The sequence below is a fragment of the Micromonospora sp. NPDC049836 genome (assembly GCF_044465125.1).
Taxonomy (GTDB): Bacteria; Actinomycetota; Actinomycetes; order Mycobacteriales; family Micromonosporaceae; genus Micromonospora.
In genome coordinates, this window is sequence record NZ_JBITLH010000010.1 from 153,854 (window position 1) to 209,580 (window position 55,727).

The following is a 55,727-nucleotide window of genomic DNA, read 5'->3' on the forward strand; positions in this document are numbered from 1 at the left end:
GTGTTCGACGGGGCCGGTACGCGGTGCCCGGAACGCTTCGACCAGCCCGAGGCGGGTGTAGAAGGTGAGACAGGCGTCCACGTCGCGGCAGAACATGTTGATCTGGACCTGGGTGGGGACGGTCGTCATGGCAGGACCCTATCCGCGCCCCCGTCGAGCCGGCGTACGACGACGCCGGTCGACACCGTCGGCGGGCGCCCCCTGCTGATCGGCAAGTCGCTCGGCACGAACGCGGCGGCGACGGCCGCCGACAGATCCCGGCCCGCCGTGTGGCTCACGCCCCTGCTGACCCTGCCCTGGGTGGCCGACGCGCTGGGTCGGGCGACCGCGCCGTTCCTGCTCGTGGGCGGCACCGCCGACGAGGTCTGGGACGGTGACCTCGCCCGGCGGCTGTCGCCGCACGTGCTGGAGGTGGCGGGCGCCGACCACGGCATGTACGTGCCCGGCCCGCTGACCGAGTCGATCGCCCTGCTCGGTCGGGTCGTGGTCGCCGTGGAGGAGTTCCTCGACGGGATCGGCTGGCCGAGCTGGTCACCCGCCACCGGTAGCCTCGGCCCGATGAGCTGGCTGCCTGATGACTTCGTCCACCCCGTCCACGTGCCCGTGCCCGACACCGCGCTGCACCTGCGCCCGATCCGGGAGGCGGACACGGCGATCGACTACCCCGCCGTGATGGGCTCCCGAGAGCGGTTGTGGGAGATCTTCGGCCCAGCCTGGGGTTGGCCCGAGGAGACGATGACCTATGAGCAGGACCGCGTCGACCTGCTGCGGCACGAGCAGGAGATAGCCGCACACCAGTCGTTCAACTACGCGCTGCTGGACGAGGCGGAGACAGCCGTCCTCGGCTGCGTCTACGTCGACCCGCCCGAGCGCACCGGCGCGGACGGAGAGATCGCCTGGTGGGTGGTGGACGACCTGGCGGGTAGCGAGGTGGAGCGCGCCCTCGACGCGTTCGTGCCGCGGTGGATCGCCGCCGACTGGCCCTTCCAGCAGCCCCGTTACCTGGGCCGCGACATCAGCTGGCAGGAGTGGCTCACGCTGCCGCGCGCCTCGTGACCGGAGGATGCGCTTGGCGAACTGTCCCTGGCTCAGCACAGCTACCTCGCCATGTTCCGCCAGGTCCTCGCCGAGCAGCGCGCCTGACCACGTGAGCCCGGCCCACGGCGGGCCACCCGAAGGGCCGGATCAGTGTCAGGATCCTCGCCATGCGTCTTTCGTCCGGTCTGCTCGTCGCGTCCGGCGTGGCCGGTCTGCTCTCGGTTGCGGCGGCGCTGCTCGCCATGACCGCCGCGTCGCTGCAGTTCGGCCTGGTCATGCTGGTCGCACTGCTCGGCTACGTGCTGGTGAGCCCGGCCGCGCGCCGGGTGAGGTGGGCCGTCGCCGCCGGTGTCGGACTGTTTGCCGTGGTGGCGGCGCTGCGGCTGTTCTGGTACCAGGAACAGGTCGATGCCGCCGGCTGGCTGACCTACGGCCAAGGGCTGGCGAAGACGTCCATGATGGCGCGCTGGCGGGAGGAGATCGACCGGGACAGGTTGGCCGCGCTGGGTCTGGCGCTCGGCGTTCTCTGTCTCGCGGCCGGTGTGCTGGCGCTGCCGCCGCGGGGCGGCCGGCGGAGGGTGGCAACGACAGTCCTCGCCCTGCTGCTCCTCGCCTGGTTCGGGCTGAGCGCCGCGCGAGGGCTGGGCCGTCATCCACTGCCGGAGCTGCTCGGAACGGTGTGGCCGGCGCTGCTCGCTGCCCTTCTGAGCATGGCGGCACTCGCGCTGTCCGGGTGGCGGACCGGTTGGCGCTGGCTGCTCCCGGTGGGATTGTTCCTGTTGGCACTTGACGCAACCGGCACGTACTCGGATCTCGCCCTGGCGTGGTCGGGCTGGTGGTCCATGGCCCATCCCCCCGATGGGGTCTTCCTCGAGGTGGGGGTGGCGGTCAGCACCTCACCGGAAGGCTCCCTTCAGGTGTCGTGGGCCGTGGAGCGGGCAATCGCGCTCGCCGGCGCGGGACTGGTGGCCGTCGGCGCATTGCGCGGCTCCCGCGACGCGGACGCTTCCTAGCCCGGCACCACCTCGGTGCCCCTGGATGGTCCGCCGGGCCGTGCCGCTCGATCGTTTCAGGAGCGGTAGCGGGTCGCCAGTTGCGGGGACTGGCCGCCGAACGCGGCGAGGTCGGCGTCGAACACCCGCTGCAGGAGGTCGTTCTGCTCGACGCCCGGCGCGGTGACGGTCTCGCCGAGCTCGAAACCGCGAAGACTCGCGGTGACGACGTCGGCCGCGCTCATCCGCGGGGCCGCGCTGAGGTCCATGCCCTGCCGTTCGTGGAACTCGGTCGCGACGACGCCCGGGCAGAGCGCCTGGACGTGGATCCCGTGCGGCGACAGCTCGGCATGCAGCGTCTGCGACAGGGCGACGCTGTGCGCGAGGCTGGCCGCGTACACCGCGCGGCGTAGCGGGACCTGCGCCAGGCTCGCCGGGCCGCTGAACGCGATCATCCCGGACACGTTGACGATCCGCCCGCCGCCCCGGGCGACCATGCCGGGGGCGATCGCCCGGGTCAGCAGGGTCGGCGCGAGCACCTTCACCCCGACCAGCTCCGCGGCCTGCTCCGGCGGAAGCTCGACGAACGCCTTGTAGTGCGCCACCCCGGCGTTGTTGACCAGCATCGTCACCGGCTGGTCGGCGACCGCGGCGATCGCCTGCTCGATGCCGTCCCGCGTCGCCAGGTCCGCGACCACCGGCTGCACGGTGACGTCGGGGAACTCGGCCGCCAGTTCGTCGAGCCGCTCCCGCCGGCGTCCGACCGCGATCAACGACCCGCCCTGCGCCGCCAGCCGGCGCGCGTACTCGCGGCCGATCCCTGAGGACGCACCGGTCACTACTGCCAGCCCAGTCACAGTTGTTCCCTTCCTTCACCGCCGCACCGCGACGTGGAGAGCGCCCGCATCCCCGGCGGGAAGCCGGTAGCGCCTGCCCTGTCACCAATGGTGGTCCCACCGCTGTCGCCGTGGGTATGCCCCCGACATAGTGGTCCCCGCAGGGCTACGACCAGCGCCGCTCCGGCGATCTACGCTCAGGACATGGCCTCCGGCAGGAACCTGCTCGGCGACTACCTGCGCGCCCACCGCGCCCGGGTACGTCCCGATCAGGTCGGCCTGCCCGTCACGGGTAACCGGCGGGTGCCGGGCCTGCGCCGGGCGGAAGTGGCCCTCCTCGCCGGGATCAGCCCCGACTACTACCTCCGGCTCGAGCAGGGCCGCGACCGGCACCCCTCGCCGCAGGTGCTGGAAGCCCTCGCTCGCGTCTTCGGGCTCGACCCGACCGGAACCGCGTACCTGCTCTCCCTCACCGAACAGTCCCCGGCGCGGGCCCGCCGGCGGCCGCGCGAGACCGTCCCGGAAGGCATCCGGAAACTCCTGGTGTCCCTGCACCTGCCGGCTTTCGTCGAGGGCCGCTATCTCGACGTGCTGGACGCCAACCCGCTCGCCACCGCGCTCTCGCCCCGGCTCGCCCCAGGGGAGAACCGTCTTCGCGCGGTCTTCCTCGACCCGGCCGAACAAGCCCTCTACCTGGACTGGGACGACACGACCGCCCGGCTCGTCGCCGGCTTCCGCCGCTCCGTCGGGACCGACACCAACGACCCCAGGTTCGTCGAACTCGTCGGGGAACTCTCCCGCGCCAGCGAACGGTTCCGGACCCTGTGGGCGCGGCACGACGTCCAGGCCCAGCAGAACTGGCCGGTTGCCATCGATCATCCCCTCGTCGGGCCGCTCACCCTCAACCGCGCGAAGCTCATCGTCGGCGACACCGCGCAGACTCTCGCCCTTGCCGTCTTCCACCCGGACCCGGGCACCGACAGCGCCGACAAGCTCGCCCTGCTCGCCTCCTACGCGGCCTCCGCACCGGCCGGCGAAGCGCCCCACCGCCGCCCGCACCGGCCGTGGGCCTCTCGCGGACTGGACGCGGACCGCTCCCCGTAACGGCAGCGCGGAAAACAAGTGCGGTTGGCGGGCAGCGGGAACCGCGACGTGACGATCCCCGTCAGAGAGCCGACGGTTTCACGGTCGGGAGGGTGCTGGATGCGTCGCAAGGTGGTCGTCGTGGTTGTCGCCGGAATGCTCACCGGTATCGCGGGCAGCGCTGCGGGCTGCGCCCGCAGCGCTGCCGGTACGGCGGTGACCAGCTCTCCCGTCAGCGTGGCTCCGGTTGGCGACCGGCCGGCCGGTGCCACGGAGGCCGAGGTCTACGCAGCGGTGTTGCGCAGGTATCTCGGCACGCCTGCGGAGAACTCCTTCCCCGCGCGGACCTTCAAGACCGTCTACGTGCTCGATCAGGCCCATCCGGACGCGGGAGATCCTCGCGGGAAGCACGAGCGGGGCACTCTCCTCGCCCCGAGCATCCAGCAGCAGGTAACGGCCTCCCTGGCGGCGGTGGCACAGGTGACGTTCATCGACGACCGGAACGCAGTGACCGAGACGAAGGACGGCTGCGCACAGGTCAAGGACGGCGGCATCCTGATCACGCTGGGCACGGTGACCGGCGACGGCCAGCAGGCGCAGGTCCCGATCAGCGGCTTTGTCGCCTGCCTCGGCGCCACCTGGCTGACCTACGTGGTGCAGAACCGACCCGGTACCGGGTGGCGGGTGACGGGCACGACCGGCCCGAGTGCAATCTCGTAAACCCGACCTCGATATGGCCCGAATGGGGTACGACTCGCCGCAAGCCGCGTCGATCTACCAGCACGCCACGGCGGATGCCGACCGGGGCATCGCCCAGGCGCTGCACGAGGCGGTGCGCGTCGACCGGAAGAAGACCAAGAAGAGAGCGAAGACCAAGGGGAAGACAATGGACAGTTGGATCATCCGCTTCTGGACCAGGAACCCGGACGGCATGGGTGGCAGACAGGATGACCAACAGTCCACGACGGGCACCGACCACGACAGCCAGGAGGAGCCGCCGGAACAACCGGCCGGGCCATAACGGCAGGCCACGGGATCGTTGACCTCGGAAACCCGAAGGCCCTGGCCGGGACTCGCGTCCTGATCAGGGCCTTCGTGCTGGAGCGGGTGACGGGAATCGAACCCGCACTGTCAGCTTGGGAAGCTGATGTTCTGCCATTGAACTACACCCGCAGGCGGCACCACTGTACCTGAGGTCACCTCCCCCGTGCACCCAGGTACCCCCGTGGCGGCGGCACGCCGGTCCGGCAACCGTCCCGACATCGTCCCGCAACGCCCGGCCAGGTCCGGGCCGCAAGAAGTTGCCCCACGGCAACATATGGTCATTCTCAAATCCGTCGATCGGTTGTAACGTCTCCTCCACGTTCTCCGACACGGCGTGACATACCCCCTGTCATGCCGCCAGAAAGAGGTGGGCTCATGGGCCTTCGCCCCAACCTGCTGACCCGGCGTACCGCCGGCGTCGCGTCGACGACCCTCGCGCTGCTGCTCAGCACCGCCGCGGTCGGCGTCGTCCCCGCAGCCTCGGCCTTCTCGGCCGCCCCGTCCGGCTCCTGCGCCGAGCCGGCCGACTCGCACTCGAACGCCCGCGTCGCCAAGGGTGGGCACGCCAAACTGGACCCGAACGAGCTGACCGCCAAGCAGGTCCGTGACCGCGAGGCCGACCTCGCCGCCGCGCTGCGCGAGCGGGCCAACTTCCGGGCCGGCGCCGCGGCCACCCCGCTGGCCACCGTGACCATCCCGGTCGTCGTGCACGTCATCCAGCGGGACAGCACCCGGGCCGGTGGCAACATCCCGGACTCGATGGTGACCCAGCAGATCTCGGTACTGAACACGGCGTACAGCGGCGGCACCGGCGGCGCCGCGACCGCCTTCAGCTTCCAGCTCACCAAGGTGCACCACGTCACCAACGCCGCCTGGTACCCGATCGTCGAGGGCTCCTCGGCGGAGCGGCAGATGAAGACCTCGCTGCGCGAGGGCGGCAAGAACACGCTCAACCTCTACCTGGGCGAGCTGAGCGACGACCTGCTCGGCTGGGCCACCTTCCCGCAGCGGAAGCTGAACAGCATGGACGGCGTGGTCGCGCTGAGCGAGTCGCTGCCGGGCGGCACCGCCACCAACTACAACCAGGGCGACACCGGCACCCACGAGGTGGGCCACTGGCTGAACCTCTACCACACCTTCCAGGGCGGCTGCTCGGGCTCGGGTGACAGCGTCTCCGACACCCCGGCCGAGGCCTCGCCGGCCTTCGAGTGCCCGACCGGCCGGGACACCTGCACCGCCACCGGCCAGGACCCGATCACCAACTTCATGGACTACACCTACGACTCGTGCATGTACCAGTTCACCGCTGGTCAGGCGAGCCGGATGCTGACCGCGTGGAACGCGTACCGCGCGGCCTGACCACTCCCACACCACACGCCGGTGCCGGCTCCGTCCTCGGACGGGGCCGGCACCGGCGTGTCGGGGGTCAGGCGGCCGAGCGGCGGGTGTCGAAGCCGTGCCGGCCGCGCCGACCGTCGGCCGCCAGCACGGTACGGCGGGCGGGGCGCGCGGCCGTCGGGTCGAGCCAGACCCGCACCTGCGGCCGGCCGGCGCTCGGCGGGCTCGCCTGGTCGCGCCGGGTCAGCATCGCCACGTCGACGCTGAACTCGAAGAGCCGCCAGTCGACCTGCGGGGCGGCCCGGCCGAGGGCGGCCAGCCGGGCCACGGTCGCCGGGTCGTCCACCACGCGGGCCCGGCCGGCCACGTACGCCTCGTCGTCGCTCTCCTCCGGCGGGAAGGAGTGCAGCGCGTAGCGGCCGTCGCGTTCGAGGTCGCGGCGCTTGGGCGAGTCGATGACGAAGCAGTAGAGCCCGTCGTCGGTGATCACCGGCGAGACCGGGTGGACCCGGGGCCCACCGTCGGCGCGGACGGTGGCGAGGTAGCCGAAACCCGGCCCGTACTGCTGCAGGAGAAGGCGGATCTCGTCGGCGAGGCGGGGCTCGTCGGCGGCGAATTCGGACCAGGAAGCCATGCGGACATTCTATCGAACAGGTGTACGAAGATGTAGTCCGACACGCAGGTCACCCGTACGGGTCGCTAAGGTGTTCCGATGCTGCTCTCCGACCGGGATCTGGTCTCCGAGATCAAGGCAGGCACGCTGGCGTTGGAGCCGTTCGAGCCCACGCTGGTGCAACCATCCAGCATCGACGTACGCCTGGACCGGCTCTTCCGGGTGTTCAACAACCACCTCTACACGCACATCGACCCGTCGATCCAGCAGGACGACCTGACGTCGATGGTGGAGGTGCCCGAGGGCGAGCCGTTCGTGCTGCATCCGGGCGAGTTCGTGCTCGCCTCGACGCTCGAGGTCATCTCGCTCGGCGACCAGCTCGCCGGCCGGCTGGAGGGCAAGTCGAGCCTGGGCCGGCTCGGGCTGCTCACCCACTCGACGGCGGGCTTCATCGACCCGGGCTTCTCCGGGCACGTCACGCTGGAACTCTCCAACGTGGCGAACCTGCCGATCACCCTCTGGCCCGGCATGAAGATCGGCCAGCTCTGCATCTTCCGGCTCTCCTCGCCGGCCGAGCACCCGTACGGCTCGGCGGTGTACGGGTCGCGCTACCAGGGGCAGCGCGGGCCGACCCCGAGCCGGTCCTGGCAGAACTGGCGGGTCTGGCCGACCCGCTGACCGCACCCCGCGCCGGTGCGGCGGGACCCCCGCAGGAGGGGCCCCGCCGTACCCGTCAGCCGGGGCGGCCGTAGCTGTTGATCTGGCCGTCGTCGACCCGTTTCATCGTGATGGGCTTGCCGGACTGGGAGGCGTGCACCACCCAGCCGTTGCCCACGTACATCCCGACGTGGTGCAGGTCGCTGTAGTAGAAGACCAGGTCGCCGGGGCGCAGCTGGCTGCGGCTCACCCGGGCGGTGACGTCGTGCTGCTGGCGGGCGTTGTGCGGCAGCGAGACGCCGGCCTTGGCCCAGGCCGCCATGGTGAGGCCGGAGCAGTCGTAGTGGTCCGGGCCGGCGGTACCCCAGACATAGATCTTGCCGATCTGGGCGCAGGCGAACTTGACCGCCACCCCGGCGGGGCCGCCCGGGTAGCCGGCGGGGCAGGGCGCCGGGCGCAGCGGGCCGCCGCCGCCGTTGCCGTAGACCTTCAGCCGCAGCTTCTGCAGCCGGACGATCTCGGCGTCGATCTGCTTCTTCTTCGCGGCGAGCTGGGCCTCGGTGCGGGCCAGCTTGGTGATCATCTCGTCCAGCGGCCGCTTCTTGGCGGCCAACTGGTCGCGCAGGTCGGCGACGGCCTGCACCTGCTGCTGCTGACGGTGCGCGAAGCGGTCGAGCATTTCCAGGCTGTCGACCACCTCACCCGGCGAGCGGCTGCCCAGCAGCGCGTTCACGGTGGAGATGGAGTTGCCCTTGTACGCGTTGGCGGCCAGCCCACCGACCTGCCCGAGGGCGCGGTCGACCTGGGCCTGCAACGGGGCGATCTGCTTGGCCAGCGCGGCGGCCTGCGCGCGCTTGGCGGTGAGGTCCTCGCGGGTGGCGTTGACCTGTTCGATGATCGGTTCGAGCTTGTTCCAGTCCCGGTCGATCTGGGCTTCGATCTCGGCGACCGAGGGGTCGGCATGGGCCGCCGTGGCGCCGCCGGTCAGGATGACGGCGGTGCCGGCCAGGGCGGCGAGGGCGGTGGTGCAGCGGGACCAGCGTGAACGCGGCGCAGCCGTCGACCGGTCGTCCGACCGGATCGACGGTGGCCGCGGGGCATGGTGTGCCACCGGGCTCCGTACTCCTTCTGTCCGACCGCCTACCGGGTTAGCTGACGGGTTCGGGCGGGAAGGGAGCCGCCCTACCGCAGCGTGGCTGCGGATTCACCCCGGTTACCTGGTTCCCCGGCTCGCCCGGAGGCGACTCGGCGGTGTCCGACCGTCACCGTCCGGGTTGGGCGATGAGACTCGCGGCCGACGATTGACCAGAGTAGAGATCGCCGTTATCGATCCGCAACCCGAGACGCCGTGACACTCCGTACGTGATTGGCCGGTCACCCGAAGAATTTTTTCAGTGTGGATTACCTGAGGGAAAGGTATTGACCACGGACCGGGTCCGGAGTGAGGGTGAGGACGCAGTGACCCCCATCCCTGTCTGGAGGTTCGATGCACCTCTCACCCCCACCGTCGGGCAGACGGATACTGCTGGCCGCGGCCGTCGCGGCAGCCACCGCCCTCGCCACCACCGGCCCGGTCTCCGCCGCGCCGGCCGACACCGACACCAGCGACCGGCAGCAGCAGTACGCCGCCGCGGCCGACGCGTACGGCGTGCCGCAGAGCGTCCTGCTCGGCGTCTCATATCTGGAGTCCCGCTGGGACACCCACCCGGGCCAGCCCAGCACCAGCGGCGGCTACGGGCCGATGCACCTGACCGACGCCGAGCAGGTCGCCTCCACCCCGTCCAGCGCGCACGTGGACTCCGACGAGGACCCGCGCGGCGACGACTCCCGCCCGCTCACCCTCGACCCGGCCACCGCCGCCGCGCCCACCGGCGACGTGCTGCCCCGGGCGTCCCTGCAGACGCTCGACACCGCCGCGGCGCTCACCGGCCTCGCCGAGGAGACGCTGCGCACCGACGCCGCCGCCAACATCCGGGGCGGGGCGGCGCTGCTGGCCTCGTACCAGAAGGCACTGGGTGGGCCGGTCGGCGCCGGCAGCGACCCGGCGGCCTGGTACGGCGCGGTGGCCCGCTACTCCGGCGCGGACACCGAGGACGCCGCGGCGGCCTTCGCCGACGAGGTCTACGACCAACTCGGCCAGGGCGCCAGCCGGACCACCGACGACGGCCAGCGGGTGACCCTCGCCGCCACCGCGCTGACACCTGACGAGTCCGGCCTGCACAAGCTGGGGCTGCGCCGCGCCGAGCGGCCGGACGGGCTGGAGTGCCCGGTCCGGCTCGCCTGCGAGTGGATCCCGGCCCCCTACGAGCAGTACGGCCCGGGCGCCGGCGACTACGGCAACTACGACCTCGCCAACCGGCCGGCCCAGCAGAAGATCGAGTACATCGTCATCCACGACACCGAGGGCTACTTCGGCCCGAGCGTGAAGCTGGTGCAGGACCCGACCTACCTCGGCTGGCACTACACGCTGCGCTCGGTGGACGGCTACGTGGCCCAGCACATCAAGGCCAAGAACGTCGGCTGGCACGCCGGCAACTGGTACGTCAACGCCAAGTCCATCGGCATCGAGCACGAGGGCTTCGCCGGTCACGGCACCTGGTACACCGAGGCGATGTACCGGGCCTCGGCCAAGCTGGTCCGCCACCTGGCCCTGCGCTTCCAGATCCCGCTGGACCGGCAGCACATCATCGGCCACGACAACGTGCCCGGCATCCTGCCCGGCAACGTCGCCGGGATGCACTGGGACCCGGGTCCGTACTGGGACTGGTCGCACTACTTCGACCTGATGAAGGCGCCGTTCCGGGGCACCGGCACGCCGCACACCGGCCTGGTCACCATCGACCCGGACTACGCCACCAACCAGCCGGCGTTCACCGGTTGCAACCAGCAGCCGCCCGGGGTGCCGAAGCCGACCCCGCCGGCCGTGCCCTGCCCGCTGCGCGGCTCGTCCTCGGTCATCCTGCGCACCGCGCCCAGCCCGGACGCGCCGCTGGTGAACGACCTCGGGCTGCGCCCGAACGGCACCCCGGACACCATGTACATCTCTGACCACGGCGCCCGCGCGTCCGCCGGTCAGACGTACGCCCTCGCCGGCATCCAGGGCGACTGGACGGCGGTCTGGTACCTCGGCCAGAAGGCCTGGTTCTGGAACCCGGCCTCCGCACCGACCGCCAAGTGGGCGAACGGCTTCGTGGTGACCCCGAAGCCGGGCAAGGCCACCATCCCGGTCTACGGGCGGGCCTACCCGGAGAAGGCGGCGTACCCGGCCGGCGTGCCGTACCAGACCATCGCGCCGCTGCAGTACACCTTCGCGGCGGGCCAGCGGTACGCGGTCGGCGGCGTGCTGCCGGGCGAGTACTACCGGGCCGTCACCTTCGACGGCTCCGCGCCGGGTGACTGGACGGTCGTCCGGGGCGAGAACAGGTACGTGCAGGTCCAGTTCGGCCACCGGATCATGTTCGTCAACCTCGACGACGTGCTGATCCTGCCGGGCGCGGTCGGCGCGCCGAAGTAACCCCCGCCGATACGAACGAAGGCCCCCGGTCCGCCTGGACCGGGGGCCTTCGCGTAGCCGGAGAAACTCGGGTCAGGACACCCGGACGAAGCCGGCGATCGGCATCGTGCTGATGCTCGACACCTGGACCGGTTTGCCGGTCCGTGGGGCGTGCACCATCACCCCGTTGCCGAGATAGAGCCCGACGTGGTGCAGGTCGCTGCCGAAGAAGACCAGGTCACCGGGCCTGGCGTCGGAGCGGGACACGTGGCGGCCCTCGTTCCACTGCGCGCCGGTGAAGTGGGTGAGCGAGATGCCCGCCGCCTTGTACGCGTACTGGGTGAGACCGGAGCAGTCGAACGAGTTCGGGCCGGTGGCACCCCAGACGTACGGGTCACCGACCTGGGCGCAGGCGGTCTTGATCGCGGTACGCGCGGCGCTGCTGACCACCCCGTCGATCTTCGGGCAGCCCGCCGGCCGGATCGAGGTCACCGGCAGCATCTTCGTCAGCCGCTTGATCTCGGCGTCGATCTGCTTCCGCTTCGCGGACAGGTCGGCCTGCTGCTTCTTCTCGGTGGCGATCAGCTGATCCAGCTTCTGCTTCTGCGCGTTGTACTTGTCGCGCACGGCGAGCACGCCGGCGATCTGGCGGTGCTGCTCCTGGGCGAGCCGGTCGAGGATGACCAGTTGCTCGGCGAGGGTGCCGGGCTTGGTGCTCACCAGCAGCGCGCCCATCTCCTGCGACGGGCCCCGCATGTAGTAGCGCGAGGCGATGTCGCCGACCTTGTTCATCGCCAGCGCCGACTCCAGCTCCAGCGGCACCATCTTCTTCTGGAGATCGGCCGACTTCTTCTGGTTGGCCTTGAGCTGGGACCGGACCTTGTTGAACTGCTCGATGGTGGGTTCGAGCTTCTCCCACTGCTTGTCGATCTGCGCGTCGATCTCGTCCACCGAGGGCGCCGCGTGCGCCGGAGCCGCCAGCAGCCCGGCGCCGACCGCGACCGCGGCGACCAGGGTGAGGAGACGGCGTACGACCCGGCGGGTGCCGACCGGTCGGCCGGTTGGCTGGCTCGGGGCGTGACGATAAGGGGGCATGGTTGCCACCGGCACGGACTCCTTTGCAACCGACCGCCGGGCGCCCCGTGAGAGGGAAGGTCGGGGGCAGACGACCCACAGCGGTCGGTGCCCCACGATAGGGAAGGTGCCGGGGTGGAATCAAGGCGGAGCTTTGTTCAATCACGTCTGCGCAACCGCTTGCACACCAAGGGTATTCGTTCACTTGCCAACGATCGCTGTCAATACATCGTCGAGCGTCACGACCCCCAGGGGCCGGCGGCCGTCGCTCACCAGCACCATGTGCCGGCGCTCCCGGCGCATGGAGAGCAGCAGATCCGCGAGCGTACGGTCCGGCGGCACCACCGCCAGCGGCCGGTAGACCTCGGCCGGCACGGGCGCCCGGCGGCTCGCCCCCGCGTACCCGAGCACGTCCTTGACGTGCACGAAGCCGAGCACCCGGCGGGTCGCCCGCTGCACCACCGGGAACCGGGAGCGGCCGGTACGCGTCGCCAGCACCTCCAGCGAGGCCGGTGAGACGTCCTCGGCCACCGTGGTCACCGTCGACCAGGGTTGCAGCGCGTCGGCCGCGGTCCGGCTGTGCAGGGCCAGGGCTCCGGTGATCCGGGCGTGCTCCTCGGCGTCCAGCAGCCCTTCGGTCCGCGCCTGGGACACCAGGCCGGCCAGCTCCTCCGCGGTGAACACGGTCTTCACCGCGTCGGTCGCCTCGACCCGCCACAGCCACAGCACCTGCCGGGCCGACCACTTCATCGCCAGCAGCAGCGGCTTGGTGGCCAGGCAGAAGGCGAGCATGGCCGGCCCGAGCCAGAGCGCCGACGGCTCCGGGCCGGCCAGGGTGATGTTCTTCGGCACCATCTCGCCGACCACGGTGTGCAGGAAGACCACCAGGCCGAGGGCGAGCACGAACGCCACCGGGTGCACCGCCGAGGCGGGCAGGCCGAGCGCCTCGAACGGCGTCTCCACCAGATGGGCCAGGGCCGGCTCGGCGATCGCGCCGAGACCGAGCGAGCAGACCGTGATGCCGAGCTGCGCGCCGGCGATCATCAGCGGGATCTGGTTCATCGCGGCGAGCGCCCAGCGCGCCCGCTTCGACCCCGCCGCGAGCGGTTCGATCACCGTACGGCGGGACGCGATCAGGGCGAACTCGCTGCCGACGAAGAACGCGTTGCCGAGCAGCAGCAGGACGGCGATCAGCAGTTCACGCACCGTCGTCGGGCTCCTCGGGGCGGACCACCCGGACCTGCTCGATCCGGTGCCGGTCGACCTCGACCACGGTGAACTCGTAGCCGCTCTCCTCGACCGTCTCGCCCGGCACCGGAATGTGACCCAGCCGGGCCAGCAGGAACCCGGCGAGCGTCTCGTACGGCCCCTCGGGCAGCCGGAAGGCGGTCTGCTCGACCAGCTCGTCCGAGCGGAGCACCCCGTCCACCAGCACGGTCCGCTCGCCGCCGGGCACGGTCAGCTCGCCCGGCCCCAGGTCGTCCACCGCGTCCGGGTCGAACTCGTCGGCGATCTCGCCGACCAGCTCCTCGACCAGGTCCTCCACCGTCACCACGCCGTCCGTGCCGCCGTACTCGTCCACCACGATGGCCAGGTCCGCGCCGGCGTCCTTGAGCGCGGCCAGCACCCCGTCCAGGTCCAGGCTCTCCGGCACGTACACCGGCTCCCGGGCCACCGCGGCGACCGAGGTGGCGGCCCGCCGGTCCAGCGGCACGCCGAGCGCGTCCGGCACCCCGACGACCCCGGTGACCAGGTCCAGCGTCTCCTCGTAGACCGGGAACCGGGTCCGGCCGGTCTGCCGGGACGCCTCCAGCAGCTCGGCCACGGTGGCGGTGGCCCGCAGCGCGACCACGTCCACCCGGGGGGTCATCGCCTCGGCGGCCCGCTTGTCGCCGAAGCGGATGGTGCGCCGCAGCAGCATGGCGGTGTCCGGCGGCAGCGCACCGGCCCGCGCCGAGATCGCGGCCAGCAGCCCCAGTTCCTCCGGGGATCTGGCGCTGGCCAGTTCCTCCTGCGGCTCCACGCCGAGCCGGCGGACCAGCCGGTTCGCCGAGTTGTTCAGCAGCCGGATCAGCCAGCCGCAGGCGCGGGAGAAGGTGCGCATCGGCCCGGCCGTGGAGAGCGCCGCGGGCATCGGCCGGGCCAGCGCCAGGTTCTTCGGCACCAGCTCGCCGAAGAGCATCGAGATCAGGGTGGCCAGCGCCAGGGCCAGCAGCCCGCCGAACCGCTCCGCCCCGCCGGAGGTGCCCAGCAGCGGGGCGAAGAGCCGGGCCAGCGCCGGCTCGGCCAGGTACCCGGTGAGCAGCGCCGTGATGGTGATGCCGAGCTGCGCGCCGGAGAGCTGGAAGGAGAGCTCGCGCAGCGCCTGACGGACCGTGGCGGCCCGGGCGTCGCCCTCGCCGACCCGCCGGTCGATCTCCGCCCGGTCGACGGTGACCAGGGCGAATTCGGCTGCCACGAAGAACGCGTTGCCGGCGGTCAGCAGGACGAAGCCGACCAGCGGCAGCAGCGTGGTTACCAGCGGGCCGTTGATGGGCGTGATTGTGGCACGGGAGCGCCGATGGTGCGCCCCCCGTAGCGTGGTGTTCATGGACGGTCTGCTGCTCACCGATGAACTGGTCCTGCTCGCGTACGACGACAACGGCGTGAACCGGCTCGGCCGTCCGCACCTCGACTACGGCCTCGCCGGTGCGGTGCTGCTGGAGCTGGCGCTCGCCGGCCGCGTGGAGGTGGCGGACAAGCGGGTCGTGGTGACCGATCCCGCCCCGACCGGCGTGCCGCTGCTGGACGAGGCGCTGGCGGCGGTCGGGTCCGGGCGGGCCCGTAAGCCGCAGGACTGGATCGGCAGGCTCGCCAAGGGCCTGCTGGACCGGGTGCTCGACGGGCTGGTGGACGCCGGGGTGCTGCGCCGGGAGTCCGACCGGGTGCTGCTGGTCTTCCCGCGTACCCGCTATCCCTCGCCGACCGGCGCGGAGCCGGCGGTGGAGACGGCGGCCCGGGAGCGGATGGCGGCGGCGCTGACCACCGACGGCCCGGTCGAGGCCCGGACCGCCGCGCTGCTCACCCTGACCCGGGCGGTCGGCCTGGACCGCAAGATCTTCCGGGAGCTGCCCAAGGAGCGGGTGAAGGCCCGGATGGCGGAGATCGCGGCCGGTGACTGGGCCTCGGCCGCCACCCGGAAGGCCATCGAGGAGATGCAGGCCGCGCTGCTGGTCGCCATGACGGCCGGCACGAGCGCCGCCATCATCACCACCACGGTCAGCTGAGACCCGACGGCGGCGGCACCGCACGGGTGCCGCCGCCGTCGTGCTCCGGCTCCTGCCGGGGGTACGCCTCAGCTCGCGGCCGGCGCGACCTCCGGCTCACCGGCCGGGGCCTCCGGCTTGACCGAGCGCAGCAGCACGCTCGCCACGTCGATCACCTCGACCTGCTCGCCCGCGCCCTTGCCGTTCACGCCGTCGTTCAGCATCGTCGAGCAGAACGGGCAGCCGACCGCGATGGTCTTCGCCCCGGTGGACATGGCCTCCTCGACCCGGTCCACGTTGATCCGCTTGCCGATCTTCTCCTCCATCCACATCCGGGCACCGCCGGCGCCGCAGCAGAAGGAGCGCTCGCTGTTGCGCGGCATCTCGGTCAGCTCACCCTGGATGGAATCGCCGAGCACCTCACGCGGGGCGGCGAAGATCCGGTTGTGCCGGCCCAGGTAGCACGGGTCGTGGTAGGTCACGCCGCCGTCCACCGGCTGCACCGGGGTGAGCTTGCCGGCGCTGACCAGGTGGGCCAGCAGCTGGGTGTGGTGCACCACCTCGAACTCGCCGCCGAGCTGGCCGTACTCGTTGCCCAGGGTGTTGAAGCAGTGCGGGCAGGTGGCGACGATCTTGCGCTTGCTCTTCTCCCGGCCGTCGAACGCCTCGTTCAGCGTCTCGACGTTCTGCTGGGCCAGCATCTGGAAGACGAACTCGTTGCCGATCCGGCGCGCCGGGTCACCGGAGCAGGTCTCGCCCTCGCCGAGGATGGCGAAGGAGACGCCGGCCTCGTTGAGCAGCGTGGCCACCGCGCGGGTGGTCTTCTTGGCCCGGTCCTCGAACGCGCCGGCGCAGCCGACCCAGAACAGGTACTCGAAGTCGTCGACCTCGCCGACCCGCGGCACCTCGAAGCCGAGACCCTTGGTCCAGTCCTCGCGGGTGTTCTGCGGGGCGCCCCACGGGTTGCCCTTGTTCTCCAGGTTGCGGAGCATGACGCCGGCCTCGGACGGGAAACTCGACTCGATCAGCACCTGGTAGCGGCGCATGTCGACGATGTGGTCGACGTGCTCGATGTCCACCGGGCACTGCTCAACGCAGGCGCCGCAGGTGGTGCAGGACCAGAGCACGTCCGGGTCGATGACGCCGCCCTCCTCGGCGGTGCCGATCAGCGGCCGGTCGGCCTCGGCCATGGCCAGCACGTCGACCCCGGCGAGTTGCTCCTGCGTCGCCTTCTCCTCGCCGGTCAGGTCCTTGCCCCCGCCGGCCAGCAGGTAGGGCGCCTTGGCGTACGCGTGGTCGCGCAGGCTCAGCACGAGCAGCTTCGGCGACAGCGGCTTGCCGGTGTTCCAGGCCGGGCACTGCGACTGGCAGCGGCCGCACTCGGTGCAGGTGCTGAAGTCCAGCAGGCCCTTCCAGCTGAACTGCTCGACCTGGGCGACGCCGAACTGGTCCTTCTCCGGGTCGGCCTCCTCGAAGTCGAGCGGCTTGCCCTCGCTCGTCATCGGGCGCAGCGGGCCCAGGCCGGAGCCGGCCGGCTTCTCCGGGTCGCGCTTGAAGAAGATGTTGGGGAACGCCAGGAAGCGGTGCCAGGCGACACCCATGGTGACGTTCAGCGAGATCACGATGAGCCAGGTCATCGAGATGGCGATCTTGATGACGGCGGCCACGCTGACCCCGGCCGTCCAGGCCGGGAGGGCCGCGCCGACCGCGTGGCTGAGCGGGGTGGCCCAGACCGGGTACTCGAAGTGGTCGGTGGCGACCTTGAAGCCGCGGATGATGAAGCCGAAGATCAGCACCAGCAGGACGACCCACTCGACGAAGTAGCCCTGCCACATGGTCGAGCCGGTGAACCGGGAGCGGCCGCCGGGGCGGGTCGGGCGGTTGCGCAGCCGGATCGCCATCAGCACCAGGATGCCGGCCAGGCCCAGGATGCCGATCCACTCGGTGGCCAGCCCGAAGATCGTCCAGTGGCCGATGATCGGCAGGCCGCCGCCCGGGCTGACCACCTCGAAGTACGCCTCGAGCACCAGCAGCGACAGCACGATGAAGCCGACCATCACGAACCAGTGGGCGGCCCCGACCACGCTCCACTTCAGCATGCGGGTGTGGCCGGCGGTCTCCACCAGCATCTTCTTCGTACGCGCGCCCTTGTCGCCGAAGCGTTCCGGCGCGGGCTGCCCGAGCCGGATGACGGCGGTCATCTTCATGACCGCGCGCACCGCGAGCCACACCGCCACGGCGGTGATGGCGGCCGCGAGGATCGTGGTGACGATCTGGACGCTGCCCATCGAGTTGGCCTCCCGGTCTGCTGCCTGGTCGAGCGGCTCGGCGACCGGGACGGTTCACGGCGCGTCCGGCGTCCCGCCGCTACCGCCCTGGCCCGACCGGCCGATGACCTCGCTCCGCTCGGTCATGCAGTGCAGCCTACGCGCAAGGTTACCCAGCAGTAACGTGAGTCATCTCGCACCGGCCACGCCGCCCTGTCGACACCTTAGGGGCAGCGGGCGGGCCGCGCCGGTCAGGGGCGGCCCGGCGTGACGTACGCCAGGCCCCCGGGACGCCGCCGAAACGGTCCACGGGGAGCGGCCGGCGCGGCACAGGCCAGCGGCCGACCCCCGGTGCGGCCGCCGGCCGACGCGCGCCGTCAGCGCACGCCGGGCGGTGACCACCGAGCCGGGGAGCCGGGCCGGGTCGGCCGGGTCAGCGCCAGCGGGAGAGCAGCACCAGCGAGGCGACCATGGCGCCGAAGCCCACCGCGAGGTTCCAGTAACCCCAGGTCGCGACCGGGTACGCCTGCTCGGAGAGGTAGTACACGACCAGCCAGCCGATGCCCGCGACGATCAGCGCGACGGCGGTGATCGGCAGCCAGATCGGGCTAGGCTTGCGCGTCGCCGCCGTCGCCGTCGGACGCACGTCCGTCGGCGGGGTGTACACCTTCTTCTTGCGGACCTGAGACTTGGGCACGACGCTCTCCAGAGGGGGGGTACGACCTCGTCCGGCCTGACAACCGGGCGCGGGGGCGACGGTCCATGGCCAATAATGTTCGACAGCTAGCGTAGTCCGGACGGGCTCTCCAGGCCACGAATGGGGTCAGGCCGGTGCACGGAGTGACCGAAAAGAGGGGGACTTTTCGGGTCGAACATGCCGGTCCGCGTCGTCGCGGGTCGGAAGAAACGACGGGAAAGGGAACGCCCGGTGGAGTACACGTCCGGCGCAGCCTCCTGGCAGAAGGTCCTCCGGCGGGCGGTCGCCGGCCTGCTGCCCCGGCGGCCGCGGCAGCGCCGCCCGGGGTGGTCGATCGGCGTCCCCGTGATCGCCGCCGCGGCGGGCCTGCTCTTCACCACCACCGCGACCACCGCGGGCGGCACCTCGCTGCGGGAGGATCGCCGGCCGCAGCTCACCCAGTTGATCGAGGACCGGCGCGAGCAGGTGGCCGAGAGCGAGGAGAAGGCCGCCCGGCTGCGCGCCGAGGTCGAGGACCAGACCGCCACGCTGGCCGACACCGACGGCCCGATCAAGGCCCAGCGGGACCGGGCCGCCGCCAGCCGGCAGGCCGCCGGGTTCACCGCGCTGACCGGACCGGGCCTGACCATCGAGCTGAACGACGCACCGCATCCCCAGGTGCTGCCCAAGGGGGCCAGCAACGACGACCTGGTGATCCACCAGGGCGACGTGCAGGCGATCGTCAACGCGCTCTGGTCCGGCGGCGCCGAGGCAATGTCAATCATGAACGTCCGCGTGCTCAGCACCAGCGCGGTACGCTGCGTCGGTAACACCCTGCTGCTGCATGGTCGGGTGTACTCCCCTCCGTTCAAGATCGTGGCAATCGGCGATCCCGCTGCCCTCCGGCGGGCGCTCGCCGCCTCTGAGGGAGTGCAGTGGTTCATGGACGTGGTCGACCACTACCAGCTGGGTTACTCCGAGTCCGCCTCCACGGTCACCGTGCCGGCGTTTGAGGACTCCACCGCCCTCCGTTCGGCGACGGTCCCCCGGTGACCTCGGAGGACGCCCGGGAACGCGACGGCCGCCACCGCGACCGCAGCGACGACCCGACCGCGTTCATCCCCCGGGTCGACCGCCCGCAGCCGGCGACTCCGCCCGGAAGCGAGCGCCCGGACCCGGCGGCCCCGCCCCGGAGCGAGCGCCCGGACCCGGCGACCCTGCCCCGGAGCGAGCGCCCCGAGCCGGCAGGCCCGCCCCGGAGCGAGCGCCCGCAGCCGGCGACCCCGCCCCGGCCCGCGCTCAACCTGCCCTGGCCGGAGCCGGCCGGGCCGCGCGACGGCCGGTACCCGGCCGCCCCCGCCGCCCCCGGCCCGCGCCCGCCGGCACCCGGGGCACCGCACCGACCCACCGGCGCCGAGCAGCACCCCCCGGCACCCGCCGGAGCGCACCCACCCGCCAGTGACCAGCAGGTACGCCAGCCGGCCGGTCCGCCCGCACGCTCGCCGGCGGTGGCGCCGGTCGCCGCCGAGCCGCCACACCGGATCCCGCCGCCGGCCGAACCCGACCGGCACCGGCCCGCGGGGGACGGCCGGTCACCGGGCCAGGAACGGCCGGGCGGCCGTCCCGGCGAACAACCACGCCGCCTCCCGGCGGAGGCACCGCCACGCTGGCCGGGCACCGGTACCGCCGCACCCGCCGGCCCCGGAGCCGCCGTCCCGGGGTCCGGTATCGCCGCCGGTCCCGGCCCTGGCCCCGCGGGACCCGGTCCCGGCCCCGCCGGACCTGGCCCCGCCGGACCCGGCCCCGCCGTAACCGGACCCGGTGTCTCGGCGCCGGGGGCTGGCGCCGCCGTAACCGCACCCCGCACCGCCGTGCCGAGGGCTGGCGCCGTCGCCGGGCCGGGACCCGCCGCCGCCCCCCGCCGGCCCGCAGCACCGAGCAGCGGCCCCACTGATGCCGGAACCCGCGTCAGCGGCCCCGCAGCGGCCGGACCCGGCGTCGGCGCCCGTCCGGTACCGGATCCGGTCCCCGACGGCCCGGGCCTGGCCGGCACCGCCCCGAGCGGCCCGGCGGCCGGCTGGGTCGGCACCAGCGGCCAGCCCGGGGCCAGCACCAGCGGCCCGGGCGCGACCAGCGCCGGCACCAACGGCCCGGTACCCGTGGGGCCGAGCATTCCCGGGCCGGAGGACCTGGCGTCCAGGACGGCCGGGCTCGGCGCGGCACTGGCCAGCAGCGGCCCCGGCGCGACCGCGCCGGCCGGCACCGGACCGGTGGCCCGAGCCGGCGGCACCACGCCCACGACCGCGCCGGCCGGCACCGGACCGGTCGCCGGAGCCGGCGGCACCACACCCACCACCGGACCGGCCGGCACCCGACCGGCCGCCGGAGCCAGCGGCACCACGCCCACAGCAGGACCGGCTGGACCCGGGCCACTGGCCGGATCCGGCCGGACCATGTCCACGGCCGGACCGGCCGGCCCTGGACCGGTGGTCGGACCCGGCGGAAGCGTGCCCGGTCGGCAGTTGCCCGGCACCCCCGGCCAGCCGGACCCGGTACGCGCCGAACCGACGGCCCCGGCCGTCCCCGCGCCCCCGGTACGGCCCGCCGCCCCCGGGGACGCGCCCACGGCGTTCCTGCCCCGGCTCACCGGCCGCTCGGACGAGCCGGTCGGTGCCGGCGAGGCGGCGGCCCGCGTGGCCGATCAGCCCGCCGGGCAGCGGTCCGCCGGAGTGCCCCTCGCCGGGGAGCCGGCCGCCCGCGTACCCCGGGCGGGAGGGTCCGGGACGACGGAGGCGAGCGGATCGGCGCGGCCGGGGTTCGGTGGCGCCGGGCGGCCCGGCGCGGCTGCTCCGGTCGCGGACCCGGCGGCGACCGCCCTGCTGCCGGCGGTCGGCGGGCGCCCGCCGCGGCCCCCCGCCCTCGACTCGACCGCCCTGATGGGCGCCGTCCCGCCGCTGCCCGAGGGCGGCACCGGCGACGACCCGGTCGACAGCCCGGCCGAGCCACCCGCCCCCCGGCGGGGCGAGCGGGTGGTGCGGCTGCGTCCCGAGCAGACCGGTGAGGGCTACAAGAGCGTCTACTCCGAGCTGACCCGGCCCACCCTCGGCTCCCGGATCCGCACCGGGGTCCGGGTCACCGGCGAGGCGCTGATCACCCTGGGCCTGGTGGTGCTGCTCTTCGCCGGGTACGAGATCTGGGGCAAGACGGTGATCGTCGACGCCCACCAGAACGACCTGAACACCCAGCTCGCCCAGGAGTGGGGCGGCAGTGGCGATCCGACGGTCGCGCCGACCGGCCCGACGCCGAAGGCCAAGCCCCCGGCCGAGGGCAAGCCGGTCGCCGGGCTCTACATCCCCAAGCTCGACAAGCACTGGGTGGTGGTCCAGGGGGTCAGCCCGAACGACATCCGGTACGCCCCGGGCCACTACCCGAAGAGCGCGATGCCGGGCGAGGTGGGCAACTTCGCCGTGGCGGGACACCGGATCCGGGCCACCTTCTGGCGGCTGGACGAGCTGGACCCCGGCGACGACATCGTGGTCGAGTCGCAGGGCGAGTGGTTCATCTACAAGGTCTACCAGCAGCGGATCGTGAAGCCGGACCAGGTCGAGGTGGTGGCGCCGGTGCCCGGCGAGCCGACCGCCAAACCGACCGAGAAGCTGCTCACCCTGACCACCTGCAACCCCAAGTTCGACAACTACCAGCGGTTGATCATCCACGCCCGGCTGGACCATGTGCAGGCCAAGTCGGTGGGCCGGCCGCCGGAGCTGGAAGGCTGACGATGTACGGGTGGATCTGGCGCAAGCTGCCGTTCGGACTGGCCGGGAAGCTGGTCGGCTCGGTGCTGATCGCCGCGGCGACGGTCGCCCTGCTCTGGTTCGTGGTCTTCCCGTGGGCCGAGCCGCTGCTTCCCTTCGACGACGTCCAGGTGACCCAGGACTCGGGCGTGCCGGACGACGACTCCGGCGGCGGACTCACCGAGCCCAGCGGGAGCCCGACCGCGGAGGAGCTGCCGTACAGCACCGAAACGAACAACGCCCCACCCACTCCGGACAGGTGACCCGATGCGCGTCCTGGTGATCGACAACTACGACTCGTTCGTCTTCAACCTCGTGCAGTACCTCGGCCAGCTCGGGGTGGAGTGCGAGGTCCGGCGCAACGACGAGATCGACGTGGCCGAGGTCGGCCGGGTCGGCGCGGCCGGCGTACTGCTCTCGCCCGGGCCGGGCAGCCCGGACCGCGCCGGGATCTGCCTCGACGTCATCCGGGAGTACGCGGGCAAGCTGCCGCTCTTCGGCGTCTGCCTCGGCCACCAGGCCATCGGCGAGGCGTTCGGGGCGACCGTCACCCGGGCGCCGGAGCTGCTGCACGGCAAGACCTCCGAGGTGAGCCATCACGGCACCGGGGTGCTCGCCGGGCTGCCCGACCCGTTCACCGCCACCCGGTACCACTCGCTGGCGGTCCTGCCCGAGACGCTGCCCGACGAGCTGGAGGTGACCGGCTGGACCGGCTCCGGCGTGGTGATGGCGATGCGGCACCGCACCCTGCCGGTCGAGGGCGTGCAGTTCCATCCCGAGTCGGTGCTGACCGAGGGCGGGCACCTGATGCTGGCGAACTGGCTGGCGGTCTGCGGCTACCCGGCGGCGCGGGAACGCGCCCCCGAGCTGGCCGCCGAGGTGGACGCCCGGCGCCGGGCCGCCTTCGCCGCCGCCTGACCGGCCGCTCTCGCCACCGCGTGACGGGCCGCCCTCACCGCAGCCCGAGCGCCCCCGCCGCCGCCTGACCGGCCGCTCTCGCCATCGCCGGACGGGCCTCGGCCGTCGGCCGGAACGGCCGAGGCCCCGACCGGTGGTCGGGGCCTCGCTGTGTCACTCGCCGTCGAGCCGGGTCGGTGGCTGGGTGGGGAAGGGGAACCCGCCGCCACTGCCCGGGTTGGTGGGCGTGGTGCTCGGGTCCGGGGTGGATCCGCTCGGCGTGGTGCTCGGCTCCGGCGGGGCGAAGTCGACGTAGATGGTGACCGTCTTGCCCTTCTCCAGTTGCTTGCCGGGCTTGGGGTCCTGCGAACTGACCTTGCCGACCCCGTCCGGCGTGGCCGCCTCGTCGCCCTCCCGCTTCTTCACCCGGTAGCCGGCCTTGTCCAGAACCTGGCGGGCCTGCTCCTCCGACAGGCCGACCACCTCCGGGACCTCCTTGATGTTGCCGCGGGAGACCGACACCTTCACGGTGGCGCCGTCCTCGACGCTGGCGCCCGCCTTCGGATTGGTGCCCACGACCGTGCCCTCGGCCGCCGCGTTGTCGACATCCACCTTGTCGACCTCGAAGCCGTCGCTCTCCAGCTGGGCCTTGGCGTTCTCGAACGGGTTGCCCACCACGTTCGGCACCTGGACCATCTTCGGGCCGTTGCAGATGTTGAGGGTGACGTTGCGGCCCTTTTCCAAGGTGGTGTTGGCCGGCGGGTCCTGCCCCGCCACGGTGTCCTTCTGGCAGGTCTTGTTCAGCACCGGGTCACCGATCACCGGAATCAGCCCGGCGGCCCGCACCTCCTGTTCGGCGACGGCGCGGGACTTGCCCTCGATCTTGGGCACCCGGACGTCGCTCGCGCCCTTCTGGTTCAGCCAGAGCGCGGTAGCCAGGGCGATCACCGCGAGCACACCGAGGGCGGCGAACGTGGCGATCACCCAGGAGGAGCTCTTCCGCTTGCGCGGGTCACCGACCCGGGCCGGCATCTGCTGGCGGGTCTGCGGGCCGAGCACCTGGGTCTGCTGGTAACCGCCGGCCCCGGCCGGCGCCATCGGCATGGTCTCCTCGGCCGGCATCACCGGAGTGGCCAGCACCGGCCGGCCCGCGGCGGCGCGCAGCAGGTCCGCGCGCATCTCCCCGGCGCTCTGGTAGCGGTTGAGCGGGTTCTTGGAGAGCGCCTTGAGGACGATGGCGTCCACCGCCGGGTTGACGTCCGGGTTGATGGTGCTCGGCGTCGGCGGCTGCTCCCGCACGTGCTGGTAGGCGACGCTGACCGGGCTGTCGCCGACGAACGGCGGATGCCCGCAGAGCAACTCGAAGAGCACGCAGCCGGCCGCGTACACGTCGGACCGGGCGTCGACCGCCTCGCCGCGCGCCTGCTCCGGGGAGAGGTACTGGGCGGTGCCGATGACGGCGCTGGTCTGCGTCATGGTGGTGGCGCCGCTGGCCAGCGCCCGGGCGATGCCGAAGTCCATCACCTTGACCTGGCCGGTCTGGGTGAGCATCACGTTGCCCGGCTTGATGTCCCGGTGGATGATGCCGTGCCGGTGGCTGAACTCCAGTGCCGCGCACATGTCGGCGCAGATCTCCAGCGCCCGGCGCGGCTGGAGCCGGCCCTCGACGCCCAGCACCTCCTTGAGGGTCCGTCCGTTGACGAACTCCATCACGATGAACGGCAGTGTCTCGCCGGTCGGGGCGGTCTCCTCGCCGGTGTCGTACACCGCGACGATGGCCGGGTGGTTCAGCGAAGCGGCGTTCTGCGCCTCGCGGCGGAACCGCATCTGGAAGGTGGCGTCCCGGGCCAGATCCGCCCGGAGCATCTTGATCGCGACATCCCGACCGAGCCGGAGATCGCGACCACGGTGCACCTCCGCCATGCCGCCGTAGCCGAGCAGCTCGCCGACCTGGTACCTGCCACCGAGCAGGCGGGCCTGCGCTGTCATCGCGTCTCTCGTCCTTCGCTCGTCGTCGTCTCGCCGCCAGCCGGCTGGAGCCGTACCTCACGACGGTACGACGTCCCGACCAGATCGTCGGCTCCGTGGGACCGTACCGCGCCGGAGGTCACGCTCACCGCAGCCAGCGCGGTCGGATCGCCGGCGAGCGCGTGCTTCCGGTAGTTGTACGAAATCACGCCGGAGCAGAGCAGGACCAGTGCGGCCACCACGATGGCGACCACCCACCGCCTCGCGTACGACCGGCGGGCCGCCGGGGGCGGGGCCGGCGGTCGCGCGTATGCCAGCGGGTTGGGCTGCGGCCGCGGCTGCGGCACGGCCGCCGCGCCGCGCGGCGCCACCGGCGGCCGGGGCGGCCCGGCCGGCGACACCACGGTCGGTCGCGCCGCGACCGGCGGCCGGGCGGCCACCGGCGGGCGGGGCTGCTGCTGCGGCCGGGGCGCGGCCGGCACCTGGGCGCGGGCCGTGGGCGCGGCCGGCGACGCGGGTACGCCGGAGATCGGCCGTCCGCCCCGCGTCTGCTGGGACAGCGCCATCTTGGTCTGCCGGGCGACGCTGGCCAGCGCGGCGGCGCTCGGCCAGCGGGCCGCCGGATCCTTCGCCAAGGCCCGCTCGACGATCACCCGGACCTGGGGCGGGATGTCGGCGGGCAACGGCCGGGGCGCCTCCCGTACGTGCTTCATGGCGATCTCGAGCGGGTTGTCCCCCTCGAACGGGCGCCGGCCGGCGAGGCACTGGTAGGCGACCACGCCGAGCGCGTACACGTCGGAGGCCGGCGTGGCCACCGCGCCGGTGGCCTGCTCGGGCGAGATGTACGAGGCGGTTCCGAGCACCGAGCCGGCGGCGGTGAGCTGGCCCACCAGGTCGGAGCGGGCGATGCCGAAGTCGGTGAGCACCAGCGTGCCGTTCGGCCGGACCAGCAGGTTGCCCGGCTTCACGTCGCGGTGCACGATCCCCTTCTCGTGGGCGGCGTGCAACGCGTCGGCGGCCTGCGCCAGCAGGGCCATCGTGCGGGCCGGGGTGAGCCGGCCGACCCGGCTGAGCGTCGCGGAGAGCGCGTCCCCCTCCACGTACTCCATGACCAGGAAGGCGATCTGCTGGTCGCTGCCGAAGTCGTAGACGTCGACCACGCCCGGGTGGTTGATGGTGGCCATGGTGCGGGCCTCGCCGCGGAACCGCTCGGCGAAGCCCGGCTCGTCGAGCAGCGCGGGGAGCAGGCTCTTCACCGCGACCGTCCGGCCCAGCACCTGGTCGGTGCCGCGCCACACGTCGCCCATGCCGCCGCTGGCGATCCGCTCGTCGAGACGGTAGCGGTTGCCGAGCTGCACCCCCGGGCTGAGCATGTCAGCGGCCCCCGGCGTCGGCGATGGCCGCCGCCATGATCCGGCCGCCGATCCGGGCCGCCTCGGCGCTGCCGCCGGAGCCGGCCCGCTCCAGCTCGACGCAGACCGCCGAGACCGGTGTGCCGTTGCGGTCCAGCGCGAAGCCGATGAACCAGCCGTGGTCGGGGGTGTCCGGGCCGGACTGGGCGGTGCCGGTCTTGCCGCCGACGGTGTAGCCGTCGATGGCGGCCTTCCGGCCGGTGCCCTCCTTGACCACGTTCAGCATCATGTCCCGCAGGTCGCCGGCGACCTGGCCGCTGACCGGGCGGCGCAGCTCGCGCGGCTTGGCGGTGTAGTAGCTGGTGGTGCGGTCCGGCGCGAGCAGCTGGCGGACCAGGTAGGGCCGCATCTGGCTGCCCCCGTTGGCGACCGAGGCCGCGATCAGCGCGCCCTGCAACGGGGTCATCCGGACGTTGTTCTGGCCGATCGACGACTGGGCGAGCGCCGCCTGGTCGGTGCTGCCGTTCGGGTTCTGCATGTCGCCGGTGCGGCTGGCCGCCACCGGCAGGCCGCCCTCGCCGAGCTGGCCGACGGTGAGGTCCTCCTGCTCGAAGCCGAACTGCCGGGCCTTCTCCTTGATCGTGTCCGCGCCGAGCCGCACGCCGAGCCGCGCGAAGCCGGTGTTGCAGGACTCGGTCACGGCCTCCCGCAGGGTCACCTGCGACTCCGGGCAGATCGACGCCGCGGCGTTCTTGATCGGCTTGCCGGCGCCGGGCGCGGTGTAGCTCGACCCGGCCGGGATGGAGGTCTGCTGGCCGACGCCGTTCTCCAGGGCGGCCGCGGCGACCACGATCTTGAAGGTCGATCCCGGCGGCAGCGTCTCGGCCAGCGCCCGGTTGGCCAGCGGCCGGTTGGGGTCCTTGTCCAGCTTGTTGTACGCCGCCGCGGCCGCCGTGGTGTCGTGGCTGGCCAGCGGGTTCGGGTCGAAGCTCGGCATGGAGACCAGCGCCTGCACGGCGCCGGTACGCGGGTCGATCGCGATCGCCGCGCCCCTGGTCGCGCCCACCTGGTTGTTGGTGAGCTGGCTGTACGCCGTCTCCTGGGCCCGCTTGCCGAGGGTCAGCAGCACGTTGCCGCCGCCGGTCTCCTCACCGGTGAACATGTCCTTCACCCGGTTGGCGATGAGCTGGTCGCTGGTGCCGGCCAGGAAGTCGTTCTCGGTCCGCTCGATGCCGGTGTCCCCGAGGTTGACCGGCTTGTAGCCGAGCACGTGCGCGTACACCTCGCCCTTGGGGTAGGTGCGCAGGAACCGCAGCTTGCCGCCGGTCTCCTTGCTGATCGCGTACGCGGTGCCACCGACCTCGATGTTGCCGCGCTTGCGCTCGTACTCGGCGACCTGGACCCGGCCGTTGTAGTCGCTGTTGCGGTATTCGTCGGCCTTGTAGGCCTGGATCCAGTTCAGGTTGGCGAAGAGCAACCCGAACAGGATCATCACGACCACGCCGACGCGGCGCAGCGGGGCGTTCACGGCCGGATCACCTCCGTCGGGGCGCCGTGCAGCTGTTCCGGCGGGGTCCCCGCGGGCCGGGCGGCCGGGCCGCCCCCGGTCACCGGGCGGCGGGCGCCGTCGGAGACCCGGAGCAGCACCGCGATGAGCAGCCAGTTGGCCATCAACGACGAGCCGCCGGCGGAGAGGAACGGGGTGGTCTGACCGGTCAGCGGAATGAGCTTGCTGATCCCGCCGACGATGACGAAGACCTGCAGACCCAGGGTGAAGGCGAGGCCACCGGCGAGCAGCTTGCCGAACGAGTCCCGCACCGCCAGCGCGGCGCGCAGCCCGCGCTCCACGATCAGCAGGTAGACCACGAGCAGCGCGGAGAGACCGAACAGGCCGATCTCCTCGCCGATGCCGGCGAAGATGAAGTCGGTCTGCACCTCCGGCAGCAGGGTCGGCTGGCCACCACCGGGGCCGGCCCCGAAGAGCCCGCCGGTGCCGAGCGTGAGCAGGCCCTGGACCAGTTGGTAGCCCCGGTCGTAGGGCTCGGCGAAGGGGTCCAGCCAGATCTGCGCCCGGTCGTAGAAGTTCGCGAACGGCCCGCCGATGGTGCTGCCCAGCACGTAGGCCAGGTAGGCGCCGCCGAAGAAGAGGGTGAGGCCGATGAGCAGCCAGCTGACCCGTTCGGTGGCGATGTACAGGGTCACCACGAACATGCCGAAGTAGAGCAGCGAGGTGCCCAGGTCCTTCTCGAAGACCAGGACCAGGAGGCTGATCAGCCAGACCACGAGGACCGGGCCGAGGTCGCGGCCGCGCGGGAAGTCGATGCCGAGCACCCGGCGGCTGGCCAGCGACAGCACCTCGCGCTTGCGGACCAGGTAGTAGGCGAAGAAGGCGAGCAGGGCGAGCTTGGCGAACTCACCCGGCTGGAGCTGCCCCAGCCCGGGCACGATGATCCACAGCTTCGCGCCGTTGACCTCGGAGAACCGCCCGGGCAGCACCGCCGGGATCATCACCAGCACGATGCCGGCCAGCCCCAGCGTGTACGCGTAGCGCGACAGCGACCGGTGGTCCTTCATGATCGCGAGCAGCACGGCGGCCAGGATCACCGCGCCGAGGGTCCAGGCGAGCTGGCTGCCGCCCTTGCCGGCGAAGACGGCCAGCGTCTCCCGCTGGTCGGGCTCGGCCTTGGCCAGGTCGTAGCGGCGCAGGAAGCCGACCCCGATGCCGTTGAGCAGGGCCACCGCCGGCAGCAGCGCCGGGTCGGCGAACGGCGCCAGCCAGCGGATCACCAGGTGCAGGCCGAGGAAGACCAGCCCCAGCGCGGCCGCCGGGATCCAGAAGTCCGGGGTGACGGTGTCCAGCACGTTCGCCTCGACCGTCGCCCCGTACGCCGCCACCAGCACCATGGCGAGCAGCAGCAGGGACAGCTCGGCGTTGCGCCGGGACCGGGCCAGGCGCGCGCCGGCAGCCTCACCCGTCGTGGCGGGCGAGGCTGCCGGTACGGCGGCTGCGGTCACGGAGACGTCCTCGGGGTCGAGCCGGCGCTCACTCCGGCGACCGGCAACCAGCCGGGTCCACCGGCGGCAACGTGTCGGAGGGGACGGCGTCGGGCGTGGCGGTCGGCGACGGAGTGGGCGGCGGCAGGGCGCTGCCGCTGGCGCCGACGGTCGGGGCGGTCGGCGAGGCGGTGACGACCGGGTTGGGGCTGGTCGTCGGGGCCGTCGGGCTCGGCGGGCAGAGCGGCTTCAGGTTGGGGTTGGCCGGGTCCTCGCTGGTCAGCTCGGCCAGCCGGCGCTCGGCGTCCGGCTCGCTCTTGGCCTGGATGCCCTGCTTGACCTGCTCCTGAGCGGCCAGGGTGAGGTCGTCCAGCCGGGCCTCGCTGGTCGCGTGCACGTTGGAGAGGTCCAGGCCGGCGATCTGGCCCGGCACGCCGCGGAAGACGGCGAGCTGGCCCTCCTCGGTGGCGCCGACGTAGTACTGCCGCTGGGTGTAGCTCCACCCGGCGAAGAGGCCGCCGCCGAGGATGACCACCAGGGCCAGCAGCATGGCCGCGGTCCGCAGCGGGTGGTGCCGGCGCCGCTCCGCTTCCTCGTCGCGGGGATCCGCCGGCTCCTCGGGCGCGGGGGGCCGTGGCGCGGAGAGCGCCGAGGCCCGGGCGGCCGGGGTGGAGACGTCGGCCGAGGTGGCCATGCCGCGGTCCCGGGCGGCGGCGCCGCCGACGATCGGGGACGCCTCGACGATGTCCTGGTCGGTGGCGTCCGCGACGATCACCGTGATGTTGTCCGGCCCGCCGCCGCGCAGGGCGAGCTGCACCAGCCGCTCGACGCACTGCTGCGGGTCGGGGTAGTCGCGCATGGTCTCCGCGATGGTGTCCGCGCTGACCACGCCGGAGAGGCCGTCCGAGCAGATCAGGTAGCGGTCACCGGGCAGCACCTGGCGGACGCTGTATTCGGGGTCGATGTCGCGGCCGTCCAGCGCGCGGGTGAGCAGCGAGCGCTGGGGGTGGCTGCTCGCCTCCTCGGCGCTGATCCGGCCCTCGTCGACGAGCATCTGGACGTACGTGTCGTCCTTGGTGATCTGCGCGAACTCACCGTTGCGCAGGAGGTAGGCCCGCGAGTCACCGATGTGGACCATCCCGAGCTTGCTGCCGGAGAAGAGGGTCGCGGTGAGCGTGGTGCCCATCCCCTCCAGCTGCGGGTTGGCGTCCACGGTGTCGCGGAGCTGCTGGTTGGCGGTGCCGACGGCAGAACGCAGCGCGTCCACGAGGGCGTCCCCGGGGACGTCCTCGTCGAGGGGCGCCATGGCACCGATGACGATGTTGCTCGCGACGTCACCGGCGGCCATACCGCCCATGCCGTCGGCGACGGCGAGCAGCCGCGGCCCGGCGTAGACGGAATCCTGGTTACCGTCTCGGATCAGACCGCGGTCGCTGTGGGCCGCGTAGCGCAGGGTCAGAGTCATGGCCGTAATTCGAGGGAAGTGCGGCCGATCCGGATCGGCACGCCGAGGGGGACGGGGGTTGGTCCGGTGACCTTAGCGCGATCCAGGTAGGTGCCGTTAGTCGAACCGAGGTCCTCCACGAACCACTGCCCGTCGCGCGGCACGAGCCGGGCGTGTCGCGCCGAGGCGTAGTCGTCGGTGATCACCAACGTGGAGTCCTCGGCGCGACCGATGGTGATCTGCGCCTCGCCCAGGGTGATCCGGGTACCGGCCAGTTGGCCGGCGGTCACCACCAACTGGTGGGCGGCCCTGCCCCGCTTCACCTTCGCCGCCTTCGCCGGCGGCCCCGTGCTGGCCCCGACCGCACGCGGCGCGGCCACCAGCCGGCCCGACCGGGCCCCCGCGAAGAGGTCCCGGCGGATCACCCCGACCACCGTGAACACGAAGATCCACAGCAGGATGAGGAACCCGAACCGGGCGACCGTGATGACGAGTTCCGGCAACGCGGGTCAGCCGTCCACGCGGAAGGTCAGGGTGGTGGTGCCGAGCTGGATCATGTCGCCGGGGTTGAGCGCGACGGCGGAGACGCGCTGGCCGTTGACCATCGTGCCGTTGGTCGAGCCGAGGTCGGTCAGCACCACCTGGCCGCCGTCGAAGTCCAGCCGGGCGTGGCGCCGGGAGATCCCGACGTCGGGCAGGCGCAGGTTGGCCTGGTCGCCCCGACCGATCACGGTCGAGCCCATCTGGAGCGGGTAGGTGCGCCCGTCGCCGGAGACCAGCCGCACGTTGCGGCCACCGCCGTGCCCGGGCGGCGGGCCGTAGCCACCACCCTGGTCGTACGCGGGGTAGGCCGGGGCGGCGTCGTAGCCGCCCGGCGCGGAGACCGGGGCGACGTCGCCACCGGTGTAGACCTCGGCGGTGACCCGGAACATGCCGGTGTCCAGCCCCTCGCCGCGCTCGATCTCGACGATCACGTCGCCGTAGACCGTCCAGGCCTGCTCGCCGATGAACTCCGCCTGCGACTGGGCCAGCTCCTGGGCCAGCGCAGCGGCGTACGGCGCCAGCCGACTGTGGTCGTACGGCGAGAGATCGATCACGTAGCGGTTGGGCACCAACGTGCGCCCGCCGGCCAGGATCGCCTTGTGCGCCTCGGCCTCCCGCTGCATGGCGTTGAGGATCTCCACGGGGTGGACCACCCCTTTGAAGACCTTGGCGAAGGCCCCCTCGACCAGGCCTTCCAGACGCTTCTCGAAGCGTTGCAGCACGCTCACCGGCTCCTCCTCGGGTCCCGAGGCCATGATGGTATCCGGACACCGCCTCCGCAGCTCACATGCCGCTCGGCGGGCTGCCGGCGGCCCGTTCGTGACCAGGCCCGGGGTCGTGCTAAAGTTTCGTCCGCCACGAACGGTGATCGCTCGTGGCGATGACCGGGAACAGCGTAATATGTCCGGGCACCCGCCGCAGAAGGCGGGCGCGGGATGGGATATGGTGTTCCGGGTCTGGCCACGGGGAAGTGGCGGAATGGCAGACGCGCACGGTTCAGGTCCGTGTGCCCGAAAGGGCGTGGGGGTTCAACTCCCCCCTTCCCCACCACGACGAGGGCTCCGCGGACAGCGGGGCCCTCGCGCCGTTTCGGGGCGTGCCGGATGTCACGCTATGCTCCGGTTCGTTTTCCAGCCCCCTACGAGCAGGAGTGGCGTGTGAGTGTCGCGTTGGTGACCGGCTCGGGCGGTCTCATCGGATCCGAGGCGGCCCGGCACTTCGCCGGCCTCGGACTCCACGTGGTCGGCATCGACAACGACATGCGCCGGTACTTCTTCGGCGAGGACGGCTCGACGGCCTGGAGCCTGGACCGGCTCGCCGCCGACCTGGGGACCTCCTACACCCACGAGGCCGTCGACATCCGGGACCGGGACGGCCTGGAGCGGGTCTTCAAGAAGTACGCCTCGGACATCTCGGTGGTGATCCACAGCGCCGCGCAACCGAGCCACGACTGGGCCGCCAAGGAGCCGTACACCGACTTCGACGTGAACGCGGGCGGCACCCTCAACGTGCTGGAGAACACCCGCCGGCACGCGATCGAGGCGCCCTTCATCCACTGCTCGACCAACAAGGTGTACGGCGACCGCCCGAACAGCCTGCCGCTGGTCGAGCTGGAGACCCGGTACGAGCTGCCCGAGGACCATCCGTACTTCGCGGGCATCCCCGAGGACATGTCGATCGACGAGTCGCTGCACTCGGTCTTCGGCGCGTCGAAGGTGGCCGCCGACGTGATGGTCCAGGAGTACGGCCGCTACTTCGACATGCGGACGGCCTGCTTCCGGGGCGGCACGCTGACCGGCCCGGCGCACTCCGCCGCCGAGCTGCACGGCTTCCTGGCGTACCTGATGCGCTGCGTCATGGAGGGCCGGACGTACAACCTCTTCGGCTACAAGGGGAAGATGGTCCGGGACGCGATCCACTCCCGGGACGTGCTCACCGCCTTCGAGGCGTTCTTCCGCGAGCCGCGCTCGGCGCAGGTCTACAACCTGGGCGGCGGCCGGCACTCCAACACCTCGCACATCGAGGCGTTCCGGATCGCCGAGGGGATCGCCGGCCGCGAGGCGAAGATCAATTATGTCGAGCAGGCGCGCACCGGCGACCACCAGTGGTACGTCAGCAGCATGGCCCGGTTCGAGGAGCACTACCCGAGCTGGAAGATCACCTACGACGTGCCGATGATCCTCCGCGAGATCTACGAGGCCAACGTCGACAAGTGGGTGCCGAAGGCATGACCACCGGGACCAAGCGGAACGTGCTCGGCGTGCTCGTCGACGCCACCGACTACGCCCGGGCTACCGAGGCGGTCGTCGCGGCGGCGCACGACCGCCGCCCGCTGGCCCTCACCGCGCTGGCCGTGCACGGCGTGATGACCGGGGTGCTCGACCCGGCGCACAACGCCCGGCTCAACTCCTTCGACGTGGTCACCCCGGACGGTCAGCCGGTCCGCTGGGCGCTGAACCTGCTGCACGGCGCCGGCCTCACCGACCGGGTCTACGGCCCCGAGCTCACCCTGCGGGTGCTGTCCCGCTTCGCCGCGGAAGGGCTGCCGGTCTACCTCTACGGCTCCACCGAGGAGACGCTGTCCCGCCTGGTCCCGGCCCTGGAGCGGAAGTTCCCCGCGCTGAAGATCGCCGGCGTCGAGGCGTCCAAGTTCCGCTCGGTGCAGCCGGGCGAGGACGTCGAGATCGCCGACCGGATCAAGGCCAGCGGGGCGCGGCTCGTCCTGGTCGGGCTGGGCTGCCCCCGCCAGGAGGTCTTCACGTACGCCATGCGGCCGCTGCTGGACATGCCGCTGATGGCGGTCGGCGCGGCCTTCGACTACCACGCCGGGCTGCTGCGCAACCCGCCGCCGTGGATGCAGCGCGCCGGGCTGGAGTGGTTCTGGCGGCTCGGCCTGGAGCCGAAGCGGCTCTGGCGCCGCTACGTCATCCTCAACCCGGCCTACCTGGCCCGCCTGGCGGCGCAGAAGACCGGCCTGTGGAAGGCCACCCCGCCGCCCCCGGCCAGCGACCGACCGGCCACCTTCGACGTCTGAGCCCGCCGCGCCCGACGACGACGCGCGGCGGCCACCCGGGTGGGTGACCGCCGGACGCCGGTGGGAAGGTTGGTCTCGGTTCCGCTCGGTGCGGTGTCAGCCCGAGCCTAGGGTGCCGTCCCACTGCCGGGTACATGCCGAAGCGCCAATAACACCGATGGGATGACCCCCTACGGGACGAGGTACGGGACGAACCGGGGTGCGCTCCCGGATCCCCCGGCCGCCGGCCTGGACCAGGCTGGACCCATGGACGACCAGCTCACCGTGCTGCTGCCCGCCGCCGCCGTCTGGGTGGCCGCCGCCCTCGTCGCGGACGGCCTGCCGAACCTGGACCGGGCCCGCGCGCTGCGCCGGCGTACCCGATGGTTGTCCGCCCTCACCCTGACCGGCCTGACGCTGACCGCGGCCGTCCTGGTCGCGGGTCTGCTGAGCGCGGGCGCCACGCCGATCGACCGGGCCGGCCGCGGGCTCCTGCTCGCCGCCGTGCCCGTGCTGGTCGTGGCGGCCTGCTCGATCCGGCGGATCCGCCGGCTGCGGGCCGGCGCGGGCGCCTTCGCCGCCGCGCCGGACACCCCGGCCCCGCACGGCCTGCGCGCGGCCGCGGCCCACCCGCTGGTCGGGCTCCCGATCCAGGTCACCGCGATCGCGGTGCTGCCCGCGGTGGTCTCGGCCGCCGGCCTGGACCTGCTCGCCGCGCCCGCCGTGACCGGCCCGGCGATCACCGTGGGTTGGCTGGCCGTCACGACGATCGGGGTACGCCACGCGCTGCGGCACAACCGGTTCGCCGAGCGGGCGGCACCACCGCCGGCGACCGCCGGGTCACCGCGAGCGGCCGGTGCCCTGCACGTATAGCAGCTCCAGGATCGCCCGGGTCGCCTCGAACCAGCGGTCCAGCCAGCCGGGCGGCGGGACGCTGCCCTTGGGGGGCAGCTCCATCAGCAGGCCGCGCAGCAACGGGTGGTCGACCAGCGACTCGGGCTGCTCGACCGGCCAGCCGCTCGGCGGGAAGGACGGCTCGGTGAGCGGGTTCGGGTCCAGCGAGGGCAGGGTGAGCGGCGGGGTGGCCTGCTCGGGCGCGGCGGTGTCCCGGCCGCCGATCTCGCTGTCGGTGGAGGAGACCTCGGTGAGCACCGTGTCCCGGCGCGCCCCGCGGTACTTGCCGCCGAACCGCTCCGGCTTTCCCGGACCGTTGGTGAGGTTCTCTGAGCCGATCGTCGTCATCCGTCTCGCCTGCCTCGTTCGGTTGCCGATCCGTGCGGTTCAACGAGGCGGGACGGAACTGGCGACGGGTGGCCGGGAGCCACCGGTCGAGGCGGACGAAATGGTCCCGCCCGGCCACGCTGCCGGGCGGGACCACGCTTCTGGTCCGGGGGCCGTCATCCGGTCCGGCGCGCCGCCGGGCGGCGCGGCGGCCGGATCACGGCCGGGCTCGATCAGCCCCGGACCAACCCGCCGCTCCGTGCGCCGGCGACGAAGGCGTGCCAGTCACCCGGGGCGAAGACCAGGGCCGGGCCGGTCTTGTCCTTCGAGTCCCGGACGCCGACCGCCCCGGGCACGTATGCGACCTCCACGCAGTTGTCACAGTTCGGCCCGCTCTTCGAACTCTTGAACCACGTCGCCTGCGTCAGGTCCACGGGGAACTCCTTGGTCGCCATTTCCACAGCGGCTCCTCTGCCAGTTTTGCAATGTGTGCGATGGATTCCTCCGGGCGTATGGCCGCTGCTCGAATGTGATCGAAGATGAAGCTGTACTTCTGCAGTTCGTCGCTCTTCTCGAGGAAGAGCCCACCCGTGGCGTTCTCCGCGTACACGACATCGGGATCACTCGGTTCGGGGAAGCTGAGGATCGTGAAGGTGCCGTCCATGCCGGCGTGCGCTCCCACCTCGAAGGGCAGGACCTGCAACGTCACGTTCGGCAGTTGGGCTACCTCCACCAACCGGCTGAGCTGGCCACGCATCACCTCGTCGCCGCCAACCGGCCGGCTCAGCACCGCCTCATCGAGCACCACCCACAGATCGACCGGATCGTCCTGCGTCAACAACGACTGGCGGCCCAGACGGACACGCACCCGCTGTTGAACCTGCTCGACGGTGAAGTCGGGCCGGGCGGCCCGGATCATCGCGCCCGCGTACTCCTCGGTCTCCAGCAGGCCCGGCACGACCTGCTGCTCGTACGCCCGGATCGAGCTGGCCGCCGCCTCCAGTCCCACGTACGCCCCGACCAGGACCGTGCTGTACGGGTGCCACCAGCCCTTCTGCCGGGCCTCACGGGCGATCTGCACCAGCTCGTCGCTCTCCGCGCCGACCACCCCGTAGATCCGGAGCATGTCCCGCACGTCGCGCGGGGTGGCCGAGGTGTGGCCGGTCTCGATCCGGGAGATCTTGGAAGCGGAGCACTCCAGCTGCTCGGCGACCACCTCGATGGTGATGCCGGCGGCCTCGCGTTGCCGGCGGAGTTCCGCCCCCAGGCGGCGACGCCGGATGGTGGGGCTGCGCCGCTCGGTCACGACGCGGCCCTCCGGCCCGCTGGACGGGAACGTTGACTCCTCGCGCTCACCCGGACACCTCCGGTCGTCGCGCCCGGTGCGACACCCGCCGGGGGCGCGGCCGACGTGACGGCGGGATCGTTCGCGGCAGGGGTGGTGCCGGTCGTCGACCGGCCGCGTCGGGCGAAACCGGCGTCCAGTGTGCCGTCCCGGCACCTGAGGCATCAAGCGTCCCGTTCACGTGTCGTGCTCGCGTATCGGCAAAAGCCGACGTGCAACTTGCATGAAGCACGTCCCTGGTGCACTCTGTCGGTATGGCACGGGTTACTCACCGTCTCCGCATGATCTCCCGGCGTGGTGATCCCATGGGCCGTGGGACGGCAGGAGGGGAGCCGTCCCGCGCCGTGCGACCTGCCCCGGGGTGATGCCCCGCCGCTGCACGCCAGCGTGGCTGCGGCGGCGGGAGCGGTAACCGGGAGCAGCCGGGTGATGGTCGGGGGGTGGCCCGCCACCGCGGGCACCCCGACCAGCACCGACGTACCTGAACAGCCGGTCCCCCAGGGCACGACCCCGGCGCCGGGCGCAGATGTCCCCCCGATCAGCCCTCCGCCGGCCCGCCGGCCGGCCGAACTCCCCAGGAGCCCATGTGCTTCCCCGCTCCGGTGACGTACTGCACGTGACTCGCGCGGCGAGTGTCCAGTTCTTTCGACCGATCACCTTCCGGGTGATCCGGGTGCTCGACTGGCCGACCTACGACGGTTGGCTCTGGCTCGACGGCTACGAGTTGAACGCGGCGGGGGACGCGATCAACCGGCGGTCGATCTTCGTACAGCAGTCGGGGCTGGAGCAGCTGCACGCCGCGCCGGTGCCGCGCCAGCACACCGTACGGACCCGACGCCCGGTGATCCGGACCCCGGTCCGGGTCTGACCCGGCGATTGCCCGGTCGGGGGGCGTACCGCCGCCATAGAATCGGTACGCCACCCCGGCGAACGTATCCACCCCGCGCGTCCCGGACCCTGAACCTGGGATGGTCATGGTCAATCTGCCCGCCGCGCGGCGGCACCACCGGTCCCGTATCAGCTACGCCTTCGGGCTCCTGGCGGTCCTCGGAGCCGCGACCGTACTCGCACTCGTGGTCCGCCACCCCGCCTTCTCCGCCACCGAGCAGTTGAACGAACCCGTACCGGCTCCGGAGATCACCGTGGCCGGCGAGGGCAGCGCGCCGGCCACCGACCCGGAGGACGAGGCCGGCTGGGCCGACGCCGAGGCGTTCGGGGTGGCGCCCAGCCCGGACGTGTCCGGCGGCGGGGCCGGCGCGGGCGCGCTGGCCGAACCGGCGGGCGTGCCGAGCACCGCGGACGTCAGCCGCTCGCTCTTCTACTCCGGGCTGCTCGGCCTCGCCATCTCGCTGGCCGGGCTGGGTCTGGTGGGCACCAGACGCCGGCAGTGGTGACGCTCAGGGAGTGGCGGTCGCCGTCGGACCGGAGGTCGGCGTGCCGGCAGCCGTCGTCGGCGCGGCGGCCGGCTCGGCCACCACGATGGTGACCCGGTCGCCCGGGGAGAGCGGCTCGCCCGCCACCGGATCGGTCTCGATCACCGTGCCGGCCGGCTGGTCCGACTCCCGCGTCCGCACCCGGTAGTCCACGTCCAGCCGGTCCAGGGCCGCCCGGGCGGCCGCCTCCGGCAACCCGACCAGCGGCGGCATCGGCACCTCCGCGCTCGTGGGGCTGGCCGTGGTGGGCGGGGCGGTGCTCGGCGCCGTCGTGGTCGGCGCGGCGCTCGTCCGGGGGGCGGTGGTCGGCGCGGCCGTGGGCAGCGGCCCGGGAGTCGGGTCCCGCTCGGCCGCCCGCAGGGCCCACCAGACCCCCAGCCCGATCAGTGCGATCAGCACCAGAGCGAGGATGCCCAGCAGGATCGGCATCCACCAGCGACGGCCGGCCTGCTCCTCGGCGTACCAGTCGGCACCGGCCTCCTGATAGCCGGCCGGACGCGTCGGCACCCCGGCGCGCCCGGACCAGGCCGGCGGGACCGGTGCGGCCCCACCCACCGGTGGCTGCTGCGCGGTGGTGCCCGCGCGGGGCAGCGGCCGGGTCGCGTCCGGCCGTGGCCCGCCGGCCGCTCCGGCCCTCGGCAGGGCCCGGGTCGCCTCGGCATCGCTGCCACCACCGGGCACGGGCCGCGTCGCGTCCGGGTCACCGGCCGGCGGCATCGCGCGCGTCGCGTCCGGGTCACCGGCCGGCGCGGGCCGGGTCGGCTCAGCGTCGCCGGCGGCCATCATCTGCGTCGCATCGGCGTCGCCGCTGGTCGCAGGTCGCGTCGCGTCCGGGTCACCGGCCGGCGGCATCGCGCGCGTCGCGTCGGCGTCGCCAGCGACCATCGCCTGGGTCGCGTCGGCGGGGGTGGCGGGGTGGGTCGGGTCCGGATCGGCGGCCGGCGGCATCGCCCGGGTGGCGTCGGCGTCCCCGGCGGAGGGCTCCTGTCGGTCGTCGCTCATGGCACGTCCTTTCCCCGCCGGGCCCGCTGGCCCTACCCGTGCACGGTATCGGGCCGGGCAACCACCGGCCGGGATCAGCGCGGCGAGCCGGCCGTCACGGTGTCGGAGACAGGGTGATCGCCGGGCTGCCGGCCGGCTCGCCACCACAGCTCAGGCCCACCGGGTCGTTCCAGTGCGCCGCCGCGCCGCCGGCCGGTTCCTGGGCGGTGACCGGGCCGCGGCGGCCGGTCCGGTAGCGCGGGTAGAGGCCCGCCTCGACCAGGTCGTCCGCGGCGTCGTCGCAGTCCTCAGCGACCACGTCGGGCACCGCGACCGCCGGGGCCGGCCCGCTGACCCAGAGGGTGACGGTGACGCCACGGCGCACCGGCGTACCCGGCGCGGGCGAGGTGCGCTGCACGGACCGGCCGGCGCCGGTGCCGAAGACGATCTGCCAGCCGAGCTTCCGGTCCCGCAACTGCCGTCGCGCCGCCTCGAAGTCGGTGCCCACCACCTCGGGCACGGTGAGCCCGACCGGAGCGGTGGTCCGCGGGGTGGTGGGGGGCTCCACCGGGGACGTCTGCGGCGCTCCGGTCGGGGCGACGCTGCTCGGCCCGCTCGACGGTCCGCCGGTGGTGACCGGTGCGGCGACGCGGTCCGGCTTGCCGGCGAGCAGCCAGCCGCCGCTCGCGCCGACCATCGCGAGCAGGACCACCGCGAGGCCGCCGCCGAGGACGAGCCTCATCCGGTCCGACCCCGGGTCGTGCGTCCCGTCCGGGTACCCGTCGTCCGTCATCGCGTCCACCGCCTCAGTCACCGGCGACCGTACCGGCCGCCACCAAGCCGTCACGGCGCGGAGGAGACTAGCGCCTCCACTCGCCGCGCCGACGCTGGGACGCTACGCTCCCCCGCATGGCCAGACGGGGCTGGGGAGCATCGATCGCCACCGCGCTCGGCGTCGCCGCCGGCACCGGTGCGGCACAGCTGGGCTTCGGCTACGGCCTCGGCATCCTCAACTGGGCGCCGGGAGACGCGCCGGTCGAGGCGGCCTGGGTGGCGAGCCTGGCCTGGGCCACCTGGATCTCCGCCACCTCGGTGGTGGCCGGCGCGGTCTGCGCCGACCGGTTGCCGGGAGATGACCCGGAATCCGGCCGTACGCTGCGGCACCTCACCCTGGCCGTCGCCGCCGGGATCGGCGCCCTGGTCACCGTGCTGCTGGTCGCCGTACCGGCCCGCGCCGCCCGGGTGCCGGACACCTTCGCCCCGCAGACCGTCGCCGCCGGGTACGCCGCGCTCGGGCTGCTCATCGGGCTGCTGCTCGCGGTCTGGGCGCTGCACTCCCGGGCCGCCGCGACCAACCTGATCGCCACCACCGGCTGGCTCTGGTTGCTCGCCGTGGTCTCCGTCGTCGACGGGGTGCTCTCCGGACGCGGGCTGGGCACCGCCCAGCTCGGCATCTGGCAGATCAGCGCGGACAGCGGCCGGTACTGGATCCGGGACTACTTCTACTGGCCGGGGGCCCTGCTCGCGATGGGCTCGGCGGTGGTGATCGGCGCGCTCGCCGCCCGGCGTACGGCCCGGCTGGCCGAGCGGCGGGTCGGCGCGGCGGCCTCCGGTGCGGCCGGACCGATCCTCGTCGCACTGGCCTACCTGCTGGCCGTGCCGAGGCTCGCGGGGATCTCCCCCGAGCAGGTGTCGGCCCACCTGATCGCCCCGTACGCGGTGATCGCCGGGATCGCCGGATCGGTGCTGGTCGCCGCCCTGGCCCAGCGGGCCGAACTGCGGGCCGCGACGCGGGCCGGCGTGACGCTGCCCCGGCAGCGCACCGACGAGCCGGACGAATACACCGGGCACGGGTCCGACGGGACGGCCGCCGAGGTCCGTGACGACGTGGCACCGGTGGAGCCGTCGCCGCCGCGCCGCCGCCTCTTCGGACGCCGGTCCGCCGGAACCGGCACGCCGGCCGACGCCCCCGCCCTCGCCGCCGACGCCGAGCCGCCCGCCGGGGCACCCGGCGAAACGGCCACGCCGGAGGCCGGCTCCGGTGCGTCCGGCCCGAGTGCGACGGGGCCGAGTGCGTCCGGCCCGAGCCGGTCCGGGTCGGGCCCGCGATCGGGCAGCTCCAAGGGGTCGGCCCGGGCGGGTGAGGGTTCGTCCGGCGCCCGATCGGCCACCGCCGGCCCGGACGCCACAACGACAGCGCGCACCACGACGACAGCGGGCGCGACGACGGCGGGGAGCGCCGCACCGGCGCGGCCCGTCAGTGAGCGGGGCCGGGCCGTCCCGCCCCAGCGGCGGCCGATGGACGCAGCGCTCGACGGCGCGGACGGCGGCACACCGGACCCGGACGGACCGGCGGACGGGACCGGCACCGCCGGTGGGTCGGAGCAGGACGGCACCGCCCCGGCGACCGGCGGTAAGGCCCGCCGCCGCAGCCGCTGACCCGGGCGCTCACGCACAGGGCTGCGCCGACGCCCCGGATCGCGCGGCTGGCTCCTCCGGGCCGGGCAGCACATCCCCGACCGAACGTCCGGTGCTCGCCCCGACCGGCGGAGTGGCGACCGCGCCGCCGTTGACCAGTTCCGCTCGATGAAGCTCGCCGACCGGTGCGGGCCGGCCGGGCGGTCAGTCGACCGGCCAGGTGTGCACGGGCTCGTTGCTGCGCTGGAGTTCGGCGTACCGGGTCAGCATGTGGTGCAGCGCGGCGTCCCGGTCCATGCCCCGGTGCCGCTCGGCCGCCCAGACCGCCTCGGTCTGCCAGACCGCCCCGTTGCGGCCGGTACGGCAGCGCTGCTCGATGACGTCGAGCAGGCGGTCCCGCTCGGCCGGGGCGACGCCGAACCGGTCCAGGCCCAGCGCGGCCGTGGGCAGCAGCACGTCGAGCACCAGCTTGGTCACCGGCACCTCGCCGAGGCGGGGCCAGTGCAGCACGGCGTCCATGCCGCGCCGCGCGGCGGCGTGGAAGTTCTCCTCGGCCGAGGAGAAGGTGAGCTGGCTCCAGATGGGCCGGTCCGCCTCGGCCAGGCCACGGGCCAGCCCGAAGTAGAAGGCCGCGTTGGCCAGCATGTCCACCACGGTCGGCCCGGCGGGCAGCACCCGGTTCTCCACCCGCAGGTGCGGCCGGCCGTTCATGATGTCGTAGACCGGGCGGTTCCAGCGGTAGACGGTACCGTTGTGCAGCCGCAACTCGGCCAGCTCCGGCACGCCTCCGGCGTGCAGCACCTCCACCGGGTCCTCGTCCTCGACGATCGGCAGCAGCGGCGGGAAGTAGCGGACGTTCTCCTCGAAGAGGTCGAAGATCGAGGTGATCCACCGCTCCCCGAACCACACCCGGGGCCGTACGCCCTGGGCCTTGAGCTCGTCCGGGCGGGTGTCGGTGGCCTGCTCGAAGAGGGCGATCCTGGTCTCCGCCCAGAGCTGGCGGCCGTAGAGGAAGGGCGAGTTCGCGCCGACCGCCACCTGCACCCCGGCGATGGCCTGGGAGGCGTTCCAGTAGTCGGCGAAGCTGTCCGGCGCGACCTGGAGGTGGAACTGGAGGCTGGTGCAGGCGGCCTCGGGGGCGATCGAGTCGGTGTGCGTCCGGAGCCGTTCCACGCCCCGGATGTCCAGCTCGATGTCCTCGCCCCGGGCGCCGACGATCTGGTCGTTGAGCACCCGGTAGCGCTCGTTCGTGGAGAGGTTGTCGGCGACCAGGTGGCGCTCGGTGAGGGTGGGCAGGATGCCGACCATCACGATCTTGGCATCGGACTTGGCGGCCCGTTCGTCGGCGCGGCTGAGGCTGCTGCGCAGGTCCTGCTCGTAGTCGGCGAAGCCGTTGCCCTCGATCAGTCGGGGTGAGGCGTTCAGCTCGAGGTTGAACTGGCCCAGCTCGGTCTGGAAGAGCGGGTCGGCGATGTCGGCGAGGATCTGGTCGTTACGCATGGCCGGTTCGGCCGCGGAGTCGACCAGGTTCAGCTCGATCTCCAGCCCGGTCATCGGGCGGTCGGCGTCGAAGCCGAAGTCGTCCAGCATCAGCGCGAAGACGTCCAGGCACCGCCGGACCTTCTGCCGGTAGCGGACCCGGTCCTCCCGGGAGAAGGCGCCCTGCTCGACGTCTCTGCCCATATGTCCTCCCGGCGCCGGTGCGACGGAACCGTACCGTTCCGCAACGCATTGTGAACCATTCACGTTGAGTCCGTAAGTGCGCCCGGACCGTCGAACACCGGTGGGCGCAGGTCTGCACTCCTACCCAGCCGCCACCCGCCGCACCACCTGGCAACCGGCGAACAACACGTGACAATTCGCACCTGAAGACGAACGGGCCCGCGCCGTCGGGTGACGGCGCGGGCCCGTTCGGGCGTACGGAGGGTCAGGCCTGGCGGACGGCCTCGCCCTCGATCTCGATCTTGATCTTCTTGCCGACCAGGACGCCGCCGGTCTCCAGCGCGACGTTCCAGGTGAGGCCGAACTCCTCGCGGTCGATCTCGGTGGACGCGGAGAAGCCGAAGATGTCCTGCCCGAAGGGGCTGCGGCCGACGCCCTCGAACTCGACCTCGAGGTCGACCGGGCGGGTGACGCCACGGATGGTCAGCTCGCCGGAGAGGACGAACTCGTTGCCGTCCCGGGACTTCACGCCGGTGCTGCGGAACTCCAGGGTCGGGAACTGCTCGACGTCGAGGAACTCGGGGCTGCGCAGGTGCGCGTCCCGGTCCGCCTGGGCGGTGTTGATGCTGGCGGCCTGGATGGTGGCGGTCACCGAGGACTGCATGGGGTCCTCGGCGACGGTGATGGTGGCGGTGGCGTCGGCGAACTCACCGCGTACCTTGCTGACCATCATGTGCCGCGCGACGAACCCGACGCGCTTGTGGGCGACGTCCAGCAGGTAAGTGCCGGCGGCGGGGATGGTGAGGCCCTCCCAGTCGCGGGTAACGGCTTCGGTGCTGCTGGTCATGGTGCGGTCCTCCAGGGGAGATGGTTTAGTAGGCCAACGACTGACTAAGCAACTATAGGCATAGCAATATTCCATGTGTCAAGTACTGCTAGGATGGCTTCGTGGACCAGAACGTTCTCGACGACCCGCGGATCACCGCCATCGGCCTGCTCTTCGAGGCGACCGCCGGGCTGTCGGCCCGGTTCAGCGCCCAGTTCGAGGAGCACGGCCTCTCGGCGGTCGAGTTCGAGGTGCTGATGCGGCTCACCCGCTCACCGGGTCACCAGCTCCGGATGACCGACCTGGCGGCACAGACCTCCCTCTCCACCAGCGGGGTGACCCGGGTGGTCGACCGGATGGAGCGCGACGGGCTGCTCCGCCGCCGGGCCTGCCCGTCCGACCGGCGCAGCTCGTATGCGGTGGTCACCGCCGCGGGCCTGGCCCGGCTGGACCAGACCCTGCCGGGGCACGTGCAGATCATCGAGCAGTGGTTCACCGGCCAGCTCGACCCGGCCGCCCTGGACGCCCTGCTCGACGGGCTGCGGCGGGTCCGTGACGCGGTGCACCCCGGCGCCACCGCGGGCAGCACCGACCCACTCCCCGACGGCGCCGGACACTGCTGACGCCGCACCTCCACCGCGAGGCGCCACCCCTGCCGCGCCGCCGGCCTCACCCGTACCGGCGCGCCGCCGGCATCGCCGGTACGGGTCGCGCCGCCGGCCTCACCCGTACCGGCGCGCCGCCGGCATCGCCGGTACGGGTCGCGCCGCCGGCATCACCTGTACCGGCGCCGCCGGCGGCCGACCGGCGGCCCGGCCAGTTCGGGCCCGGGCGGCGCCCCGAGGGCGAGCGGCGTACCCGCCGGTCACCGGCAGAACCACCGGCAGAACCGGCACAGCTTCGCCGCAAAGGCCGCCAAAATTGCCCAAAAGTCGTCGACGTCCTGGCTACGCTTCCCACGAGCGGGGGCGCACCGGGGGGTGCTGGCGCGAGCGATGAGCGAGGGGCAACATCAGGGGGCTACTTCGCTCGCGCCACCCCCGCTCCCTCGTGTGCTGGCCCTCCCGCCCGGGCAGCTCCGCCCACCGTCCCGCAACCCGTCCCGGGCCATCCGCTGGCCCAGCCGGCGTCAGGCGCGTGGCCGCTGGGCCAGCCGACGTCAGGCGCGTGGCCGCTGGGCCAGCCGACGTCAGGCGCGTGGCCGCTGGGCCAGCCGACGTCAGGCGCGTGGCCGGGCGGCCACCAGGGCGTAGAGCAGCTCCTCCTCGCGGGTGACCAGACTGACCCCGGTCGACCGGCGGGCCCGGTCCAGCCGCTCGAGCACCGCCACGTCCGCCGTGGTCGCCGCAAGACCCACCAGTGCCTCGATCGCGTCGCGCCGGTCCCGCGCCCCGGCAGCCGCGTGCGCGGCCGCGGCGAACCACTCGGCGGCCGCCTCCCGATCACCCCGGCGCAGCGCCAGGTGCCCCTCGATCAACGCGCAGACCGCGTCCTCCGGGCGCCGGGAACGGCCCGACCCGGCCGGGTCGCCGACCGGCCCGCGCTGCCCCGGTGCCCCCCGGAACGGGCGTAGTTCGGCCACCACCGCCAGCGCCTCGTCGGCACGTCCCGCCTCGGCCAGGGCCAGCCCCACCGTGCCGAGCACCCGCCGCCGATGCCCCGGATCGCCCAGCTCCGCCAGCGCCGCCGCCGCCCGGCGCCCCTGCGCCACGGCGTCGACGTACCGGCCCTCCAGCCGGGTCACCTCGGCGAGGTCGGCCCGGACCAGCACCCGGAGCCGCTGCTCGCCGCACTCGGCGGCCAACCGGTCCACCGCGGCCAGCCGACGCCGCGCCCCGGACAGGTCCCCCACCCGGAGGTCGTGCCAGGTCAGGTGGTGGTGGGCGACCGCCATCTCACGTACCCGGCCGTGCCGGGAGGCCAGGTCGAGCACGGCTTCACCCTGGGCCCGGGCCTCGTCGTGCGCCCCGGCGGCGGGCAGCAGCGTGCAGAGCACCGAACGGGCGGACAGCTCGCCGGTCACCTCGCCCTCCGCCTGGAAGATGGCCAGCGCCGCGCGCGCCGCGGGCAACTCCTCCAGCTCGGCGGCGTGCTCGGCGGCCAGCCGCGCCGCGCCGGTCATCGCCCAGGCGCGCAGCAGCGGGCGGGCGTCGGCGGTCCGCGGGTCGGCCAGCAGCCGGCGCAGCCAGCGGCGGCCGGAGACGTCCCGCCCGCGCAGTCGCCACCAGCGGGGCAGCGCCGCCGCCAGCCGCAGCGCGGTCAGCGGATCGTGCTCGGCGGCGTGCCCGAGCGCGGCGATGATGTCGCTGGTCACCTCGTCGAGCCGGCGTACCGTGCCGGTGAGGTCCGCGCCGACCAGCTCCGGCGCGGTCCGCAGCACCAGCCCGGTGATCACCAGCGCGTGCCGGTGCCGGATCGCGGCCAGCTCGCCCTCGCCGGCCGCCTGCTCGGTGGCGAAGTCACGGACCGCGTCGAGCAGGCGGAACCGGAACGGCCCGGTGCCCCGGATGCTGAGCAGGCCGAGTTCGCGCAGCCGGTCGAGGAGCGGCAGGGCGTCGTGCCGCGGGCCGCCGTCGGCCAGCAGTTCCTCGCCCAACTCCACCGACCACCGGTTGCGGAACGCGGCGAGCCGGCGCAGCGCCGCGCGCTCCTCCGGCGCGAGCAGCCGGTAGCTGGTCGCCACCGCCTCGCGCAGGGTCACCGGTTCGGCCGCCCGGGCGGCGGGCTCCCAGCCGGGGCGGCCGCCGGTGGCCAGGTCGAGGACGCGGTCGCCGTACCGGTCGAGCAGCTCGGTGACGTCGAGGATCCGGCCCCGGGCGGCCATCAGCTCGATGGCCAGCGGCAGACCACCGAGCCGGCGGACCAGCGCGGCGAGCGCCGGTAGCTCGGCCGGGGTCGGCGGCTCGGGCCGGGCCTGGGCCAGCCGGGCGGCGAAGAGCGCCGTGGCCGGCCACCGGGCCAGCTCGGCCGGGTCGGCGGGGGTCACCCCGGCCGGCGGTACGTCCAGCGGCGCGACGGGGCGGACCAGCTCGCCGGGGAGGCCTGCCGGACGCCGGCCGGTGATCAGCACCCGCAGCGTCGGCGCGGCGGCGAGCAGCACGCGCAGCGCCTCGGCGACCGCCTCGGGTGCCCGTTCCACCGCGTCCACCAGCAGCAGCGCCGGTCGATCGGCGAGCCGGCAGGCGAGGTCGGCCGGCCGGTTGACGCCGAGCACCGCGAGCGCGGCGGCGAGCACGTCGCCCGCCTCGGATCCCTCGCCGACCAGCACCCCGGCGACGCCGCCCGGATGGTCGGCGGCCGCCGCGTACGCGACGCTGAGCGCGAGCGCGCTCTTGCCGACCCCGGCCAGCCCCACCAGGCTCACCACGGCACGGTCCGCGGCGAGCAGGGCGGCCACCTCGGCGACGTCCCGGTCCCGGCCGATCAGGGTGACCGGCTGGGGCAGCGCGATCGGCGTACCGGTGCCGGTGGTCGTGGCGCCGGTGACGGCGAGCTGCCGGGCGGCCGGGAGTGACGCGACGGGGGCATCGGGGTCGCCGGCCGGGTCGGGCCCGCCGGGCGGCGCCGGCCGGGCCGCGGCCAGGACGGCCCGCCGGGCGTCGCCGGTCAGGCCGAGCGCGTCGGCGAGCAGATCGATGGTGGTGCGCTGGGGCCGGGCCGAGCGACCCCGCTCGAGATCGCGGACGGTACGCACCCCGATGCCCGCCCGGGCGGCCAGCTCCGCCTGGGTGAGGCCGGCGGCCAGCCGGTGCCCACGCAGCAGTTCGGACAGCCGGAGGCGACCATCCGGGCGCGAACGATCATGACCGGGCGTCATGGTCACGAAGAGTACGGATCGGGTGCGACCGCCCACAGCCCATCGTCGGCCAGCCGACGTTCGGCCGCCGATATCCGACAGGCGGACGACCGGGCCGGCCCTGTCCCGGGCCTGGCCGGCCTCCTCAGATGCCCAGGTCGCGGGCGATGATCATGCGCTGCACCTCGCTGGTGCCCTCGCCGATCTCCAGGATCTTCGAGTCCCGCCAGAAGCGGGCCACCGGGTACTCGTTCATGAAGCCGTAGCCGCCGTGGATCTGGGTGGCCTCGCGGGCGTTGTCCACCGCGATGGTGCTGGCGTGCAGCTTGGCGATCGCCGCCTGCCGCTTGAACGGCTCGCCGGCCAGCATCCGGGCGGCCGCGTCGTAGTACGCCAGCCGGGCGGTGTGCGCCTTCAGCTCCATGTCGGCGATCTTGAACTGGATCGCCTGGTAGTTGCCGATCGGCTGGCCGAACGCCTCGCGCTCCTTGGCGTACTTGATCGACTCGTCGACGCAGCCCTGGGCGAGGCCCACGGCGAGCGCGGCGATGGCGATCCGCCCCTCGTCGAGGATGCGCAGGAACTGGGCGAAGCCCCGGCCGCGCTGGCCGAGCAGGTTCCGCGCCGGCACCCGGCAGTCGTCGAAGGTCAGCTCGTGGGTGTCCGAGGCGGTCCAGCCGACCTTGGAGTAGCCGGGCGCCACCGTGAAGCCCGGCGTGCCGGACGGGACGATGATGGTGGACAGCTCCTTGCTGCCGTCCGGCTTCGTCCCGGTGACGGCGGTGACGGTGACCAGCGCCGTGATGTCGGTACCGGAGTTGGTGATGAACGCCTTCGAACCGTTGATCACCCACTCGTCCGTCGCCTCGTCCAGCACCGCCCGGGTCTGGGTGCCACCGGCGTCCGAGCCGGTGCCCGGCTCGGTCAGCCCGAAGCCCGCGACCGCCTCGCCGCTGAGCAGCTTCGGCAGCCACTGCGCCCGCTGCTCGTCCGTGCCGAACCGGTAGATCGGCATCGCGCCGAGGGAGACCGCCGCCTCCAGGGTGATCGCCACGCTGGAGTCGACCCGGGCCAGCTCCTCCAGGGCCAGGCAGAGCGCGAAGTAGTCGCCGCCCATGCCGCCGTGCTGCTCCGGGAAGGGGAGCCCGAACAGGCCCATCTTGCCCATCTGGCGGATGATCTCGTACGGGAAGGTGTGCTGCTCGTAGTGCTCGGCGATGGCCGGTGCGACCACCTCGCGGGCGAATTCCCGCACAGTCTCCCGCAGCGCCTCTTGTTCCTCGCTGAGCCGGAAGTCCATCTGATCCTCCTGGGTGACTGGTCCGCCCGGCGCTCGTGGCGCCCGGCCGGATCGTGTTGCGGGGTCGGTCAGACCGGGGTGACGCCGTGCCGGCGCCGGGAGAAGTGCCGCTCCTTGCCGCGTGCCGCGGCGAACCGGCGGACCAGTTCGGCGCGCAGCTCGTGCGGCTCGACGATCGCGTCGACCACCAGTTCGCTGGCGAGCCGGACGATGTCGATGTCCCGCTCGTACTCCTCGCGCTTCGCGGCCACGAACGCGGCCCGCTCGGCCTCGTCCTCGATCGCCGCGATCTTGTTGGCGTAGACGGCGTTGACGGCCGCCTCCGCGCCCATCACCGCGATCTTCGCGGTGGGCAGCGCGATCGTGGCGTCCGGCTCGAAGCCGGGGCCGGCCATCGCGTAGAGGCCGGCGCCGTACGCCTTGCGGACCACCACACAGATCTTGGGTACGGTCGCCTCGGAGATCGCCGTGATCATCTTGGCGCCGTGCCGGATGATGCCCTGCTTCTCCACCGCGCTGCCGACCATGAAGCCGGGCACGTCGGACAGGAAGAGCAGCGGCACGTTGAACGCGTCGCAGAGCTGGACGAACCGGGTCGCCTTGTCGGCCGAGTCGACGAAGAGCACCCCGCCCTTGAACATCGAGTTGTTGCCGACCACGCCGACGACCTCGCCGCCCAGGCGGCCGAAGCCGATGGTCAGCTCCTTGGCCCAGAGCGCCTGGATCTCGAAGAAGCTGCCCTCGTCGAGCAGGCCCTTGACGTACCGGCGCATGTCGAAGGCCTGCCGCTCGCTGGCCGGGACCAGCGCGGCCAGGTCGGCCTTCTCCGGCGCGGCCACGGCCTCGGCGGCCGGCGGCTCCTGCTGCCAGTTCGACGGCAGGTAGGACAGGTAGGTCCGCACCACGTCGAGCGCGTCGTTCTCGGTCTTGCAGAGGAAGTGCCCGACGCCGGACTCGGCGCAGTGCACCTTCGCGCCGCCCATCGCCTCCAGCGTGGTCTTCTCGCCGGTGACCATCTCGACCATCCGGTCCGAGCCGAGGTACATGCTGGCGTTGCCGTCCACCATGGCCACCACGTCACAGAACGCCGGGATGTACGCCCCGCCCGCCGCGCTCGGCCCGAACAGCGCGCAGACCTGCGGGATCGAGCCGGAGGCGCGGACCTGGTTCCAGAAGATCTTCCCGGCGCCGCGCCGCCCGGGGAACAGGTCGACCTGGTCGGTGATCCGGGCGCCGGCCGAGTCGACCAGGTAGACCATCGGTACGCCGGTGGAGTAGGCCCGCTCGATGATCCGGATGATCTTCTCGACGGTCCGCGCGCCCCAACTGCCGGCCTTGACCGTGGAGTCGTTGGCCATCAGGCAGACCGGCCGGCCGTCGATGGTCGCCGTGCCGGTGACCACGCCGTCGGCGGGCAGCCCGTCGGCCAGCGCGTTGGCGTAGAGGCCGTCCTCGACGAACGAGCCCTCGTCGACCAGGTACGCGACCCGCTCGCGGGCGAAGAGCTTGCCCTTGGTGGCGTTGGCCGCGTGGTACTTGTCCGCGCCGCCGGCCTTGGCGCGCTTGCGCAGCTGCTCCAGTGCCTCACCGTCAAGCGTCACGCCGACTCCCGTTGCCACCGCGCCCGCACAGGGCGCCCACCGACCTGAACGATCGTTAGGCTACCCCACCCGCCCCCACCCCGGCACCCCACCACCCCCGCCCCTGCTCACCCCTGTGCGAGGAGTTTGCGTCCCTGGGCGGGCGGATCAGGAGCCAACTCCTTGATCAACCGGGTGGAGGCGGGCGGTCAGGTGGGCAGGGGGGTCAGGCGGGTGCGGGGGCCGGCGCGGAGGACGCCGGAGGGGAGCTTCTTGCCGACCAGGTGCTCGGCCAGCTCGGCGGCCTCGATCAGGGCGTCCAGGTCGATGCCGGTGTCGATGCCCATGTCGTGCAGCATGTGCACCGCCTCCTCGGTGGCCAGGTTGCCGCTGGCGCCCGGGGCGTACGGGCAGCCGCCGAGGCCACCGACGCTGGCGTCGAACTCGGTGATGCCCAGCTCCATCGCGGTGAGCATGTTCGCCAGGGCGGTGCCCCGGGTGTTGTGGAAGTGCAGCAGCACCGGCAACTGGGCGTTCCGGTCCCGGACCGCGGTGACCAGTTCGCGGACGCGCCGGGGCGTACCCATGCCCGTGGTGTCGCCGAAGGCGACGCGGTCCGCGCCGTCGCGGGCGACCCGGTCGACGATGCCCGCCACCCGCCGCGGGTCGATGTCCCCCTCGTACGGGCAGCCGAAGCTGGTCGCCACGATCACCTCGGCCCGCGCCCCGGCACCGTGCAGCAGGTCGATCAGCTCGGCGATGTCGTCCAGCGACTCCTCCGTCGAGCGGTTGACGTTGCGCCGGTTGTGCGTGTCGCTGGCCGAGACCACCACCTCGATCTCGGTGAACCCGGCCGCCAGGGCCCGCTGCGCGCCCCGGGTGTTCGGGACCAGCGCCGAGTAGCGCACCCCGTCGACCTTCGTGGCCCGCTGCCACACCTCGTCGGCGTCGGCCATCTGCGGGATCGCCTTCGGGTGCACGAACGAGACCGCCTCGATCCGCCCGACCCCGGTGCGGGACAGCGCGTCGAGCAGCCGCACCTTCGCGTCGGTCGGGACCGGGTCCTCGTTCTGCAACCCGTCACGCGGTCCGACCTCGCGGATCGACACGAACTCCGGTAGCTGGCTCATCGGGTCACCTCACTGTGACGTCGGTCCGGCATGCTCCGCCCTGTGCCCTACAGGTAAGCAGAGCAGCGGCGGTGGATGCCAATCTCCCCGTCGGCGGTACCGGGCGACATCCGGCAGAACAATCCCGCCCACCCGTGCAACCGATCGGGCTTCGCGTGTGCACCTATCCGTGAAGGGAGCGGGATGCGAAGCGACGACGACGAGGGCCGGCGCCAGTTCAGCGACTACTTCGCTGCCCGGCGTGAGGTGGTCCGGCGTACCGCCTACCTGATGTGCGGGGACTGGCACTGGGCGGACGACCTCGCCCAGGCCGCCTTCATCCGGGTCGCCGCGAGCTGGCACCGGATCCGCGACCCGGAGGCCCTCGACGCGTTCGTCCGGACCTGCCTGGTGCGGACCTACCTGTCCGAGACCCGGCGGGTGTGGCGACGCCGCGAGCGCAGCGTCGCGGAGACGCCGGACCTGGCCGGTCCCGACGACGACGCGGAGGCGGCGACCCGCCGGATGGTCTTCGCCCAGGCGCTGCGCCACGTGCCACCCCGCCAACGGGTGACCCTGATCTGTCGGTTCTACCAGGGCCTGGACGTGGCCGAGACGGCCGCGGCGCTGGGCTGCTCGGAGGGCACGGTCAAGAGCCAGACGGCGCGCGGTCTCGCCGCGCTGCGCCAGATCCTGGGCGACGCCGTGCCCGCCCTCGCCGGCGCTACGGAGGGAACGCCATGACCGGACTGCGTGAGTTGTTCGAGGAGGCGGCCGGCTCGGCACCGCCGAGCCGGCTGCTGGCGGACGAGGTGTACACCGCGGGTCGCCGCCGGTGGCGCCGCCGGCGACTGGCGGTGGCCGCTCTCCCGGCGGTCGCGGCGACCGCCGTACTGGCCGCGTCGCTGCTGGCCACGCCCCGGCCCGCCGGCGACGAACCGCCGGTGGCGGGCGGTGCCGGCGCGCCGGCGAGCGCCGGCGAGCGCCCCGGGCAGCGGTTGCAGTGGGTCGACACCGCCGACGCGCGGCACCTCTACCTGCTGTCGACCTGCACCACGCCGGGCACCTGCGACAAGTCCCTCGCCCACCTGAGCGGGTCCGATGACGGCGGCCGCAGCTGGACCGACCGGGGCACGCCGACAGGGCTCGGCCCGATGGCGGTGCTCGGCCCCGATGTCCTGATCACGGCCGCACCGCCCGATCAGCCGGGAGCGACCGGCACCAGCCTGATGATCAGCACGGACGGCGGTCGGCACTGGCGCCGGGCGCAGGAGTCGCCCCCGGTGGGCGCGGTGCCGGACGGTGGTACGGCGATCTGCTGGCCGGAGACGGCCGGAGCGTCCTGCACCGTGCAGGTGGTGGAACCGGAGTCGTACCGGGTCGCACCCCTGTCCCAGCAACCAGCCCTGCTGGTGCAGCCGGACGGCCTGCGGATCGACGGGCGGTCCGGCCGGCTCTGGATACCGGGACGCGAGCCGGCGACCGGCCGGCCCGCGGTCGCGGTGAGCGCGGATGCCGGCCGCACCTGGGCCAGCCACGTCTTCCGGGACGCGCCGTCCTGCCCGGACGCCGGCTGTCAGCCGCTGTCGCTCGCGGTGGACGGCGGCGGAAAGCGGGTGTACGCCGTCGCCGCCGGCGAGCGCGCCGTGGCGGTCTATCGCCTCACCGGCGGTACCACCGGCGACGGCTGGCAGCGGCTCACCGACACCGATGAGATCCCGCCCGGGACGAACGGGTACGGGTCGTTCGTCGCCGCCGACGGCAGCCACGTGCTCTTCCAGCCCGACGACCGGCACACCTTCGGCTACCGCTACTGGGCGGCTCGCGGCGGCGGCGCGTACCGGTCGGTCGAGCTGGCCGGCCTGCCGGCCACGGCCGGCCCGGTCCGGCGTACCCGGGACGGCCGGTTCTACGCGATCGACGGCCCCGCCAACGTGCTGTACGGGTCCACCGACGGCTGGCACTGGTCGCCGATCACCGACCGCTGAGGACCTTCCACCCCGAACGTCGACGTGCCGCCATGACGCGCGTCCTCCTCGCACCCGATATGAGAGGGAAACAAATGATCTATCACGATCGGCTCCGCCGGCGCCGGCCGTTCGCCGGCGGTCTCGGCACCGCCGCGCTGCTCCTGGCACTCGCCGGGTGCGGCGGAGACGGCGCGGCGCCGCAGGTGGCCACCGCCGGCACCCCCGGCGCCCAGCCCGCGCAGTCGGCCAGCCCGGGCGGCGGGGCCGTCGCCCGGTACGTCGAGGCGCAACGCCAGTGGGTCGGGTGTCTGCGGGAACAGGGCTTCGACCTGCCGGATCCGGACGCCAAGGGCTTCGTCGACCTGCGTGCGCCCGGTGCGCCGAAGAAGGCCGACCCGAAATGGACCGCCGCCCAGCTGGCGTGCGCGAAGTACGCCATGGAGGTTCCGGCGGACCTGGAGGAGAAGGTGGTCTGGACGGCCGAGGAGATCCGGCACCGCCGCGCCTACGCTGGGTGCATGCGGGACAACGGCGTGCCGGACTTCCCCGACCCAGGCCCCGACGGCAACTGGCCGCGGGAGACCGGCGGCGGCCCGATGAGTGACCAGCAGGCGGCGGCCAACTTCCGGGCCGGCCAGATCTGCAATCCGGTCCTCGACGGCAAACCCTCGACCACCCCCGATCCGAACGCCACCGCCAAGGGATGAGCGGACCGATGGACTCGACCGAACCGTCCCCCGGCGGCCCGGCACGGCGGCGGCTGCGGGTCGTGGCGGGGGCCGGGCTGGTGCTCGCGACCCTGGCGGTGACCGGTGCCGCGACCCTCGGCCTCGGCGGGCGCGGCGCGGACCAGCCGGTCGCGCGCCGCACCGGACCGGCCGCGACCGCCACGGTGACCCGGCAGACGCTGGTCAAGACCGTGACGCTGGCCGGCGAGCTGGGGTACGGACCGGCCGCACCGCTCACCTCGGCCGCCGCCGGCACGGTGACCTGGCTGCCCGAGGTCGGCACCACCGTCCGGCGTGGCGAGGCCCTGCTGCGCGCCGACGAGCTGCCGGTGGTGCTGCTCTACGGCTTCCTGCCCATGTACCGGCCGCTGAGCACGGGCGTGCGGGGCTCGGACGTGCGGCAGTTCGAACGGAACCTGGCCGCCCTCGGCTATCGCGGCTTCACGGTGGACGAGGAGTTCTCCGCCAGCACCGCCGGCGCCGTGAAGCGCTGGCAGAAGGACCTTGAGCTTCCGGAGACCGGCGCGGTCGACCGGAGCCGGGTGCTCTACACCCCGGGTCCCGTCCGCATCGCGCAGCGGCTCACCCGGGTGGGCGCGAACGCGACCGGCGACGTGCTGTCGTACACCGGCAACACCCGGATGGTCACGGTGTCCGCGCAGGCCGCGGAGGCCGGGTGGGCGACGAAGGGCACCCGGGTCACGGTGACCCTGCCCACCGGCACCTCGGTGGCCGGGCAGGTCAGCGCGGTCGGGCCGCCCGCACCGGCCGCGCCCGGCGGCCGGGCGGCACCCGACCCGGAGCGTCCCGGCACCGGCGGGGCGGCCGTCCAGGTCACCATCGCCGTCACCGACCAGAAGGCGCTGGGCGGGCTGGCCGGTGCCGGGGTCGACGTCCGGTACGTGGCGCAGGAGCGCAAGAAGGTGCTCACCGTTCCCGTCACCTCGCTGCTGGCCCTCGCCGAGGGCGGCTACGGCGTGGAGGTGACCGATCCGGG

General features: G+C 73.2%; 50 protein-coding genes, 2 tRNA genes, 1 pseudogene and 1 riboswitch (2 of these 54 running past the window's edge). Of the genes and pseudogenes, 25 read left to right on the forward strand and 28 right to left on the reverse strand.

Annotation, left to right across the window (positions count from 1 at the left end):
* Positions 1–129, reverse strand: the 5' portion of a protein-coding gene (locus ACIBPB_RS25160; RefSeq protein ID WP_357308346.1) for a VOC family protein. The gene continues 267 nt to the left of window position 1, outside the view; only the first 129 of its 396 coding nucleotides appear in the window; the start codon lies at positions 127–129; the stop codon falls past the left edge of the window.
* A gap of 138 nt (positions 130–267) precedes the next feature.
* Between ACIBPB_RS25160 and ACIBPB_RS25165 the strand changes: the two genes are divergently transcribed.
* Positions 268–1,056: a GNAT family N-acetyltransferase gene (locus tag ACIBPB_RS25165; protein WP_396841924.1), complete on the forward strand. Its 789-nt coding sequence runs from the start codon at positions 268–270 to the stop codon at positions 1,054–1,056.
* Between the two features lie 149 nt (positions 1,057–1,205).
* Positions 1,206–2,051 (forward strand): aminopeptidase, encoded by an 846-nt coding sequence (locus tag ACIBPB_RS25170; RefSeq protein WP_396841925.1) that lies wholly within the window; start codon positions 1,206–1,208, stop codon positions 2,049–2,051.
* A 56-nt stretch (positions 2,052–2,107) separates the two neighbouring features.
* Here the strand turns inward: ACIBPB_RS25170 and ACIBPB_RS25175 are convergent, their stop codons facing one another.
* On the reverse strand, positions 2,108–2,887 hold the full coding sequence (locus tag ACIBPB_RS25175; RefSeq protein WP_396841926.1) for an SDR family NAD(P)-dependent oxidoreductase: 780 nt from the start codon (positions 2,885–2,887) through the stop codon (positions 2,108–2,110).
* Positions 2,888–3,070: 183 nt separating this feature from the next.
* Between ACIBPB_RS25175 and ACIBPB_RS25180 the strand changes: the two genes are divergently transcribed.
* The 3 genes from ACIBPB_RS25180 to ACIBPB_RS25190 all read left to right on the forward strand — a co-directional run bounded on the left by ACIBPB_RS25180 (position 3,071) and on the right by ACIBPB_RS25190 (position 4,970).
* Positions 3,071–3,970, forward strand: a complete 900-nt coding sequence (locus tag ACIBPB_RS25180; RefSeq protein WP_396841927.1) for a helix-turn-helix domain-containing protein — start codon at positions 3,071–3,073, stop codon at positions 3,968–3,970.
* 99 nt (positions 3,971–4,069) lie between these two features.
* A complete protein-coding gene (locus ACIBPB_RS25185) occupies positions 4,070–4,669 on the forward strand; it encodes a hypothetical protein (protein ID WP_396841928.1) in 600 nt (199 codons plus the stop codon).
* 22 nt (positions 4,670–4,691) lie between these two features.
* Entirely contained in the window at positions 4,692–4,970 is a 279-nt protein-coding gene (locus ACIBPB_RS25190; RefSeq protein WP_396841929.1) for a hypothetical protein, read from the forward strand.
* A gap of 78 nt (positions 4,971–5,048) precedes the next feature.
* Here ACIBPB_RS25190 and ACIBPB_RS25195 read toward each other — a convergent pair.
* Positions 5,049–5,122: transfer RNA gene (locus ACIBPB_RS25195), tRNA-Gly, on the reverse strand.
* A 246-nt stretch (positions 5,123–5,368) separates the two neighbouring features.
* Between ACIBPB_RS25195 and ACIBPB_RS25200 the strand changes: the two genes are divergently transcribed.
* The gene (locus tag ACIBPB_RS25200; protein ID WP_396841930.1) at positions 5,369–6,352 is read left to right on the forward strand and encodes a zinc metalloprotease; all 984 of its coding nucleotides are present in this window, start codon (positions 5,369–5,371) and stop codon (positions 6,350–6,352) included.
* Between the two features lie 67 nt (positions 6,353–6,419).
* Here ACIBPB_RS25200 and ACIBPB_RS25205 read toward each other — a convergent pair whose 3' ends face one another.
* Complete coding sequence (locus ACIBPB_RS25205) at positions 6,420–6,965, reverse strand: pyridoxamine 5'-phosphate oxidase family protein (RefSeq protein WP_396841931.1); 546 nt, start codon at positions 6,963–6,965, stop codon at positions 6,420–6,422.
* A 78-nt stretch (positions 6,966–7,043) separates the two neighbouring features.
* Here ACIBPB_RS25205 and dcd point away from each other — a divergent pair, with 78 nt between their 5' ends.
* Entirely contained in the window at positions 7,044–7,622 is a 579-nt protein-coding gene (dcd, locus tag ACIBPB_RS25210; RefSeq protein WP_123242721.1) for a dCTP deaminase, read from the forward strand.
* Between the two features lie 55 nt (positions 7,623–7,677).
* Here dcd and ACIBPB_RS25215 read toward each other — a convergent pair whose 3' ends face one another.
* The gene (locus tag ACIBPB_RS25215; protein WP_396841932.1) at positions 7,678–8,712 is read right to left on the reverse strand and encodes an NlpC/P60 family protein; all 1,035 of its coding nucleotides are present in this window, start codon (positions 8,710–8,712) and stop codon (positions 7,678–7,680) included.
* A gap of 12 nt (positions 8,713–8,724) precedes the next feature.
* Positions 8,725–8,862, reverse strand: a riboswitch (cyclic di-AMP (ydaO/yuaA leader).
* Between the two features lie 225 nt (positions 8,863–9,087).
* Between ACIBPB_RS25215 and ACIBPB_RS25220 the strand changes: the two genes are divergently transcribed.
* The gene (locus ACIBPB_RS25220) at positions 9,088–11,115 is read left to right on the forward strand and encodes an N-acetylmuramoyl-L-alanine amidase (RefSeq protein WP_396841933.1); all 2,028 of its coding nucleotides are present in this window, start codon (positions 9,088–9,090) and stop codon (positions 11,113–11,115) included.
* A 72-nt stretch (positions 11,116–11,187) separates the two neighbouring features.
* Here the strand turns inward: ACIBPB_RS25220 and ACIBPB_RS25225 are convergent, their stop codons facing one another.
* From ACIBPB_RS25225 to ACIBPB_RS25235, 3 genes are all read right to left on the reverse strand, one after another.
* Positions 11,188–12,198: an NlpC/P60 family protein gene (locus tag ACIBPB_RS25225; protein WP_396841934.1), complete on the reverse strand. Its 1,011-nt coding sequence runs from the start codon at positions 12,196–12,198 to the stop codon at positions 11,188–11,190.
* 171 nt (positions 12,199–12,369) lie between these two features.
* Entirely contained in the window at positions 12,370–13,374 is a 1,005-nt protein-coding gene (locus ACIBPB_RS25230) for a hemolysin family protein (protein WP_396841935.1), read from the reverse strand.
* Positions 13,367–14,674, reverse strand: a complete 1,308-nt coding sequence (locus ACIBPB_RS25235) for a hemolysin family protein (RefSeq protein ID WP_396842011.1) — start codon at positions 14,672–14,674, stop codon at positions 13,367–13,369. Before ACIBPB_RS25235 ends, ACIBPB_RS25230 begins: the two co-directional genes overlap by 8 nt.
* Before the next feature lie 82 nt (positions 14,675–14,756).
* Between ACIBPB_RS25235 and ACIBPB_RS25240 the strand changes: the two genes are divergently transcribed.
* Entirely contained in the window at positions 14,757–15,434 is a 678-nt protein-coding gene (locus ACIBPB_RS25240) for a GPP34 family phosphoprotein (RefSeq protein ID WP_396841936.1), read from the forward strand.
* A 68-nt stretch (positions 15,435–15,502) separates the two neighbouring features.
* Here the strand turns inward: ACIBPB_RS25240 and ACIBPB_RS25245 are convergent, their stop codons facing one another.
* Both ACIBPB_RS25245 and ACIBPB_RS25250 read right to left on the reverse strand, forming a co-directional pair.
* Positions 15,503–17,701: a heterodisulfide reductase-related iron-sulfur binding cluster gene (locus tag ACIBPB_RS25245; RefSeq protein ID WP_396841937.1), complete on the reverse strand. Its 2,199-nt coding sequence runs from the start codon at positions 17,699–17,701 to the stop codon at positions 15,503–15,505.
* Between the two features lie 412 nt (positions 17,702–18,113).
* Positions 18,114–18,377, reverse strand: coding sequence for a cell division protein CrgA (locus ACIBPB_RS25250; protein ID WP_046565955.1), 264 nt, complete (start codon positions 18,375–18,377; stop codon positions 18,114–18,116).
* Between the two features lie 231 nt (positions 18,378–18,608).
* On the opposite strand from ACIBPB_RS25250, the gene ACIBPB_RS25255 reads away from it, so the two are divergent.
* The 4 genes from ACIBPB_RS25255 to ACIBPB_RS25270 all read left to right on the forward strand — a co-directional run bounded on the left by ACIBPB_RS25255 (position 18,609) and on the right by ACIBPB_RS25270 (position 23,068).
* A complete protein-coding gene (locus ACIBPB_RS25255) occupies positions 18,609–19,409 on the forward strand; it encodes a DUF881 domain-containing protein (protein ID WP_357308292.1) in 801 nt (266 codons plus the stop codon).
* Between the two features lie 1,454 nt (positions 19,410–20,863).
* On the forward strand, positions 20,864–22,132 hold the full coding sequence (locus ACIBPB_RS25260) for a class E sortase (RefSeq protein WP_396841938.1): 1,269 nt from the start codon (positions 20,864–20,866) through the stop codon (positions 22,130–22,132).
* Positions 22,133–22,134: 2 nt separating this feature from the next.
* Entirely contained in the window at positions 22,135–22,413 is a 279-nt protein-coding gene (locus ACIBPB_RS25265; RefSeq protein WP_396841939.1) for a hypothetical protein, read from the forward strand.
* Between the two features lie 4 nt (positions 22,414–22,417).
* Positions 22,418–23,068, forward strand: a complete 651-nt coding sequence (locus ACIBPB_RS25270) for an aminodeoxychorismate/anthranilate synthase component II (protein ID WP_396841940.1) — start codon at positions 22,418–22,420, stop codon at positions 23,066–23,068.
* A 153-nt stretch (positions 23,069–23,221) separates the two neighbouring features.
* On the opposite strand, the gene pknB is transcribed toward ACIBPB_RS25270, so the two are convergent.
* The 7 genes from pknB to ACIBPB_RS25305 all read right to left on the reverse strand — a co-directional run bounded on the left by pknB (position 23,222) and on the right by ACIBPB_RS25305 (position 32,103).
* Complete coding sequence (pknB, locus tag ACIBPB_RS25275) at positions 23,222–25,036, reverse strand: Stk1 family PASTA domain-containing Ser/Thr kinase (protein WP_396841941.1); 1,815 nt, start codon at positions 25,034–25,036, stop codon at positions 23,222–23,224.
* Entirely contained in the window at positions 25,033–26,388 is a 1,356-nt protein-coding gene (locus tag ACIBPB_RS25280; protein ID WP_396841942.1) for a serine/threonine-protein kinase, read from the reverse strand. Before ACIBPB_RS25280 ends, pknB begins: the two co-directional genes overlap by 4 nt.
* A gap of 1 nt (position 26,389) precedes the next feature.
* Positions 26,390–27,895, reverse strand: a complete 1,506-nt coding sequence (locus ACIBPB_RS25285; protein ID WP_396841943.1) for a peptidoglycan D,D-transpeptidase FtsI family protein — start codon at positions 27,893–27,895, stop codon at positions 26,390–26,392.
* The gene (locus ACIBPB_RS25290; protein ID WP_396842012.1) at positions 27,892–29,271 is read right to left on the reverse strand and encodes an FtsW/RodA/SpoVE family cell cycle protein; all 1,380 of its coding nucleotides are present in this window, start codon (positions 29,269–29,271) and stop codon (positions 27,892–27,894) included. The genes ACIBPB_RS25285 and ACIBPB_RS25290 overlap by 4 nt, the downstream gene beginning before the upstream one ends.
* Positions 29,272–29,410: 139 nt before the next feature.
* Positions 29,411–30,826, reverse strand: a complete 1,416-nt coding sequence (locus ACIBPB_RS25295; RefSeq protein ID WP_396841944.1) for a PP2C family protein-serine/threonine phosphatase — start codon at positions 30,824–30,826, stop codon at positions 29,411–29,413.
* Positions 30,823–31,308: an FHA domain-containing protein gene (locus tag ACIBPB_RS25300; protein ID WP_396841945.1), complete on the reverse strand. Its 486-nt coding sequence runs from the start codon at positions 31,306–31,308 to the stop codon at positions 30,823–30,825. The genes ACIBPB_RS25295 and ACIBPB_RS25300 overlap by 4 nt, the downstream gene beginning before the upstream one ends.
* 6 nt (positions 31,309–31,314) lie before the next feature.
* Positions 31,315–32,103, reverse strand: coding sequence for a DUF3662 and FHA domain-containing protein (locus tag ACIBPB_RS25305; protein ID WP_046563124.1), 789 nt, complete (start codon positions 32,101–32,103; stop codon positions 31,315–31,317).
* Between the two features lie 209 nt (positions 32,104–32,312).
* Between ACIBPB_RS25305 and ACIBPB_RS25310 the strand changes: the two genes are divergently transcribed.
* From ACIBPB_RS25310 to ACIBPB_RS25325, 4 genes are all read left to right on the forward strand, one after another.
* Positions 32,313–32,398: transfer RNA gene (locus tag ACIBPB_RS25310), tRNA-Leu, on the forward strand.
* Between the two features lie 107 nt (positions 32,399–32,505).
* Complete coding sequence (locus ACIBPB_RS25315) at positions 32,506–33,579, forward strand: NAD-dependent epimerase/dehydratase family protein (protein ID WP_396841946.1); 1,074 nt, start codon at positions 32,506–32,508, stop codon at positions 33,577–33,579.
* Complete coding sequence (locus ACIBPB_RS25320) at positions 33,576–34,382, forward strand: WecB/TagA/CpsF family glycosyltransferase (protein ID WP_396841947.1); 807 nt, start codon at positions 33,576–33,578, stop codon at positions 34,380–34,382. The genes ACIBPB_RS25315 and ACIBPB_RS25320 overlap by 4 nt, the downstream gene beginning before the upstream one ends.
* A gap of 246 nt (positions 34,383–34,628) precedes the next feature.
* Entirely contained in the window at positions 34,629–35,234 is a 606-nt protein-coding gene (locus tag ACIBPB_RS25325) for a hypothetical protein (protein ID WP_396841948.1), read from the forward strand.
* Here the strand turns inward: ACIBPB_RS25325 and ACIBPB_RS25330 are convergent.
* The 3 genes from ACIBPB_RS25330 to ACIBPB_RS25340 all read right to left on the reverse strand — a co-directional run bounded on the left by ACIBPB_RS25330 (position 35,202) and on the right by ACIBPB_RS25340 (position 36,888).
* Positions 35,202–35,603: a hypothetical protein gene (locus ACIBPB_RS25330; protein WP_396841949.1), complete on the reverse strand. Its 402-nt coding sequence runs from the start codon at positions 35,601–35,603 to the stop codon at positions 35,202–35,204. The genes ACIBPB_RS25325 and ACIBPB_RS25330 overlap by 33 nt on opposite strands.
* Positions 35,604–35,815: 212 nt before the next feature.
* Positions 35,816–36,037 carry a DUF397 domain-containing protein gene (locus ACIBPB_RS25335; protein WP_357308255.1) on the reverse strand — a complete coding sequence of 74 codons (222 nt, stop codon included), beginning with the start codon at positions 36,035–36,037 and terminating at the stop codon, positions 35,816–35,818.
* The gene (locus ACIBPB_RS25340) at positions 36,007–36,888 is read right to left on the reverse strand and encodes a helix-turn-helix transcriptional regulator (protein WP_357308252.1); all 882 of its coding nucleotides are present in this window, start codon (positions 36,886–36,888) and stop codon (positions 36,007–36,009) included. Before ACIBPB_RS25340 ends, ACIBPB_RS25335 begins: the two co-directional genes overlap by 31 nt.
* A gap of 625 nt (positions 36,889–37,513) precedes the next feature.
* Here ACIBPB_RS25340 and ACIBPB_RS25345 point away from each other — a divergent pair.
* Together ACIBPB_RS25345 and ACIBPB_RS25350 are read left to right on the forward strand one after the other, a co-directional pair.
* Complete coding sequence (locus ACIBPB_RS25345) at positions 37,514–37,795, forward strand: hypothetical protein (protein WP_046563117.1); 282 nt, start codon at positions 37,514–37,516, stop codon at positions 37,793–37,795.
* A gap of 100 nt (positions 37,796–37,895) precedes the next feature.
* Positions 37,896–38,321 carry a hypothetical protein gene (locus tag ACIBPB_RS25350; protein ID WP_396841950.1) on the forward strand — a complete coding sequence of 142 codons (426 nt, stop codon included), beginning with the start codon at positions 37,896–37,898 and terminating at the stop codon, positions 38,319–38,321.
* 3 nt (positions 38,322–38,324) lie between these two features.
* Here the strand turns inward: ACIBPB_RS25350 and ACIBPB_RS25355 are convergent, their stop codons facing one another.
* The gene (locus ACIBPB_RS25355) at positions 38,325–39,362 is read right to left on the reverse strand and encodes a PASTA domain-containing protein (RefSeq protein WP_396841951.1); all 1,038 of its coding nucleotides are present in this window, start codon (positions 39,360–39,362) and stop codon (positions 38,325–38,327) included.
* A gap of 94 nt (positions 39,363–39,456) precedes the next feature.
* Positions 39,457–40,155: a PASTA domain-containing protein gene (locus tag ACIBPB_RS25360; protein WP_396841952.1), complete on the reverse strand. Its 699-nt coding sequence runs from the start codon at positions 40,153–40,155 to the stop codon at positions 39,457–39,459.
* Between the two features lie 95 nt (positions 40,156–40,250).
* On the opposite strand from ACIBPB_RS25360, the pseudogene ACIBPB_RS25365 reads away from it, so the two are divergent.
* Positions 40,251–41,453: pseudogene (locus ACIBPB_RS25365) on the forward strand (hypothetical protein); the annotation flags it as partial.
* A 510-nt stretch (positions 41,454–41,963) separates the two neighbouring features.
* On the opposite strand, the gene ACIBPB_RS25370 reads toward ACIBPB_RS25365, so the two are convergent.
* Positions 41,964–43,442, reverse strand: a complete 1,479-nt coding sequence (locus ACIBPB_RS25370) for a glutamate--cysteine ligase (RefSeq protein ID WP_396841953.1) — start codon at positions 43,440–43,442, stop codon at positions 41,964–41,966.
* 244 nt (positions 43,443–43,686) lie between these two features.
* Positions 43,687–44,268, reverse strand: a complete 582-nt coding sequence (locus ACIBPB_RS25375) for a YceI family protein (RefSeq protein WP_396841954.1) — start codon at positions 44,266–44,268, stop codon at positions 43,687–43,689.
* 101 nt (positions 44,269–44,369) lie between these two features.
* Here ACIBPB_RS25375 and ACIBPB_RS25380 point away from each other — a divergent pair, with 101 nt between their 5' ends.
* Positions 44,370–44,870, forward strand: a complete 501-nt coding sequence (locus tag ACIBPB_RS25380) for a MarR family winged helix-turn-helix transcriptional regulator (RefSeq protein ID WP_396841955.1) — start codon at positions 44,370–44,372, stop codon at positions 44,868–44,870.
* Positions 44,871–45,466: 596 nt separating this feature from the next.
* On the opposite strand, the gene ACIBPB_RS25385 is transcribed toward ACIBPB_RS25380, so the two are convergent.
* The 4 genes from ACIBPB_RS25385 to ACIBPB_RS25400 all read right to left on the reverse strand — a co-directional run bounded on the left by ACIBPB_RS25385 (position 45,467) and on the right by ACIBPB_RS25400 (position 52,053).
* On the reverse strand, positions 45,467–48,064 hold the full coding sequence (locus ACIBPB_RS25385; RefSeq protein ID WP_396841956.1) for an ATP-binding protein: 2,598 nt from the start codon (positions 48,062–48,064) through the stop codon (positions 45,467–45,469).
* Positions 48,065–48,188: 124 nt separating this feature from the next.
* Positions 48,189–49,343 carry an acyl-CoA dehydrogenase family protein gene (locus ACIBPB_RS25390; RefSeq protein WP_396841957.1) on the reverse strand — a complete coding sequence of 385 codons (1,155 nt, stop codon included), beginning with the start codon at positions 49,341–49,343 and terminating at the stop codon, positions 48,189–48,191.
* A 68-nt stretch (positions 49,344–49,411) separates the two neighbouring features.
* Positions 49,412–50,944, reverse strand: coding sequence for an acyl-CoA carboxylase subunit beta (locus ACIBPB_RS25395; protein WP_396841958.1), 1,533 nt, complete (start codon positions 50,942–50,944; stop codon positions 49,412–49,414).
* 188 nt (positions 50,945–51,132) lie between these two features.
* Positions 51,133–52,053: a hydroxymethylglutaryl-CoA lyase gene (locus tag ACIBPB_RS25400; protein WP_396841959.1), complete on the reverse strand. Its 921-nt coding sequence runs from the start codon at positions 52,051–52,053 to the stop codon at positions 51,133–51,135.
* Between the two features lie 183 nt (positions 52,054–52,236).
* On the opposite strand from ACIBPB_RS25400, the gene ACIBPB_RS25405 reads away from it, so the two are divergent.
* The 4 genes from ACIBPB_RS25405 to ACIBPB_RS25420 all read left to right on the forward strand — a co-directional run.
* Positions 52,237–52,776, forward strand: coding sequence for a SigE family RNA polymerase sigma factor (locus ACIBPB_RS25405; protein WP_396841960.1), 540 nt, complete (start codon positions 52,237–52,239; stop codon positions 52,774–52,776).
* Positions 52,773–54,020 (forward strand): hypothetical protein, encoded by a 1,248-nt coding sequence (locus tag ACIBPB_RS25410; protein WP_396841961.1) that lies wholly within the window; start codon positions 52,773–52,775, stop codon positions 54,018–54,020. The genes ACIBPB_RS25405 and ACIBPB_RS25410 overlap by 4 nt, the downstream gene beginning before the upstream one ends.
* A gap of 74 nt (positions 54,021–54,094) precedes the next feature.
* Positions 54,095–54,709, forward strand: a complete 615-nt coding sequence (locus tag ACIBPB_RS25415; protein WP_396841962.1) for a hypothetical protein — start codon at positions 54,095–54,097, stop codon at positions 54,707–54,709.
* Between the two features lie 8 nt (positions 54,710–54,717).
* Positions 54,718–55,727, forward strand: the 5' portion of a protein-coding gene (locus tag ACIBPB_RS25420) for a peptidoglycan-binding protein (RefSeq protein ID WP_396841963.1). Its footprint extends 106 nt past the window's final position; 1,010 of the gene's 1,116 nt are visible here — the first part of the coding sequence; the start codon lies at positions 54,718–54,720; the stop codon falls past the right edge of the window.

What these genes read in the sequence shown, in the direction of transcription:
- ACIBPB_RS25375 (WP_396841954.1), bottom strand. Translation starts at nt 44,268, where the DNA reads ATGACCAGCAGCACCGAAGCCGTTACCCGCGACTGGGAGGGCCTCACC.
- pknB (WP_396841941.1), bottom strand. Translation starts at nt 25,036, where the DNA reads ATGACAGCGCAGGCCCGCCTGCTCGGTGGCAGGTACCAGGTCGGCGAG.
- ACIBPB_RS25265 (WP_396841939.1), top strand. Translation starts at nt 22,135, where the DNA reads ATGTACGGGTGGATCTGGCGCAAGCTGCCGTTCGGACTGGCCGGGAAG.
- ACIBPB_RS25270 (WP_396841940.1), top strand. Translation starts at nt 22,418, where the DNA reads ATGCGCGTCCTGGTGATCGACAACTACGACTCGTTCGTCTTCAACCTC.
- ACIBPB_RS25185 (WP_396841928.1), top strand. Translation starts at nt 4,070, where the DNA reads ATGCGTCGCAAGGTGGTCGTCGTGGTTGTCGCCGGAATGCTCACCGGT.
- ACIBPB_RS25220 (WP_396841933.1), top strand. Translation starts at nt 9,088, where the DNA reads ATGCACCTCTCACCCCCACCGTCGGGCAGACGGATACTGCTGGCCGCG.
- ACIBPB_RS25400 (WP_396841959.1), bottom strand. Translation starts at nt 52,053, where the DNA reads ATGAGCCAGCTACCGGAGTTCGTGTCGATCCGCGAGGTCGGACCGCGT.
- ACIBPB_RS25325 (WP_396841948.1), top strand. Translation starts at nt 34,629, where the DNA reads ATGGACGACCAGCTCACCGTGCTGCTGCCCGCCGCCGCCGTCTGGGTG.
- ACIBPB_RS25370 (WP_396841953.1), bottom strand. Translation starts at nt 43,442, where the DNA reads ATGGGCAGAGACGTCGAGCAGGGCGCCTTCTCCCGGGAGGACCGGGTC.
- ACIBPB_RS25415 (WP_396841962.1), top strand. Translation starts at nt 54,095, where the DNA reads ATGATCTATCACGATCGGCTCCGCCGGCGCCGGCCGTTCGCCGGCGGT.
- ACIBPB_RS25335 (WP_357308255.1), bottom strand. Translation starts at nt 36,037, where the DNA reads ATGGCGACCAAGGAGTTCCCCGTGGACCTGACGCAGGCGACGTGGTTC.
- ACIBPB_RS25405 (WP_396841960.1), top strand. Translation starts at nt 52,237, where the DNA reads ATGCGAAGCGACGACGACGAGGGCCGGCGCCAGTTCAGCGACTACTTC.
- ACIBPB_RS25355 (WP_396841951.1), bottom strand. Translation starts at nt 39,362, where the DNA reads ATGAGCGACGACCGACAGGAGCCCTCCGCCGGGGACGCCGACGCCACC.
- ACIBPB_RS25280 (WP_396841942.1), bottom strand. Translation starts at nt 26,388, where the DNA reads ATGCTCAGCCCGGGGGTGCAGCTCGGCAACCGCTACCGTCTCGACGAG.
- ACIBPB_RS25190 (WP_396841929.1), top strand. Translation starts at nt 4,692, where the DNA reads ATGGGGTACGACTCGCCGCAAGCCGCGTCGATCTACCAGCACGCCACG.
- ACIBPB_RS25205 (WP_396841931.1), bottom strand. Translation starts at nt 6,965, where the DNA reads ATGGCTTCCTGGTCCGAATTCGCCGCCGACGAGCCCCGCCTCGCCGAC.
- ACIBPB_RS25385 (WP_396841956.1), bottom strand. Translation starts at nt 48,064, where the DNA reads ATGACGCCCGGTCATGATCGTTCGCGCCCGGATGGTCGCCTCCGGCTG.
- ACIBPB_RS25170 (WP_396841925.1), top strand. Translation starts at nt 1,206, where the DNA reads ATGCGTCTTTCGTCCGGTCTGCTCGTCGCGTCCGGCGTGGCCGGTCTG.
- ACIBPB_RS25410 (WP_396841961.1), top strand. Translation starts at nt 52,773, where the DNA reads ATGACCGGACTGCGTGAGTTGTTCGAGGAGGCGGCCGGCTCGGCACCG.
- ACIBPB_RS25180 (WP_396841927.1), top strand. Translation starts at nt 3,071, where the DNA reads ATGGCCTCCGGCAGGAACCTGCTCGGCGACTACCTGCGCGCCCACCGC.
- ACIBPB_RS25200 (WP_396841930.1), top strand. Translation starts at nt 5,369, where the DNA reads ATGGGCCTTCGCCCCAACCTGCTGACCCGGCGTACCGCCGGCGTCGCG.
- ACIBPB_RS25290 (WP_396842012.1), bottom strand. Translation starts at nt 29,271, where the DNA reads ATGGTGCTGGTGGCGGCGTACGGGGCGACGGTCGAGGCGAACGTGCTG.
- ACIBPB_RS25390 (WP_396841957.1), bottom strand. Translation starts at nt 49,343, where the DNA reads ATGGACTTCCGGCTCAGCGAGGAACAAGAGGCGCTGCGGGAGACTGTG.
- ACIBPB_RS25330 (WP_396841949.1), bottom strand. Translation starts at nt 35,603, where the DNA reads ATGACGACGATCGGCTCAGAGAACCTCACCAACGGTCCGGGAAAGCCG.
- ACIBPB_RS25350 (WP_396841950.1), top strand. Translation starts at nt 37,896, where the DNA reads ATGGTCATGGTCAATCTGCCCGCCGCGCGGCGGCACCACCGGTCCCGT.
- ACIBPB_RS25240 (WP_396841936.1), top strand. Translation starts at nt 14,757, where the DNA reads ATGGACGGTCTGCTGCTCACCGATGAACTGGTCCTGCTCGCGTACGAC.
- ACIBPB_RS25305 (WP_046563124.1), bottom strand. Translation starts at nt 32,103, where the DNA reads ATGGCCTCGGGACCCGAGGAGGAGCCGGTGAGCGTGCTGCAACGCTTC.
- dcd (WP_123242721.1), top strand. Translation starts at nt 7,044, where the DNA reads ATGCTGCTCTCCGACCGGGATCTGGTCTCCGAGATCAAGGCAGGCACG.
- ACIBPB_RS25320 (WP_396841947.1), top strand. Translation starts at nt 33,576, where the DNA reads ATGACCACCGGGACCAAGCGGAACGTGCTCGGCGTGCTCGTCGACGCC.
- ACIBPB_RS25295 (WP_396841944.1), bottom strand. Translation starts at nt 30,826, where the DNA reads ATGACTCTGACCCTGCGCTACGCGGCCCACAGCGACCGCGGTCTGATC.
- ACIBPB_RS25245 (WP_396841937.1), bottom strand. Translation starts at nt 17,701, where the DNA reads ATGGGCAGCGTCCAGATCGTCACCACGATCCTCGCGGCCGCCATCACC.